Annotated in this window: 46 protein-coding genes and 2 tRNA genes (2 of these 48 running past the window's edge); 30 read left to right on the top strand and 18 right to left on the bottom strand. The window is 69.8% G+C overall.

What is annotated here, in order from left to right; all coding sequences use genetic code 11:
• Nucleotides 1-1,713, top strand: partial view of a hypothetical protein gene (locus tag KF684_06660; GenBank protein MBX3352598.1) — the 3' portion only. 771 nt of this gene lie to the left of the window's left edge; only the last 1,713 of its 2,484 coding nucleotides appear in the window; the start codon falls outside the window, past its left edge; the stop codon is at nucleotides 1,711-1,713.
• 9 nt (nucleotides 1,714-1,722) lie between these two features.
• Here the strand turns inward: KF684_06660 and KF684_06655 are convergent, their stop codons facing one another.
• From KF684_06655 to KF684_06645, 3 genes are all read right to left on the bottom strand, one after another.
• Nucleotides 1,723-2,019, bottom strand: coding sequence for a hypothetical protein (locus KF684_06655; GenBank protein ID MBX3352597.1), 297 nt, complete (start codon nucleotides 2,017-2,019; stop codon nucleotides 1,723-1,725).
• Nucleotides 2,019-2,825: a hypothetical protein gene (locus KF684_06650; GenBank protein ID MBX3352596.1), complete on the bottom strand. Its 807-nt coding sequence runs from the start codon at nucleotides 2,823-2,825 to the stop codon at nucleotides 2,019-2,021. Before KF684_06650 ends, KF684_06655 begins: the two co-directional genes overlap by 1 nt.
• A 131-nt stretch (nucleotides 2,826-2,956) precedes the next feature.
• A tRNA-Arg gene (locus tag KF684_06645) sits at nucleotides 2,957-3,030 on the bottom strand.
• 361 nt (nucleotides 3,031-3,391) lie between these two features.
• Here KF684_06645 and rpsT point away from each other — a divergent pair.
• The 3 genes from rpsT (at nucleotide 3,392) to KF684_06630 (ending at nucleotide 7,150) form a co-directional block, all read left to right on the top strand.
• Nucleotides 3,392-3,664 carry a 30S ribosomal protein S20 gene (gene rpsT / locus KF684_06640; GenBank protein ID MBX3352595.1) on the top strand — a complete coding sequence of 91 codons (273 nt, stop codon included), beginning with the start codon at nucleotides 3,392-3,394 and terminating at the stop codon, nucleotides 3,662-3,664.
• 112 nt (nucleotides 3,665-3,776) lie between these two features.
• Nucleotides 3,777-4,652, top strand: coding sequence for a CPBP family intramembrane metalloprotease (locus KF684_06635; GenBank protein ID MBX3352594.1), 876 nt, complete (start codon nucleotides 3,777-3,779; stop codon nucleotides 4,650-4,652).
• A 155-nt stretch (nucleotides 4,653-4,807) separates the two neighbouring features.
• Complete coding sequence (locus KF684_06630) at nucleotides 4,808-7,150, top strand: choice-of-anchor B family protein (protein ID MBX3352593.1); 2,343 nt, start codon at nucleotides 4,808-4,810, stop codon at nucleotides 7,148-7,150.
• A gap of 9 nt (nucleotides 7,151-7,159) precedes the next feature.
• Here the strand turns inward: KF684_06630 and KF684_06625 are convergent, their stop codons facing one another.
• Nucleotides 7,160-7,690: an adenine phosphoribosyltransferase gene (locus tag KF684_06625; GenBank protein MBX3352592.1), complete on the bottom strand. Its 531-nt coding sequence runs from the start codon at nucleotides 7,688-7,690 to the stop codon at nucleotides 7,160-7,162.
• Between the two features lie 58 nt (nucleotides 7,691-7,748).
• Between KF684_06625 and KF684_06620 the strand changes: the two genes are divergently transcribed.
• The 4 genes from KF684_06620 to der all read left to right on the top strand — a co-directional run bounded on the left by KF684_06620 (nucleotide 7,749) and on the right by der (nucleotide 13,113).
• Nucleotides 7,749-8,087, top strand: coding sequence for a co-chaperone GroES (locus tag KF684_06620; protein MBX3352591.1), 339 nt, complete (start codon nucleotides 7,749-7,751; stop codon nucleotides 8,085-8,087).
• Nucleotides 8,084-9,487 (top strand): 3-phosphoshikimate 1-carboxyvinyltransferase, encoded by a 1,404-nt coding sequence (gene aroA / locus KF684_06615; protein MBX3352590.1) that lies wholly within the window; start codon nucleotides 8,084-8,086, stop codon nucleotides 9,485-9,487. The genes KF684_06620 and aroA overlap by 4 nt, the downstream gene beginning before the upstream one ends.
• Nucleotides 9,488-9,506: 19 nt before the next feature.
• Nucleotides 9,507-11,402 (top strand): ABC transporter ATP-binding protein, encoded by a 1,896-nt coding sequence (locus KF684_06610; protein MBX3352589.1) that lies wholly within the window; start codon nucleotides 9,507-9,509, stop codon nucleotides 11,400-11,402.
• A 79-nt stretch (nucleotides 11,403-11,481) separates the two neighbouring features.
• Nucleotides 11,482-13,113, top strand: a complete 1,632-nt coding sequence (gene der / locus KF684_06605; protein ID MBX3352588.1) for a ribosome biogenesis GTPase Der — start codon at nucleotides 11,482-11,484, stop codon at nucleotides 13,111-13,113.
• On the opposite strand, the gene KF684_06600 is transcribed toward der, so the two are convergent.
• From KF684_06600 to KF684_06585, 4 genes are all read right to left on the bottom strand, one after another.
• Entirely contained in the window at nucleotides 13,114-14,253 is a 1,140-nt protein-coding gene (locus KF684_06600) for a hypothetical protein (protein MBX3352587.1), read from the bottom strand.
• 116 nt (nucleotides 14,254-14,369) lie between these two features.
• On the bottom strand, nucleotides 14,370-16,739 hold the full coding sequence (locus KF684_06595) for an HDOD domain-containing protein (GenBank protein ID MBX3352586.1): 2,370 nt from the start codon (nucleotides 16,737-16,739) through the stop codon (nucleotides 14,370-14,372).
• Between the two features lie 41 nt (nucleotides 16,740-16,780).
• The gene (locus KF684_06590) at nucleotides 16,781-17,416 is read right to left on the bottom strand and encodes a response regulator (GenBank protein ID MBX3352585.1); all 636 of its coding nucleotides are present in this window, start codon (nucleotides 17,414-17,416) and stop codon (nucleotides 16,781-16,783) included.
• Between the two features lie 200 nt (nucleotides 17,417-17,616).
• A complete protein-coding gene (locus KF684_06585; protein ID MBX3352584.1) occupies nucleotides 17,617-18,696 on the bottom strand; it encodes a hypothetical protein in 1,080 nt (359 codons plus the stop codon).
• Nucleotides 18,697-18,787: 91 nt separating this feature from the next.
• On the opposite strand from KF684_06585, the gene KF684_06580 reads away from it, so the two are divergent.
• A tRNA-Cys gene (locus KF684_06580) sits at nucleotides 18,788-18,861 on the top strand.
• Between the two features lie 82 nt (nucleotides 18,862-18,943).
• On the opposite strand, the gene KF684_06575 is transcribed toward KF684_06580, so the two are convergent.
• Complete coding sequence (locus tag KF684_06575; GenBank protein ID MBX3352583.1) at nucleotides 18,944-21,871, bottom strand: tetratricopeptide repeat protein; 2,928 nt, start codon at nucleotides 21,869-21,871, stop codon at nucleotides 18,944-18,946.
• Nucleotides 21,872-22,237: 366 nt separating this feature from the next.
• On the opposite strand from KF684_06575, the gene KF684_06570 reads away from it, so the two are divergent.
• The 3 genes from KF684_06570 (at nucleotide 22,238) to KF684_06560 (ending at nucleotide 27,029) form a co-directional block, all read left to right on the top strand.
• Nucleotides 22,238-22,813, top strand: coding sequence for a sigma-70 family RNA polymerase sigma factor (locus KF684_06570; GenBank protein ID MBX3352582.1), 576 nt, complete (start codon nucleotides 22,238-22,240; stop codon nucleotides 22,811-22,813).
• On the top strand, nucleotides 22,810-25,254 hold the full coding sequence (locus tag KF684_06565) for a serine/threonine protein kinase (GenBank protein MBX3352581.1): 2,445 nt from the start codon (nucleotides 22,810-22,812) through the stop codon (nucleotides 25,252-25,254). The genes KF684_06570 and KF684_06565 overlap by 4 nt, the downstream gene beginning before the upstream one ends.
• A gap of 371 nt (nucleotides 25,255-25,625) precedes the next feature.
• The gene (locus tag KF684_06560; protein ID MBX3352580.1) at nucleotides 25,626-27,029 is read left to right on the top strand and encodes a hypothetical protein; all 1,404 of its coding nucleotides are present in this window, start codon (nucleotides 25,626-25,628) and stop codon (nucleotides 27,027-27,029) included.
• A 180-nt stretch (nucleotides 27,030-27,209) separates the two neighbouring features.
• Here the strand turns inward: KF684_06560 and KF684_06555 are convergent, their stop codons facing one another.
• From KF684_06555 to KF684_06545, 3 genes are all read right to left on the bottom strand, one after another.
• On the bottom strand, nucleotides 27,210-27,668 hold the full coding sequence (locus KF684_06555; protein ID MBX3352579.1) for a PA2169 family four-helix-bundle protein: 459 nt from the start codon (nucleotides 27,666-27,668) through the stop codon (nucleotides 27,210-27,212).
• A 93-nt stretch (nucleotides 27,669-27,761) separates the two neighbouring features.
• On the bottom strand, nucleotides 27,762-27,944 hold the full coding sequence (locus KF684_06550) for a hypothetical protein (protein ID MBX3352578.1): 183 nt from the start codon (nucleotides 27,942-27,944) through the stop codon (nucleotides 27,762-27,764).
• A gap of 98 nt (nucleotides 27,945-28,042) precedes the next feature.
• Complete coding sequence (locus KF684_06545) at nucleotides 28,043-29,032, bottom strand: PRC-barrel domain-containing protein (GenBank protein ID MBX3352577.1); 990 nt, start codon at nucleotides 29,030-29,032, stop codon at nucleotides 28,043-28,045.
• 184 nt (nucleotides 29,033-29,216) lie between these two features.
• On the opposite strand from KF684_06545, the gene KF684_06540 reads away from it, so the two are divergent.
• The 4 genes from KF684_06540 to KF684_06525 all read left to right on the top strand — a co-directional run bounded on the left by KF684_06540 (nucleotide 29,217) and on the right by KF684_06525 (nucleotide 33,042).
• Nucleotides 29,217-29,948 carry a response regulator transcription factor gene (locus KF684_06540; protein ID MBX3352576.1) on the top strand — a complete coding sequence of 244 codons (732 nt, stop codon included), beginning with the start codon at nucleotides 29,217-29,219 and terminating at the stop codon, nucleotides 29,946-29,948.
• 25 nt (nucleotides 29,949-29,973) lie between these two features.
• Entirely contained in the window at nucleotides 29,974-31,512 is a 1,539-nt protein-coding gene (locus tag KF684_06535; protein MBX3352575.1) for a HAMP domain-containing histidine kinase, read from the top strand.
• A gap of 195 nt (nucleotides 31,513-31,707) precedes the next feature.
• The gene (locus KF684_06530; protein ID MBX3352574.1) at nucleotides 31,708-32,103 is read left to right on the top strand and encodes a hypothetical protein; all 396 of its coding nucleotides are present in this window, start codon (nucleotides 31,708-31,710) and stop codon (nucleotides 32,101-32,103) included.
• Between the two features lie 141 nt (nucleotides 32,104-32,244).
• Nucleotides 32,245-33,042, top strand: a complete 798-nt coding sequence (locus tag KF684_06525) for a hypothetical protein (protein ID MBX3352573.1) — start codon at nucleotides 32,245-32,247, stop codon at nucleotides 33,040-33,042.
• A gap of 54 nt (nucleotides 33,043-33,096) precedes the next feature.
• Here the strand turns inward: KF684_06525 and crtI (KF684_06520) are convergent, their stop codons facing one another.
• Complete coding sequence (crtI, locus tag KF684_06520; GenBank protein MBX3352572.1) at nucleotides 33,097-34,794, bottom strand: phytoene desaturase; 1,698 nt, start codon at nucleotides 34,792-34,794, stop codon at nucleotides 33,097-33,099.
• A gap of 50 nt (nucleotides 34,795-34,844) precedes the next feature.
• Here crtI (KF684_06520) and KF684_06515 point away from each other — a divergent pair, with 50 nt between their 5' ends.
• The 9 genes from KF684_06515 to phrB all read left to right on the top strand — a co-directional run bounded on the left by KF684_06515 (nucleotide 34,845) and on the right by phrB (nucleotide 45,946).
• Complete coding sequence (locus tag KF684_06515; protein ID MBX3352571.1) at nucleotides 34,845-36,356, top strand: aldehyde dehydrogenase family protein; 1,512 nt, start codon at nucleotides 34,845-34,847, stop codon at nucleotides 36,354-36,356.
• 46 nt (nucleotides 36,357-36,402) lie between these two features.
• Nucleotides 36,403-38,043 (top strand): phytoene desaturase, encoded by a 1,641-nt coding sequence (gene crtI, locus KF684_06510; protein MBX3352570.1) that lies wholly within the window; start codon nucleotides 36,403-36,405, stop codon nucleotides 38,041-38,043.
• 10 nt (nucleotides 38,044-38,053) lie between these two features.
• Complete coding sequence (locus tag KF684_06505) at nucleotides 38,054-38,944, top strand: lysophospholipid acyltransferase family protein (GenBank protein ID MBX3352569.1); 891 nt, start codon at nucleotides 38,054-38,056, stop codon at nucleotides 38,942-38,944.
• Nucleotides 38,941-40,110: a glycosyltransferase gene (locus KF684_06500; protein ID MBX3352568.1), complete on the top strand. Its 1,170-nt coding sequence runs from the start codon at nucleotides 38,941-38,943 to the stop codon at nucleotides 40,108-40,110. Before KF684_06505 ends, KF684_06500 begins: the two co-directional genes overlap by 4 nt.
• Nucleotides 40,107-41,621: an SDR family oxidoreductase gene (locus KF684_06495; protein ID MBX3352567.1), complete on the top strand. Its 1,515-nt coding sequence runs from the start codon at nucleotides 40,107-40,109 to the stop codon at nucleotides 41,619-41,621. Before KF684_06500 ends, KF684_06495 begins: the two co-directional genes overlap by 4 nt.
• A gap of 62 nt (nucleotides 41,622-41,683) precedes the next feature.
• The gene (locus KF684_06490) at nucleotides 41,684-42,460 is read left to right on the top strand and encodes a heme-binding protein (protein MBX3352566.1); all 777 of its coding nucleotides are present in this window, start codon (nucleotides 41,684-41,686) and stop codon (nucleotides 42,458-42,460) included.
• Nucleotides 42,457-42,915 carry a hypothetical protein gene (locus tag KF684_06485; GenBank protein MBX3352565.1) on the top strand — a complete coding sequence of 153 codons (459 nt, stop codon included), beginning with the start codon at nucleotides 42,457-42,459 and terminating at the stop codon, nucleotides 42,913-42,915. Before KF684_06490 ends, KF684_06485 begins: the two co-directional genes overlap by 4 nt.
• A complete protein-coding gene (locus KF684_06480; GenBank protein MBX3352564.1) occupies nucleotides 42,912-44,525 on the top strand; it encodes a cryptochrome/photolyase family protein in 1,614 nt (537 codons plus the stop codon). The genes KF684_06485 and KF684_06480 overlap by 4 nt, the downstream gene beginning before the upstream one ends.
• Nucleotides 44,525-45,946, top strand: a complete 1,422-nt coding sequence (gene phrB, locus KF684_06475; GenBank protein MBX3352563.1) for a deoxyribodipyrimidine photo-lyase — start codon at nucleotides 44,525-44,527, stop codon at nucleotides 45,944-45,946. Before KF684_06480 ends, phrB begins: the two co-directional genes overlap by 1 nt.
• 10 nt (nucleotides 45,947-45,956) lie before the next feature.
• On the opposite strand, the gene KF684_06470 is transcribed toward phrB, so the two are convergent.
• The 5 genes from KF684_06470 to KF684_06450 form a co-directional block, all read right to left on the bottom strand.
• Nucleotides 45,957-46,406, bottom strand: a complete 450-nt coding sequence (locus tag KF684_06470) for a hypothetical protein (GenBank protein ID MBX3352562.1) — start codon at nucleotides 46,404-46,406, stop codon at nucleotides 45,957-45,959.
• Nucleotides 46,407-46,585: 179 nt separating this feature from the next.
• A complete protein-coding gene (locus KF684_06465; GenBank protein ID MBX3352561.1) occupies nucleotides 46,586-49,183 on the bottom strand; it encodes a ligase-associated DNA damage response DEXH box helicase in 2,598 nt (865 codons plus the stop codon).
• A complete protein-coding gene (locus KF684_06460) occupies nucleotides 49,180-50,877 on the bottom strand; it encodes an ATP-dependent DNA ligase (protein MBX3352560.1) in 1,698 nt (565 codons plus the stop codon). The genes KF684_06465 and KF684_06460 overlap by 4 nt, the downstream gene beginning before the upstream one ends.
• The gene (locus KF684_06455; GenBank protein ID MBX3352559.1) at nucleotides 50,874-51,956 is read right to left on the bottom strand and encodes a ligase-associated DNA damage response exonuclease; all 1,083 of its coding nucleotides are present in this window, start codon (nucleotides 51,954-51,956) and stop codon (nucleotides 50,874-50,876) included. Before KF684_06455 ends, KF684_06460 begins: the two co-directional genes overlap by 4 nt.
• A 191-nt stretch (nucleotides 51,957-52,147) precedes the next feature.
• A complete protein-coding gene (locus tag KF684_06450; protein MBX3352558.1) occupies nucleotides 52,148-53,401 on the bottom strand; it encodes an FAD-dependent oxidoreductase in 1,254 nt (417 codons plus the stop codon).
• A gap of 153 nt (nucleotides 53,402-53,554) precedes the next feature.
• On the opposite strand from KF684_06450, the gene KF684_06445 reads away from it, so the two are divergent.
• The 5 genes from KF684_06445 to KF684_06425 form a co-directional block, all read left to right on the top strand.
• On the top strand, nucleotides 53,555-54,934 hold the full coding sequence (locus KF684_06445; protein ID MBX3352557.1) for a polysaccharide biosynthesis protein: 1,380 nt from the start codon (nucleotides 53,555-53,557) through the stop codon (nucleotides 54,932-54,934).
• Nucleotides 54,935-55,092: 158 nt separating this feature from the next.
• A complete protein-coding gene (locus KF684_06440) occupies nucleotides 55,093-55,377 on the top strand; it encodes a hypothetical protein (GenBank protein MBX3352556.1) in 285 nt (94 codons plus the stop codon).
• A 92-nt stretch (nucleotides 55,378-55,469) separates the two neighbouring features.
• Nucleotides 55,470-55,910, top strand: a complete 441-nt coding sequence (dut, locus tag KF684_06435) for a dUTP diphosphatase (protein MBX3352555.1) — start codon at nucleotides 55,470-55,472, stop codon at nucleotides 55,908-55,910.
• A 149-nt stretch (nucleotides 55,911-56,059) separates the two neighbouring features.
• Complete coding sequence (locus tag KF684_06430) at nucleotides 56,060-57,262, top strand: hypothetical protein (GenBank protein MBX3352554.1); 1,203 nt, start codon at nucleotides 56,060-56,062, stop codon at nucleotides 57,260-57,262.
• Nucleotides 57,263-57,383: 121 nt separating this feature from the next.
• Nucleotides 57,384-57,671, top strand: the 5' portion of a protein-coding gene (locus KF684_06425; GenBank protein MBX3352553.1) for an ATP-dependent helicase. 3,162 nt of this gene lie beyond the right edge of the window; only the first 288 of its 3,450 coding nucleotides appear in the window; it begins with the start codon at nucleotides 57,384-57,386; its stop codon lies off the right edge, out of view.

The following is a 57,671-nucleotide window of genomic DNA, read 5'->3' as shown; positions in this document are numbered from 1 at the left end:
CTCCGAAGCGTGCCCGACGAGGGCGACGGTCTCACGCCCGGCCTCTACGCTGGCGGCCTGTTCAGCCCGTCCAGCGGCTCTCCCTACCAGAAAATCGCCCGCTGGGACGGCGCGTCGTGGAACCATGTCACCACCGGCGCAGGCGTCGTCGGTGTCGATGTCAACGCCATCGAAGTGATCACCGATCCACTGACCGAGCAGCGCTCGCTCTACATCGGCGGCTCGTTCCAGAGCGTCGACAACGCGCCCGCGTGGCATGTCGCGCGCTGGGACGGCCAGCAGTGGCACGGCCTCGCGCAAGGCATCGACAACAGCTTCCTCAACAACGTGTACGCGATCCTTCCCTCCACACACACCGAGGGTGAAGGGCAATCGGTCCTCGTCGCCGGCGACTTCGATGTCGCGGGCGAGCGGATCGCACACTCGATCGCCGACTGGGACGGCCAGCAGTGGTCCACGCTCGGGCGCGGCCTCGACCGCGAGGTGCGCGCAATCCTCACGCTTCCCGCCGGTTCACCCCTGGGCGAAGGCGCCATCGTCGCCGGGCAGTTCGGAACCACGGGGTCGCTCGTCACCACCGGCATCGCGCGCTGGGACGGCCAGTCATGGTCACCGCTCGCAGACGGGCTCGACGGCCCCGCCAACGCGCTCGCGCTTTTCGACGACGGGCTCGGCGACGCGCCCGCCCTCTATGTCGGCGGCGAATTCTCGAAGGCCGGCGAACTCCCCGCGGTGCGCATCGCGCGCTGGGACGGCCAGGCATGGGCGTCACCCTCCGTGTTCATCCAGGGCTCCGTCCACGCGCTCGAGGTCTTCGACGACGGCTCGGGCCCATCGCTCATCGTCGCCGGCGAGTTCACCACCGCCGGGGGCGTCGTCGCGTCCAACATCGCCCGCTTCGACGGCAAGGTCTGGCATCGCCTGGCCGGCGGCGTGAACGCCCGGGTCGACGCGCTCCGCGTGTTCGACGACGGGTCCGGCCCGGCGCTCTACGCCGCCGGGAACTTCACGAGCGCCGATGGAAACCCGGCGTTGAGGGTCGCGAAGTGGAACGGGTCGCAGTGGTCGGCAGTCGGCGAAGGCATCATCGCGATCGGCACGAGCCGCGTCCGCGCGCTCGAGGTCTTCGACGACGGGACCGGGCCGCGCCTCTACGCCGGTGGGCGATTCTGGCACTCCGGCGAGACAAGCTTCCAGCACTTCGCGCGATGGGACGGGACCCGCTGGACCGGCGTCGACTGGCCCATCATGGACGAGATCCGAACGATGAAGGCCGTCCGTGACCGCTTCGGGCCCTCGCTCTACGTCGGCGGCAGCTTCCCGAGCGCCAGCGGGATCCAGACAAGGGGCTTTGTCCGCTGGAGCGGTTCGGAGTGGAGCGTTCCGTTCCCCACCATGTCGCCATTCGCCACCGTCCTCGCGATCGCCCCGGCCAACCACGCGGCAGACGCGCCGCTGCTCGTCGGCGGCAACTTCAGAATCTCCCCCGCCCGCGACGCCTACATCGCGCGCCTCGACAACCTCCTGGCCCCCATCGACTGCCCCGGCGACACCAACGCAGACAACCTCGTCAATTTCGCCGATATCAACGCCGTCCTCTCGGCGTTCGGCACGATCGCCGACGACCTCCCCGCCGATGTCAACGCCGACGGCGTCGTCGACTTCGCCGACCTCAACATCGTCCTCACCAACTTCGGCGCCGCCTGCCGCTGAGCGCCCGCGTCAGCCCCCCGCGCCGACCGTGATCAGCGGCGCCAGCGACCGCTCGGGCGCGGTCTGCACCGCCAGCAGCATCTGCAGCAGCGCGAACACGCGCTTGGTCTGCATGTCGTCGTCGGGCACCGAGAACCAGGTCCCCCGGTACCGCACCGAGATATAGGCGTCGGCCGGACGCTCCTGCGAACTCGTGATCCTGACCAGCGACAGGTCGTCCTCGACGCGCCCGGGGTACGCGCGCCCGGCCTCCACATCGTGCGCCGGCGCGGCGATGTCGCGCGAGATCACCGAAAGGATCGACATCACCGAACGCGTCTCGATCGCGATCTGGTGCCCCTCGGTGCGAGGCGAGGTGACCACCTCCGTAAAGGTCGCGTCCTGATCGATGTCGAGCAACTCGCGGAACCTCCGGCGCGCCTCGGCGATATCGGGGTCCTCCGTCGAGGGGGCATCGCGCGGAGCGTGAACCCGCCGCCCTCCCCGGTGGGGATCGCGCGGACGCGCAGGCCCGTTCTGGTCTGCACGAGCGTGAGTTGGTCCAGCACGGTCAGAAAGTCCTCGCGCTGCTTGATGTCCCTTATGCTGACGCCCGCCGACAGCGGGTTGCGCAGGTCGTTGAGCCGCTCGACCGCGACGAGCAGCAGCTCGCGCGCCTCCCACCCGTGGGCCATAAGGATGATGACCACGCTCGCGGGGATCGGCTGCACGAGCTGGTTGACCAGTTCGCTCCCGAGGATCGGCCGGTAGGTGATGGTGGGCGTCTCGGACATCGTGCCGCTGACGCCCAGCCCCGCCTGCCCGTCCGACGAGCCGTTGAAGATCGCCAGCCCCGTGGCGTCAGCGCGGATCTGTCTGGAGTACTGCTGCACGACCGACGCGACATCGAGGAAGAACGGCGCCTCTCCGTAGCGCATGCGCACAATGTTCAGCAGCAACTGCTCCTGCATCGAGTGCGCGATGGACGCGTTGTAGTTGAAGCGGTCGACCGGGATGACCGTGGGCCCGCGCGACGCGCAGCCGGGCGTCAGCGCCACAGCCCCGACGGCCGCCGCGCCGCACCACGCCGCACGAATACGAACCCTTCGAACCCGCGTTGGGCGAATGTGCATATCCCGGGGTCATCGGCGATTTGCTCGCCCGAGCAGCACCGGGCGGGTGAAATCAATCACGCCTCCATCGCCTTGAATAACACGGGCCGCCCGATTGCTCAGGCGGCCTGTGTGGTGATGGGGATGGAGAATACGGGCGAAGGGAGTCGAACCCCTAACCTCCTGATCCGTAGTCAGGTGCTCTATCCAATTGAGCTACGCCCGCATCGAGCGACTCCGGGTTACCGGAGCGAGCGTGAGCGTATCCCCGGATGCCACGCTCTGGCAAGCCCGCAGACTCCGGAACACCCCCGAAGCGCCGGAACGCCGGACGCACCGAGGAATCTCCGGCCCCCCCCGGGCACGAGCGGCGAGGGGGTCCCCGAGACCGAGCCCCGCTGGCGTGTCTCGCCGGGCGGCTTGATCGACCGGGGTGGGGGGCTATCCTTGTCGGCTTGTCGGGCACGACGCCCACAGGACCGTGCTGAGGCCGTGGGCGGCCTCGGCGGGACGATCCGAACCAGTTGCCCTGTCAGAATCGCCGCCGGCGTTGTTCGTCGGTCGATGTCGAAAGGTTTGCCCGGCTTATGGCTCACTCGCTCAGTGCAAAGAAGCGCATCCGTCAGAACGAGAAGCGTCGCGCTCTCAACCGCTGGCGCAAGCGTGCGATGCGCGACTCGATCAAGGACCTGCTCGACAAGGTCCTGCACGCGAGCGTCGAAGACTCCGAGAAGGCCTACCGCGACGCCTGCGCCGTGATCGACAAGACCGCGCAGAAGGGCGTGATCCACAAGAACACCGCCGCCCGCTACAAGTCGCGCCTCAACGCGCGCGTCAAGGCCAAGAAGGCCGCGGCCTGATCGCGAGCCCCCTCCGGGCGCCCCGTCACAGAAATTTCTCGCCGGCCCCTCGTCTCACGGGGGGCCGGTGTCGTTTCCGGCCCACTCGCGCCGATATCGTGGTCGCGCACGCATGGCCAAGGACGACGCATCGATGAACGCCGGCGCGACACGCCAGGGGCAACGCCCCGGCGCCAGCGACGCCGCGCGCACCCTCCGTCCGGTTCCCAAGCGCGAACGCCAGGTCCCGCTGGGCGAGCGCCGCTACGCCTGGGTCTCGCAGCGCCCGCTCCACGTGCTGGTCTTCCTGCTCCCGCTCATCATCGCGTACGAAGTCGGCTCGGCGCTCTACCTCTACGACGCCGAGCAGGGCGTTTTCGAGACCATCCGCGCGCACGAACAACTCATGCGCGTGCTCGGCGCCTTCGGCTCCAGCGCCGTCTTCCTCCCGGGCATCCTGCTCGTGGTCGTGCTCGTCGTCTGGCACCTGCTCTCGCGCGACCCGTGGAAGCTTCGCCCCGGCGTGCTGGGCGGGATGCTCGTCGAGTCGGCCCTGTGGGCGCTGCCGCTGCTCGTGCTCGGCGCGATGGTCCAGCGCGTCTCGGGCGAGGCGCTGAGCGCCGCCGGCGCCGCCGCCCTCGCGCAGAACGGGCAGATCATCGAGGACGCGCCCACCCTCGCCAAGCTCACGCTCGCCGTCGGCGCCGGGCTCTACGAAGAGCTCCTGTTCCGGCTCTTCGGCATCGCGGCCATTCATTTCATCCTCGTCGACCTCTTGCGCATGAAGACGCGACCCGGGATGGTCGCGGCGGTGGTGCTCTCCGCCGTCGCGTTCGCGCTCTACCACGACGCCGCCTTCCTCAGCGGGTGGGGCGGGCTCGACCTCCAGCGCACCGCGTTCCTCACGATCGCCGGGGTGTACCTCGGGGGCGTCTTCGTGTTCCGGGGCTTCGGCATCGTCGTCGCCGCGCACGCGATCTACGACATCGTCGTGTTCACCGCCTCATAAAGGGTGTGTTCCCGGACCCTGCGCGTGTTCTTCGACGAATCGTCCAAAACGGGTATTTGCCGGCACACCGAGGCGCTGTAGGGTGGAACCGTCCGGCGCATCCGCCCGGACCTGTCGATGTCGCGTGCCGTCCCGCCGGGGGCGTGGAGTTCATGATGCCCAGCCCGATCCGTGCCGTCAGCCCTCCCCGCTCGTGGTTGTCATTGGTGGCGATCGTCTGCCTCGGGTCGTCGCACTCGCTCGCGCTGCCCCCTGTCGACGATCTCGGCCCGCGCCACGACAAGGGCGGCGGCGCGCCCAGCGGCCCGGCCGGCGGCGAGAGCTACGAAGCGATGAACATCGTGCTCAAGAGCCGCATCTCGCTCCAGGAATTCGATCTGGGCATGGGCGCCGACTGCTGGGGATACACCAGCCCCTCCGGGCGCGAATACGCCATCATGACCTTTACCGACGGTCTGGCGTTCGTCGAGGTCACCGACCCGGCGTCCCCCGTGATCGTCGCGCGATTCCCCACCAACGGGTCGAGTCTCTGGGCCGACGCCAAGGTCATCGGCGACAAGTGCTACTTCATCAAGGACCGCCTCGACACCGGCCTGCATGTCTACGACATGGGCCAGATCGACGCCGGCGTCGTCACCAAAGTCACCGAGTTCCGCGCCTCCGGGCTCCAGTGGGCGCACAACATCGCGACCAACGAGGCCACCAACTTCGTCTACCTCTGCGGCGCCAACCTGCCCTCCGACGGGCTCGTCGCGATCGATGTCAGCAACCCGGCGCAGCCCGTCATCGCAGGCTCCTACAACCAGTCCTACGTGCACGACGCCCACGTCGTCACCTGGCCCCACCCCGGGCCCTGGCAGGGGCGAGAGATCGCCTTCTGCGCCGCCGCAGACAACGGCATCGACATCGTCGATGTCACCAACAAGTCCAGCATGACGCGCCTCGCGCGCCTCGCGTACCCCGGCCTGCGCTACTCGCACCAGCTCTGGGTCGATGTCGAGCGCCGAATCCTCTTCCACAACGACGAACTCGACGAACTCGGCGGCGTCGTGCCCACCACCACCACGCGCGTCTTCGATGTCTCGTCCCTCACGAGCCCGGCTTTCCTCGGGTCGTTCACCGCCGGCCTGCCGGCGATCGACCACAACCTCTACATCCGCGACGGCTTCGTCTATCAGGCGAACTACCGCAGCGGCATGCGCGTCTTCGACACGCGCGCCGACTTCCTCAACCCGCCCGAGGTCGGCTGGATCGACACATTCCCCGAGGACGACGCCGCCGCCTTCGACGGCGCGTGGAGCGTCTTCCCCTATTTCCCCAGCGGCACGGTCCTCATCAGCGACATCAACCGCGGGCTCTTCGTCGTCGACCCCACCCTCGCCCTCATCGGCGGGTCGCCCGCCTCCTTCGCCTTCGTCGACGGGATGCCCGACAACCTTCCCCAGCGCGGCGCCGAGATCCGCGTGCGCATCCAGTCCCAGAACGGGCGCACCGTCGACCCCGCCACCGCCACGCTCACCTACCACATCCACCCCGGCGACGATGGTCACGGGGGCGATCACGGGCGACACGACCACCCCGTCGGACACTACACCACACTCCCCCTCGAGCCGCTCGGCAACGACGACTACCTCGGGCGGTTCCCCGCTCTGCCCTGCGGCGAGCTCGTGCACTACTACTTCACCGTCGAGTCCACCGACGGCGTGCGCGTGAACTGGCCCCTCGCCGCGCCCCTCGAGAAGCACCCGGCCGACGTCGCCGATCGCGTTCGCGTCGAACTCGACGACGACTTCGAGATCGACCGTGGCTGGACCGTCGGCGCGCCGGGAACCCCCGGCAACAACGCGACAACCGGGCGCTGGGAGCGCGCGATCCCTGTCCCGACCCAGTTCGCTCCGGGTGAAGACGCCAGCGACGACGGGCAGTTCGCCTTCGTCACCGGCAACGGCGTGCCGGGCGGCGCCGCCGGCGCGAACGACGTCGACGGCGGCTCGACCACGCTCGTCTCCCCACGCATCGACGGGCGCGAAGCGAACGGACGCGTCCGCGTCATGCTCTGGTTCAAGGGCCAGACGCTCGACACCGGCGACGGGCTCTTCGTCTCGCTCTCCAACGACGACGGCGCGACATGGACGCTCGTCGAGTCCATCACCTCGCCCCTGCCCGGCTGGACGGCGCGCGAGTACGCGATCGAGGACCACCTCATGCGCAGCGAGACCATGCGCGTCAGGTTCGTCGCCGCCGACGCCAACATCCCCTCGCTCGTCGAGGCCGGCGTCGACGAGTTCCTCTACACCACCAAGGTCTGCGACCCGCTCCTTCCCGGCGACGCCAACAACGACGGCACGGTCAACTTCGCCGATCTCAACGCCGTGCTCTCGTCCTTCGGCGAAGCCGGGTTCATGCCCGGGCTCCTGCAAGGCGACGTGAACAACGACGGCGTGGTTAACTTCGCCGACCTCAACGAGGTGCTGAGCAACTTCGGGCTCTCGCGCTGATCGGGACGCTCAGAGCTGCAGGACCGCGTGCAGCTTGTCGCCCAGATCGAACCGCTCGCGCCCCTTGAGTTCGAGCAGTTCGATCAGCACCGCGACGCCCACCAGCTCGGCGCGCATGCCCTCGATCAGGTCCAGGCACGCGCCCATCGTGCCCCCGGTCGCGATCAGGTCGTCGACCAGCAGCACGCGCTGCCCCGGGCGGATCGCGTCGGCGTGGATCTCCAGCGTGTCCTTCCCGTACTCCAGCTCGTAGGAGCACGACCGCTTGGCGCGAGGCAGCTTCCCCGGTTTGCGCACCGGCGCAAACCCGGCAGAGAGCGTCTGCGCCACCGCGATGCCGAAGATGAACCCGCGCGACTCGGCGCCCACCACGACATCGATGCCCTTGCCCCGGTACGGGTTCGCGAGCAACTCGATCGCCAGCGCCAGCCCTTGGGGGCTCGCGAGCAGGGGGGTGATGTCCTTGAAGGTGATGCCCGGCTTGGGGAAGTCGGGGACATCCACGAGCAGGGCCTTGAGACGATCGAGCGGGTCATGCATGGCGAGAGGATACCGGAGGGCAGGGGGGGCGATTCGGCGCCTCGCCTAAACTCCCGCAATGAGCAAGTCCCGCCCGACCCAGGCCGCCAGACTCGAGATCGTCGAGCCCATCGGCGCGCGCGTCCTCATCCGAAAGGACGAGGACAAGAAGCAGACCAAGGCCGGGCTCCACCTGCCCGACAAGATCGAGATCCCCACGCTCACCGGGCGCGTGGTCGCCGTGTCCTCGCAGGTCGAGCACGACGACGATTACCCGATCAGGCAGTACGACCGCGTGCTGTTCAACCCCAAGCACGCCATCCCCGTGGACTTCGAGGGCGACAACCGCCTCTTCGTCGTGCCCGTCGAGGACGTCGTCGCGGTCTTCCGGACCCCCGGAGCGAGCGAGAAGGCGTGAGCACGCACGCCGACCCCTTCCCGCTGCCCTGCGTCGCGGGCCGGCGGTTCGAGATCGCCGCCGCCCTCCCGGCGAGCAAAAGTCTCAGCAACCGCGCCCTCCTCCTCGCGGCCCTCGCGCAGGGCGAGTCGATCATCCACAACCCGCTCCTCGACGCCGACGACGGCGTTGCGATGCTCGGCGCGCTCCGCGCCCTGGGCGTCGGGCTGCGCGAGCGGGGCGACGCTTTGCGCGTCCGCGGCGTGGGCGGCGCGCTCCACGCCCCGGACGACGCGCGACCCATCGACATCCGCGGCGCCGGCACCGCCATGCGCTTCCTCGCCGCCGCCTGCACGCTCGCCGACGCGCCCGTCACCCTCGACGGCGACGAGCGCATGCGCCAGCGACCCATCGGCGAACTGACCGACGCCCTCGCGCAGCTCGGCGCACGCGTCGAGCACCTCGGCGCCCACGGGTTCCCGCCCGTGCGCGTGCACCCCATCACGAACGACGCGACCGCAACGCTCGAGGTCGCGCTCCCGGTCACCGCGTCCAGCCAGTTCATCAGTGCGCTGCTCCTCGTCGGGCCCTGGCTTGCTGCCGGGCGAGGCGTGCGCGTGCGCATCGCCGGCGACCCGCCAAGCAAACCCTACATCGACATGACCCTGCGGCTGCTCGATCGACTCGGCGCACGCGTCGAGCGCAACGCCGCGCTCACCGACATGACCGTCGGCGCGCGCACAGAAGGCGCAGGCGTCGAACCGTTTGAGCTGACCATCGAGCCCGACGCGAGCGCCGCGACCTACTTCCTCGCCGCCGCCTGCGCGCTGCCGGGCAGCGCCGTGACGATTGCCGGCCTCGACCCCGACTCACTCCAGGGCGACACACGCTTCCACGAGCACCTCCGCGCGATGGGCGCGCTCACCTCGTGCGACGCGCGCGGCCTGCGCGTCGTCGGCCCCGACCGCCTGCGCGCGATCGACGCCGACCTCGCCGACATGCCCGACGCCGCCATGACCCTCGCCGCCCTCGCCGTCCTCGCCGAGGGAACAACGACCATCCGGGGCCTGCGCACGCTCCGCGTGAAGGAGTCCGACCGTCTCGCCGCCCTGAAGGCCGAGCTCGAGAAGGTCGGCGCGACGGTCGAGATCTTCGCCCACGCCCGCGCCGACGCCTCGCGCGACGAGGGCCTGCGCATCACGCCCCCGCCAGGCGGGATCGACCGCGCCACGGGCGCGCCGCGAGTCGAGTTCGACACCTACAAGGACCATCGCATGGCGATGGCCCTCGCGGTGATCGGGCTCGTCCGCCCCAACTGTTTCGTCCGCGATCCCTCCTGTGTGCGCAAGACCTTCCCTCGCTTCTGGGAGGCGTGGGTCGACCTCGCCGGCGTGTCCGCTCAGGCGCCCCGGGACCCCTGATACCCGTACACTTCCGCCCGTGCCCAAGCCCCGGCTCACAGCCCGCAGCCCCTACTGGCGTTTCGCGCGCGAGCTCCTGCGCAAGCCCTCCCTCGCGGTCACCGCCGCGCTGGCCGCCGGGTTTTCCGCGATGGGGCTCGGCGCCGGGCTGACGGCGCTCGCGCCGGTCGTGAAGCACCTTGTCGACGAGGACGCCGCCCCCCTGCGCGAGCTGGCGGCCAGCGGGCGCGCCGAACTGCCCGACTGGCTCGCGTCGCGCGTCCCCGACGCGTGGATCGCCGCCCTCCCCGACGGGCGATTCGAGACCATCCTGTGGCTGGTCCTCGCGCTGTGCGTGCTCACCACGCTCGGCGCGACCGCCAACTTCATCCACGCCTACTGCGCCGAGACGATGGCCAGCAACGCCGCGTCCTCCGTCCGTCGCGCCGCGTTCCGAGGCGCCGTCAACATGCCCCTGCGAGGCGTGATCGGCGCGCACGCGTCCGACCTCGTCTCGCGCATCGTCAACGATTCCGTCCGCCTCCGTCAGGGCCTGCTCACGCTCGTGGGCAAGGCGCCGGCGCAGATCCTCAAGGGCATCGCCGCCTTTATCGCCGCGCTCGTCATCGAGCCGCGATCCGCCGCCATCATCCCCGTCGCGATCGTGCTCGGGCTCATCATCCGCAAGCTCGGCAAGCGCATCAAGAAGGCCTCGCGGGGCATGATGCAGTCGCAGGCCGGGCTGCTGTCGGCGGCCAACGAGACGCTCCAGGGCCTGCGCGTCGTGAAGGTCCACACCAACGAGCGCTACGAGGTCGGGCGATTCTCGCGCATCGACCGCGAGTATGTCCGACAGGAGCTGCGCGCCCGCACCGCCAAGGCGGTCGCCAGCCCCCTCATCGAGACCCTCGCGCTCTTCGTCCTCGCCGGTTCGGCGCTCTTCGCCGCCCGGCTGATCGTCAGCGGCACGCTCGACGCGCCCTCCTTCGCCACGGCGCTCATCGCGCTGGGCATCAGCGGCGCGTCGCTCAAGCCCCTGACCAACATCGTGCAAGAGGTCCAGGCCGCCGCCCCGGCCGCCGAACGCCTCGCCGAGCTGGTCGACGCCGAGCCCGAGTGCGCCATCCCCCGGCGCGCCGGGCGGGGCAAGCTGCGCGTGCGCAGGCCGAAGCGCCAACCCGACCTCGCGCGCCACACACGCGACATCGCGTTCGAGGGCGTCACCGTCCGCTACCCCGACGCGCCCGAGCCCGCCCTGCGCGCCCTCACCCTGCGCGTCGCCCACGGCGAGACCATCGCGATCGTCGGGCCCAACGGATCGGGCAAGACCACGCTGCTCTCCCTCATCCCCCGACTCTTCGACCCCGACGAGGGACGCGTCCTCGTCGACGGCGTCGACATCGCCGGCGTGCGCCTCCGATCCCTGCGCCAGCAGATCGGCGTCGTCACCCAGGAGGTCGTCCTCTTCCGAGGGACCATCGCCGACAATATCGCCTACGGCGTGCGCGGCGCGACCCGCGAACAGATCGAACGCGCCGCGCGCCGAGCCCACGCCCACGACTTCATCATGCAAAAGGCGGGCGCCTACGACGCCCAGGTCGGCGACGCCGGCGTCGCGCTCTCCGGCGGTCAGCGCCAGCGACTCGCCATCGCCCGCGCCGTGCTGCGCGACCCGGCGATCCTCATGCTCGACGAAGCCACCAGCATGATCGACGCCGACAGCGAGGCGCACATCACCCAGGCCATCGCCGACTTCGCGAAGGGGCGCACCACTTTCGTCATCGCCCACCGCCTCAGCACCGTCATCAACGCCGACCGCATCGTCGTTCTCGACCGGGGCCGGCTCGTCGATGTCGGAACCCACGCCCAGCTCCTCGACCGCTGCGAGGTCTACCGGACCCTCGCCAGTCGCCAGCTCCTGCCCGCGGCGGTCTGAAAGGGCACTTTTTGCCTATCTCGGGCCCGGGCGCCCCGCGCCGGGGGCCATTCCGGGCGAACGGCATACCATCCCCGCTATGTCCCTCACGCGTGTCGCAATCGTCGGCCGACCCAACGTCGGCAAGTCGTCGCTCCTCAACCTGCTCGCCAGGCAGCGGGTGTCGATCGTCGACCCGACGCCCGGCGTCACGCGCGACCGCGTCTCGGCGCTCGTCGACATCGACCTGCGCGAGCCCGAGCGCCCGGCGCGCCTCGTCGAGTTCGTCGACACCGGCGGCTACGGCGTCTATGTCGCCGAGGGCGCCCGCTTCGACGACTCCGGGCAGGACCTGACCAAACTCACCATGCCCATCGAGATGCAGATCGCCGAGGCACTGCGCAGCGCAGACCTCGTCCTCTTCGTCATCGACGCCCAGGCCGGACCCACCGCGATCGACTACGACATCGCGCGCATGCTCCGCGAGAAGACCTTCCACCGCTCCGGCGTTCACGGCGAGGACCTCGCGAAGATGGTCCGCCCCGACCAGAAGATCGTCGTCGTCGCCAACAAGGTCGACGGCGAGGGCTGGGAGCCCCACGCCCTCGAAGCCGCCGCCCTCGGCTTCGGAGAGCCCCTGGTCATCTCGACCGCCAGCAACTATCGCCGGCGCGATTTCCTCGAGCGCCTCTACGACCTGCTGCCCCCCGAGCGCGAGGACCAGCCCGACCCAACCGAGCACGCCGACATGCGCCTCGCCATCATCGGCAAGCGCAACGCCGGCAAGTCCAGTCTCGTCAACGCCCTCGCCGGCGAGCAGCGCGTCATCGTCTCCGAGATCGCCGGCGCCACCCGCGACGCGATCGACGTCCGCTTCGAGCGCGACGGCATGACCTTCCTCGCCATCGACACCGCCGGCGTGCGCAAGCGCAAGAGTCTCGCCGATCAGGTCGAGTGGTTCGCCTACTCACGCGCCAAGGGCGCGATCGAGCGGGCCGACGTCGCGATCTTCATGATCGACGCGACCCTGCCGATCTCCAAGGTCGACAAGCAGTTGTCGCTCGAGGTGCAGCGCAACTTCAAGCCCTGCGTGATCGTCGTGAACAAGTGGGACCTCGTCGCCGGCCGACCGAACAAGCAGGGGCGCGAGATCACCACCGAGGACTACAGCGACTACATCGAGAAAGAGCTCCTCGGCCTCGCGCACTGCCCCATCATCTTCACCAGCGCCAAGGCCGCGACCGAGGCCCCCGGCAAGGGCAACGTCTGGTCCGCCGTCGAGGTCGCCTTCGAGCTCTACGAGCAGGCGAAGAAGCGCGTCACCACCGGCGAGCTCAACCGTGTCTTCCGCGAGGTCGTCGAGACCCACACGCCCCCCAGCAAGCTCGGCAAGCGCCTGAAACTGCTGTACGTCGCGCAGGTCGGGACGCTGCCCCCCACGATCGCCCTCGTCGTCAACATCCCCGAGATGATCACGGCGCAGTACGAGCGCTACCTGCTCAACCAGATCCGCGAGCGACTGCCCTTCGAAGAGGTCCCCGTCCGACTGCTCATCCGCGGCAGGCGCCGCCTCTCCCTCGCCGAACTCGCCAAGCAGCGCGCCGGCGGCCAGCGCGCCCGGATGTCCGTCGAAGAGATCGACCCCTCCGAGTTCTACGAGGTCGACCTCACCGAGGGCTACGAGGAAGAGATCGAAGCCCTCCCCGACGACGACTTCGGCGACGACGACTGATCAGGCCGCCATGCCCCCGATGTCCTCGTCGGGCCAGGCCTCGTCCTTCGCGAAGGCGCGCCCGTGGACGCGCACCACGCGGTCGAGTTGCTCGGCGAACAGGCGCCCCACGATCTCGAGCACCGGCATCGCGTCGGTCGAGAACGGGCTGAGACGGTCGCGGAACAGCACCATCACCGCCATGCACTCCTCGTCGTGCGAGCATGGGATCACCACCACCCGGCTGTCGCCGAGCCAGTGCGCGTCGTCGCCCACCGTCTTCGCCAGATCCTCCTCGCCGTCGAAGGCGAGGATCGAGTCCTCGTCCGCGAAGCGCGGCGCCAGCGTGTTGGCCAGGTGGTCGAGCAGCACGTCCGCCGCGTCGCGCGGGCGGTCATAGTTCACATACGCGCCCAGCGAGAAGTCGCCGTGGTCGCCCGGCAGGAACACCGCGGCGTTGGTCGGCCCGGTTTTGGTCAGCAGGTATTCCAGGCAGGTTCGCAGCGCGCTCTCAACATCCAGGTCCTGCCGGATCAGCGCCGCGAACTCGGCCGCGGCCTTCACATGCTGCACCTGCTCGGTGATCTGGGTGTACGCGTCCGCCAGCTCGTCGCAGAGCGAGCCGACCTGCTTGGTCACGCTGTCGCGCGCCGTGTTCAGTTCGCGACAGAGCTTCTTGAGCCCGGAGAGCTGCTCCTCGCGCTGGCGGTCGCGCCGGGCCGCGTCCACGACCGCGCGGACGCGCAGCGCGACATCCGCCGCCTGGTAGGGCTCGCTGAGCAGGTCCATCGCGCCGGCGCGCATGGCGCGCACCGCGTCGTCGACATCGGGCCGGTCGCTGAGCATCACCACGCCCGGGCCCATCGCGTCGGAGGAAAGATCGTTGGCCAGGTCGAGCGCGTCCGTCCCGTCGCCCCGGATCGTCAGGAGCGCGGCGTCGAACACGGTCTCGGCGAGTTTCGCCCGCGCGGTGCGCAGCGACGCGACGCCCTCGGTGACCATCCCGCACTCGCGCAGCGCCGCGATGACCCGCGCACGCACGCCCTTGCACGGGTGATGCACGAGCACGCGACCCTTCGCGGCGCGGTCGACGCCCTGGCCCGAGGGGGCGGGCGCTCCCTCGCCGGTGATCTCCGCTGGTGTCCGCTTGCGCGCCTTCATCGGTGGGCGTCCTTGCCTGAGTCGTTGCGAGTCGTGCTCCGCGTTCCGTTGGTCCGTCGGGCTCCGCCGACGCGTGTGCCGCCCCCGGAAGTCGCTGGCCACTCGCTATCGGCAACTCACGCCGCCGACTGATGCGAGCGCCCGGGGAAGATGCGCCCGACTTCCGCGAAGACGATCGAGGCGAGCACGCCCCCCTCGTCCCGGTTGCGAAGCAGCAGGTCCCCCCCGTTGAGCCCCAGGAGGCGCCGGGCGCGCGCCAGCCCCAGCCCTTGCTGGCGACCGGCTTTTTTCTCGGAGAAGAACGGGTCGAACGCGTGGCGCAGGGCCTTCTCGGACAGCCCCGGCCCGTCGTCGGCGACCGTGATCACCAGGCGCCCGTCCGGCGCCTCGGCCGCCGCCCGGACGATGACCGTCGAACACCCCTCGGCCTCCATCGCGTTCGCCACCAGTTCGGAGACCGCTTCGGTCAGCTGGACCCCGTCCAGCACGGGCATGCCCGGCAGGTGCTCCACCAGCACGCGCACCTCGGGCTTCGCGCCGCCCGGGGTCTTCGCCTTCTCGGCGCCAAGGCGCGTCGCGCGGTCCAGCGCCTCGCGCAGCGCCACCGGGCCCAGGCGCGGCTTGGGCGGGTCGGCGTACAGACGCAGACTCGTCACCAGATCGCTCAGCTTCTGCGCGGCGGCGTCGATCGCCTCCGCCGTCGCCCGGTCGCGCGGCTCGCGCGCCGACTGCGCCAACTGCTGCGCGCGCCCCGAGATCACCGTCAGCGGGTTGTTCATCTCGTGGGCGGCGCCGGCGGCGACCTCCGCCAGACGCACCAGCGATTCCGCTTCGACGATCTTCGCCTGCGCCTCCGCCAGGCGCCTGCTTGCGTCCACCACGCGCTCGTGCAGCCCCGTCGCGTCGGCGCGGTCCGCCTCGGCGTCGAGCAGCCCGGCCCACCACGCCGCCAGCCCGTCGAGCGCGGCGCGCGGCGTCGGCTCGCCCGCCGGGTCGGCGCCGGGCGTGTAGACGACCATCCCCACGGTGCGCCGCCCGTGCAGCGCGATCACCCGCGCCGACGCCGGGTCGTCGAGCGCGCCCGTCGCCCAGGCGCACGCGTCGCAGGTCAGCGCCGGCGAGTCCGCGCGGACCGCGTGCAGCGCGCGATCGATGTCGTGCGGAACGCCGGGGTCGACCTCGAGCACGCGACCGGCGGGCGACATCGCGACGCAGTGCCGCGCACCCAGCCAGACCGTCGCGCCCGGCTCGCAGACCGATTTATCGCGGCAGAACACGACGCAGGCGTCGCCCGCGCCGAGCGCAACCGCGGCGCTGCGCGCGATCGCGCCCGCCAGCGACTCGCCACGGAGTTCTTCCGCAGGGGCCGCGTGCAGCGCGGCGATCGACTGCATGGCACGAGCCATCGCCTCTGCGCCGCCGGCTCTCGCGACCGCGCCGGCCCTCGCCCGGTCGAGCGCCGCGTTGGCGCGCGACAGCGATTCCAGCAGCAGCCGCTCGGTGGGTGTCTCGTCCAGACCAAGGATCGCGACGCGGTCCGCGACCCGCTCGTGCACGCGCGACAGCACACGCTCCAGCGCCGCCGGCGCGACGCCGATCGGGGCGCACACGCCCGCCGGATCGGGAGGCGGCGCGTAGTCGGCGCTCCACCCGATGTGCAGACGCTTCGCCACGCTGATCGCGCCGTCCACGAGCCCGATCACCCCTCGGTGCGCCGTCTCGACCGCGCCCTCGGGCGGGAGCCCGTGCAGCCACATCACGTCCTGCAGGATCTGCGGCAGGCCCCAGCGCTCGGCCAGACGCTTCCCCGCGGTGTGGTGGTCGAACCCGATCACGCTGCGCGACGCCTCGGCGACCGTGATCCGCTTGCGCTCCGCCAGGTCGACGACGCGCGTCAGCGTCTTGGGGATCACCATGTCCAGCGCGATCAGCCCCACCCCGTGCAGCAGGCCGCAGGTGAACGCCTCCGCCGGCCTTGGCGAACCCGGGCGGCGCGCCTCGCCGGCGAGCAGCTCCGCGGCGCACGCGACACCGACGCAGAACCGCCAGAACGCGGCGCGATCGAACGCCGGTTTCTCTCCCGGCTCGTGGGGCTCGGGCGTCTTACGCGTGTTGAGCAGGTCGAAGACCTCGACCCCCAGCGTCGCGGCACGAACCGTTTCGAAGCCAAGCAGCACGACGGCGCGCTCGACCGAGACGATCTGGTTCGACAACCCCCGGTCGGCGCGACGGCACAGCGCCAGCAGGCGCGCCGTCAGCGACGGGTCGCTCTCGATGATCTGCGCGATCTGGCGCATGTCCGCGTCGGCGGCGGTCGAGATCGCGATGACGCGCTGCGCGACCGACGACAGCGTGGGCAGCGAGTCGATCCGCTCGAGCACCTTCTCGAGCTGACGCGAGAGATCACCGTTGGCGCCGTGAGAGCCCCGCGGCGCCCCCCCGGGGTGCCGCGTGTCTGCCGCGTGTTCTCGCGAGTGCTGCGCCAAGCCCGCGTCCTCGTCTGGATTGGTGAGGTCCGACCGCCCGCTCAGAGCTTGAGCAGGCCGTTCACCCGGTTCACGAACTGCTGGATGTTGAACGGCTTCTTGATGAACTCGTCGGCGCCGGCGTCGAGGAGTTTGTCGACCTCGTCGCGATTGACCACGCCCGAGATGCAGATGATGCGCGTGCTGTTGAGCGCGTCGTGCTCGCGGATGCGTCGGCAGACGATGTCGCCGTTGATGTCCGGCAGCATAAAGTCGAGGATGACAAGATCGGGACGGAACGCCTCGGTGAGCATGCCGGCGTCGTAGCCGGTGGACGCGGTGCGCACCTCGAACCGCGCGTCGCGCGACAGCGTCTCGGCGAGCAACTCGAGGATCTGCGGGTCGTCGTCGACGATGAGAACGCGCCGGCGCTCGCCGCCCAGGCGGTCGAGGGGGATGTCGTTCTCTTTCATGAACCGGATGAGTTCGGCGCGCGGGATGCGCCGGAACTTCGAGCCCGGCACGCGAAAGCCGGTGAGGCGCCCGCTGTCGAAGCAGCGGATGATGGTCTGCTGGCTGACATTGCAGACGCGCGCCGCTTCGCCGGTGGTGAAGACCTGCTTGCCGCGCAGGTCCTCGTCGGACGCGTGCCCCCCGTTGCCGCCCTGGCTGCCGTTGTTGCGTGCACTGGTCGTCATGCCGTCGCCTCCGAGCGCGCCGCCGCGACATCCGCGAGCGTGCGTCGCTGCTGGGATCGGGCCTGATCTTGCCCCGCTTGACCAGTTTCACTGGGGAAGGGGCGCAACCCTCTCCGAACACGCGGGCTGTCGACCGAGAAACACCCGGGCCCCCGACGGTCGCGAGGGCGTGCGTCCGCGAACGCGCGCCCCGGCGCGGCTCAGCGCAGCGTCCGCAAACCAGACATCGCCGGGGGCTCCACCTCGACCAGGGAGGGCAGCAGGAACCACTCGTTCCCGTCGCGGAACGCCTCGCCGCTGACGAGCAGACGCGCCCCGTCGCCGCGCGACGCCCACACGCCCTCCAGCGCGCCCAGCAGGCGACAGGGCAGGAACACCATCCGCGTCGAAGGCAGCGCCTCGTCGCGCGTCGGCGACGCCGAGCCCGCCTCGAACAGCGCCGCGAGACGCCCGTCCGAACCCCGCGACAGGCGCGCCGAGCGCGCCAGCACCAGACGCACGCCCGCCTCCTCCGACGGCGCGTACCCCAGCAGCGTCTCGTCCAGCCCCTCGCGATCCGCCTCGCTCGCGCGCTCCAGACGCTCGATCAGCGCGCGCACGCTCGGGTCGCGCTCCTCGTCGCGCTCCGGCTCGCGCTCGGGCGCGCGAGCCGGTTTCGTCTCGCGCTCCTCGTCGATGTTCTCGGGCCCCCACGCGAACTCGTCGTCCTCATCCTCAAAGAGTTCGGCCCGATCCTCCGGCGCCGCCGGCGGCGAGACGACTGTCGCGAACGTGGGCAGCAGGAACACCCGCCCGCGGTCGGTCAGCACGCGCCCGCTGAGACGGAAGGTCGCCGGCTCGAGCCCCTCCGACTCGCGCGCGACCACCTCGGCGCGCAGGCGCTCCGACGCAGGGCCGGGCAGCAGGCGCAGCAGGACGCGATCGTCGTCTCCGGAGGGCGCCACCGGGTCGGCGGCGAAGATCCACCCGGCCGAAGTGTTCGCGACACGCCCTCGCACATCGATGACCGTCGCGCCCTCGCGCAGCAGCCCGGGGCGGATGTTGCCCAGCGGGTCGCGCGCGATGCCGGCGAACTGCTCGGCGCCCGGGCCCGCCTGGCGGACCTCGGTCTCGGCGCTGGGGCGCGCCGGCGCGAACTCCCTCGCCGCACGCTCCAGACGCCGGATGCGCGCCTCGACGGAATCATCCGGCTCGACCGGCTGCGCCGCCGCCCACGCCGGCTGAACGCCGCCGACGAGGGCCAGCAGAACCACGGTTCGGAGGGCGGCGCAACGCGTCATGCCCGCACGATATCAGCCCGCCCCGCCCGCCGCCCGGCGTCGCGGCTACCATTCGGCCCGTCGGAGAGGCCCAGCCCCCCGACGACATCCCGGCCGCGTGCCCGAGTGGTCTAAGGGGACGGATTGCAAATCCGTTATCCGTGGGTTCGAATCCCACCGCGGCCTTTGCGAGTGAACCGCCGGGGCCATGCGCCCCGGCGTCAACCGAAAGACGCGAGACGGGGTCCGGCCAGAACGCCAAAGGCGCTCAATCGTCGCAGCCCGCGGCGAGCAGGGCCCGGTTCACATTCCCGAGCAGATCCGACAACCCGTTCTCCCGAGCGAGCTCGGCAGCGCGACGGAGGTCGGAACAGCCGTTCGCTTTCTCACCGTTAGTGCAGAGGATGCGTCCGCGCAAAAAGTGAGACCTCGTGACCAACTCCGCGGGCGCGCCTGGGAGTTCGATGGCGCGTGTGTAGTCGGCGACGGCCTCGTCGTCGCGTCCCTGCCGTCCGCGCACGACGCCGCGGTTGTAGAGGGCCCTGGCGACCATCTCCACGGGCGCATCGGGGAGTTCGATGGCGCGTGTGTAGTCGGTGATGGCTTCGTCGAGTCGGCCCTGCTGGCGGTGTATGACGCCGCGGTTGTAGTGGGCCGTGGCGACCTGCTCCGCGGGCGCGCCTGGGAGTTCGATGGCGCGTGTGTAGTCGGCGATCTCCTGCTCGACGCGTCCCTGCCGGCCGTGAGCTGCGCCGCGGTTGACGAGTGCCGTGGCGACTTGCGCCGCGGGCGCGCCGGGGAGTTCGATGGCGCGTGTGTAGTCGGCGACGGCTTCGTCGTCGCGTCCCTGCAGCCCGTGCGCGACGCCGCGGCCGAAGAGGGCCTTGGCGACCTGCTCCGCGGGCGCGCCGGGGAGTTCGATGGCGCGTGTGCAGTCGGCGACGGCGTCGTTGATTCGTCCCTGCCGGCCGTGCAAGACGCCGCGGTTGAAGAGGGCCTTGGCGACCATCCCTGTGGGCGCGCCGGGGAGTTCGATGACGCGTGTGTAGTCGGCGATTTCCTGCTCGACGCGTCCCTGCCGGCCGTGAGCTGCGCCGCGGTTGGAGAGGGCCCTGGCGACCTGCTCCGCGTGCGCGCCGGGGAGTTCGATGGCTCGTGTGTAGTCGGCGATGGCCTCGTCGACGCGTCCCTGGCTGCCGTGTGCGAAGCCGCGGTTGGAGAGGGCCGTGGCGACCTGCTCCGCCGGCGCGCCGGGGAGTTCGATGGCGCGTGTGTAGTCGGCGATTTCCTGCTCGACGCGTCCCTGGCTGCCGTGTGCGAAGCCGCGGTTGGAGAGGGCCCTGGCGACCTGCTCCGCGGGCGCGCCGGGGAGTTCGATGGCTCGCGTGTAGTCGGCGATCTCCTGCTCGACGCGTCCCTGCCGTCCGTGCGCGACGCCGCGGCCGACGAGGGCCCCGGCGACCTGCTCCGCGGGTGCGCCGGGGAGTTCGATGGCTCGTGTGTAGTCGGCGATTTCCTGCTCGACGCGTTTCTGGCTGCCGTGCGTGATGGCACGGTTGTAGAGGGCCCTGGCGACCTGCTCAGCGGGGGCGCCGGGGAGTTCGATGGCGCGTGTGTAATCGGCGATGGCCTCGTCGACGCGTCCCTGCCGTCCGTGCATGAAGCCGCGGTTGTAGAGGGCCCTGGCGACCTGCTCCGCCGGCGCGCCGGGGAGTTCGATGGCGCGTGTGTAGTCGGCGATCTCCTGCTCGACGCGTCCGTGCTGTCCGTGCACGACGCCGCGGTTGGAGAGGGCCCTGGCGACCTGTTCGGCGGGCGCGCCGGGGAGTTCGATGGCCTCGGTATAGAGGGCAATCGCACGATCACGCGTCGCGTGGATATTGCCGCTCGTAGTCCGCGCGAGTGCGTTCGCGAGCATGATCGCGCGATCCGGGGTGCGCATCATCGCGTATGCCCGCTCGAATCGCTCCGCCGCCTCGCCGTACCGCTCCTGAAAGTAGAAAGTCTCGCCCAGCGCGGTGTAGTACTGCGCCGTACCCTCCGCCGCCTCTTCCGCATTCCGCTCGAACTTCGCGAGCTCCTCTCTCGCGCGGGCATGCTCCCCCAGAACGATGAGCGCCTGCGCCCGCGTGACGGCGTTCGTGGACTCCCGGGCTCTTCTCGCTAGGGCGATCTCCTCTTCCGTGAAGCCGAGCTGGTTGGCCGCATGATCCGTGCTGGCGGCGCTCAGATGGCTACGATTGATGAGAATCGCTGCGAGCTGTGCGGGGATATTACTCAGAAGTCGGTCCACCTTCGATTCAACACGATCCAGTGTCTCTCCCTGCGTGCGGCTGGAATCCAGGAGCAGCTTCAGACGGGCGTCGATCTCAATGAGGCCAGTGGTGATAACCCTCAACTCCGCTTTCCGTTCGGAGTTCGCCTCGACGATGCCGGCTATCAGCCCGTTGACGATCTCGTTGAGGTTATCGATCTGGCGTCGTGTTCGATCGTCTGCGCCCGCGCCGTTCCGCGCCAGCGACAGGACTTCCCCCAGCATGCGAAGGTGCACCGCCGCGAACGCCTGCCCTTTCGTCGCGAAGTCGTGCTTCAGGTCGTCAAAGAACCGACGCGCGAAGCCGTCATGGCACGCGTCGATCGCCAGTGTGGCCCCTCGAGACGGCTCCTGCGTACCGTCGCCCAGCCCCAGCGCGCTCGCGGCGTCCTTGCCGCACTCCGCGGCCATCGCGCGGATCACCCCGAGCCACATCTCGCGATCGCCGTACCGGCCCAGCGCCGGGTTCTCCGGGTCGGCCACGACGACATTGGCGATGCGTTCTTCGAGGAGCGGCTCGATCCCCTGCGGCGAGCGGTCCACGATCGCGAGCCACGCGCCCTCGGCGCCCTTCGCGACCGCGCGCAGGGCGGCTCGCTCGCGCTCCTGCAGCGACTCGTCGTTGGCGATCTTCTCGAGCAGCGTCGCGATCGAGCCAGCGACCGCCTTCGCCAGATCGTGGTTGAAGATGCGGTCGCGCTCGGCGTCGGCGTCGTCCATGCCGCGCTGCAGACGGTTCGCGAGCAGATCGCCCCAGACCGTGGACGCGAAGCCGAGGAGCCCCGCGCCGACCGAGAGCGCCGGCGCCCCGAGCCCGCCCGCGGACTGCGCGGCCCCCGAGACCACAACGGTCGCGATGGGCAGCGAGAGGCCCGCGGCCATCCCGAGGCATTTCCGAATCGCCGGGTTGCTCTCAAGCATCGCCGCACCTGTCCTCGACGCCGCCCCCAACGCGCCCGCCGTCCGTGGCTCCAGCGGTGGGGCCCCGCCGGAAGGAAGAAGGTACAGCCGGGCACGGAGTCTGAAAACCCCTTTGTGTCAACTTTGCCAAACCTCGCGCGGAGGCAACACGCCCCGCCCTTGAGCGGCGGTGTTCCCGGCGTCTCGGACTCATTCCGGCCCGCGAGCGTCCAGAGATGGCCCCCGGCGACTCCGGAGGCGCGCCGACAGGTCCATCGGAATGAATGGCGCCGTGCGAGGGGCGCCCTCTGGTACACTCGTCGTCCGGACAGAACGATCGGCACGGCGATGAGCGAACGCGACGACATCACGCAGATGCTCAACGAGGGCCCGCTGGCCTCCGAGCGACTGTTCCCGCTTCTCTACAACGAGCTGCGCGCGCTCGCCGCGTCTCGCCTTCGCCGGCTGCCGCCGGGCGCGACGCTCCAGCCGACGATGCTCGTGCATGAGGCGTATGTCAAGCTGGTGCGCGACGAGAACATGACATGGGAGGGGCGCGCCCATTTCTTCGGGGCCGCTGCCAGCGCGATGCGCGACATCCTCGTCGATCGCGCGAGACGGCGCGCCTCGCGCAAGCACGGGGGCGGGCGCGACCGGCTCCCGCTCGATTCGCGTGTGCTGGGGATCGAGGTGGGCGGGGGCGCTTCCGACGAGGATCTCCTCGCGCTCGACGAGGCGCTCACGCGCCTGGGCGCCCTCGACGAGCGCCAGGCCCGCGTCGTGACCCTCATGTACTACGCCGGGCTGACCCACCAGCAGATCGCGGAGATGCTCCAGGTCTCCGTGCGCACCATCGAACGCGACTGGCGCTTCGCGCGCGCCTGGCTCGCCAACGAGATCAAGCGGGGCGACGACGAGCCATGAACCCCGAGAGACACCTCGGCCTCCGTCAGCTCTTCGACGCCATTGCCGATCTCTCGCCCGAGGAACGCGAGCGCGAAGCGCTGCGGCTGTGCCCCGACGACGAGCCGCTCCGGCGCGACGCGCTCGCGCTCTGCGCACAGGCCGATCTTGCCCACGACCCCCTCCTCGACGCCCCGCCCCCGGGTCTCGAAGACCTTCTCGACAGCGAGAGGCCCGGCGAGTTCATCGGCCCCTACCGGCTCGTGCGCGAAGCGGGTGAGGGCGGTTTCGGCATCGTCTTCGAGGCCGAGCAGTCAGAGCCCATCCGGCGCCGGGTGGCCCTCAAACTCGTCAAGCCGGGCATGGACACGAGGCAGGTCCTCGCACGCTTCAACGCCGAACGCCAGACGCTCGCGCGGCTCGACCACCCCGGCATCGCGCGCGTGCTCGACGCCGGCACGACCCCGCGCGGGCGCCCGTACTTCCTGATGGACTTCATCGACGGGAGGCCCATCACCGACTTCAGCGACGCACGCAAGGCGTCTATCCCCGAACGCATCGCCCTCTTCCTGCAGGTCTGCGCCGCGATCGAGCACGCCCACCAGCGAGGCGTGATCCACCGCGATCTCAAACCAAGCAACATCCTCGTCGTCGACACCGGCGAGGGCCCGTCGGTGCGCGTGATCGACTTCGGCATCGCGAGGGCCCTCGACGCCGGGTCCGAGGCGCGCTTCACCGCGTCTGGACAGTTCGTCGGGACACCGGCGTACATGAGCCCCGAGCAGCGCGCCGGCGACGCGAACGCGATCGACACCCGCGCCGATGTCTACGCGCTGGGCGTCACGCTGTACGAACTCCTCACGGGCGATCGGCCCTTCGATCCCGACCCGCAGCGACCGGCGATGGGCGTCGCCCCCGACAAACCCAGCACGCGCTTCACCAAGCCGGGCGACGACTCGACGGTCGCGGCCGCGGCGCGCGGCGCCGAGGCGCGCGAGATCGCGCGCATGCTGCGTGGCGAGCTCGACTGGATCGTTCTGCGCGCGATCGAGCACGACCCGGCCCGTCGGTACCCCTCGGTCGGCGACCTCGCCGCCGATCTGCGCCGCTATCTCAACGACGAGCCGGTGCTGGCGCGCCCGCCCGGCCGCTTGTATGTCGCGCGGAAGTTCGTCGCTCGAAACCGCGCCCTGGCCTCTGCGCTGGCGATATCGCTGGTCGTGCTGGTCGGCGCCGTCATCGTCTCGGCCTCGTTCGCGCTGTCCGAGGCCCGCCAGCGCCGGACCGCGCAGGCGGCGCTCGAGACCGCCGAGCGCGAACGCCGGGCCGCGATCGCCACCAGCCAGTTCATGACCGATGGCCTCATCGCGGCGGCGCTGCCAACCCAGCTCGGGCGCGATGTCAAGATGCGCGACGCCGCCCGATTCGCGGCGGAGCGGCTCCAGGAATCGAACGCCCTCGCCGACGCGCCCGAGATCGACGCGACGGTCCGGCTGTCCATCGCCGCGACGCTGACCCAACTCGGCGAGGGTGAAACAGCGATCGCGCTCGCCAGCGCGGCGCACGGCACGCGCACCACACTCTTCGGAGAACGCGACCCGCGCACCGTCGAGGCGCTCATCGCGGCCGGGCACGCCTACGCGTCCATACGCCGGCATCCCGAGGCCCTCGAACGCTACGAGAAAGCGCACGAGATTCTCGAATCACTCTACGGAGCGCGCGATGTCCGAACGCTGCGCGTGCTTCAGCGCATCGGCTCACAGCATCTCGACATGGCGGAGGACGGCCCCGCCGAAGACGCGCTCCGGCGCGCCGTCGAGGGGTTCGAGCGCATCAGGCGCGAGCACCCCAAAGACCTTTACCACGCCCGGCGAGCTCTGTACTCACTCCTGAGCAACATGGATCGAAACGACGAAGCGCGTCCGATCATGCTCCAGACCTTCGAGCAGGTCGAGTCGCTCTTTGGCCCTGATTCACTCGAGATGGCGATCGCCGAGATGTCCCGGGGCGACTTCGCGAGCGAAGAGGGACGCCCCGACGAGGCGATCGCCCACTACACCCGGGCCATCGAGATCCGCACCCGGCTCCTCGGGCCCGACCACGGCGTGCTGACCCAGTCGTACAGCCTCCGCTCGTATGTCAAGTTCCAGCACGAGCGGCTCGAGAGCGCGTATCAGGACGCGCGCGAAGCCGCACGCATCGCCGCGCTCGCCTACGGCGAGGACACGTTCGAAGCGGTGCTCACCTACAACAACGTCCTCTATATGGGCATGAGCGTCGGCGCGTTCGAGGAAAGCGAACCGTACGGACTCAAGGCCTACCGGAACGCGTCCAACACCCGCGTCCCACCAGGAGCCATCGCCGTCAATCTCGTGACGTTCTACGAGAATTGGGAGAAGACCGACCCCGGCAAAGGGCACGGCGCGAAGGCCGACGCCTACCGGACCCCGGCTTCCCCGTAGGGCTGGACGATTCAGGCGTTTCCGAATCACGGCGGTCGGGTCCGCCGAGCCATCGCCCGAGGCGCCGCGCAAAACGCGGAACGCGAGCGGTCGTCGGGCTGTGTCCCAGCGTCGTGCGGAGATCGCGATGCGACCCGTCCGTTCGGCCAGCACTTTGGCCGAGCTACCAGCCCCCTGCCTGCACGACGCGAGTGTCCCGCCGGGGTCGCGGCGGTTGGCGTGAGGGCGCGATACTTGCCGTGCTTGCGATCCCGAGAAAGCGCCGCCCGCTCTGTCGGGTGACCCGCCCCTTTCTCGGAAGACCACTCGAGCGGGTCCGGTCGCGGAGCGTTTGCCGCGCACCCGGGCTCCTCGCTCGCAAGGAGCAGGTCATGGCAACCTTCAAGGCCAGAAGCGTCATCGTGGCGTCAGCAGTCGCAGCCCTTGTACTGGGCGCAAGGTCGCCTTCCTCGGCGTCTCCGTGCATCGAGCCGATCGATCTCGGAGGGCTTTTCGAGTGGGGACAGGTCGCTCCGACGGCGCAATCAAACCTTCTCCCGTTCAGGATGGCCTTCGACGCCGCGACCGGGGAGACACACGCCTTCGGGATGATCGATGTCGACGGCCAGAGCGCCGTCGGCGCGTGGAGGTGGGACGGGTTCGAGTGGAGCGCCAGAGACACCAGCCCGCTTGTCGCCCAGTTTCAAAGCCCTCCCACCGCCAACATCAGCGGCCTCGCGATCGATCCTGCAACGCGCGTCGCGGCGCTCCTCGTGCGGACCGTCAACGGGCTCGAGTTCGCGTACGCGTTCAACATCGACGACTTCAGCGCCCCGCTCATCCCGCTCGGGCTTATCTTCGACCCGGCAGCGGCCGCCAGGTCCAGATATGTCGCGTTCGCGAGCGACGAAGGCGCCTTCTACTTCTTCAATCAGACCTCCGGCGTCATCCGCTTTGACCCGCAAACCGGCGTTCTCACGCCAGTCCTCGCGACCGACGGTCTGCTGCCACCCAGCCTGGAGTCCGAATGCGTCTACGATCGCGACGAACGCCGGGTGGTGATCGTGGAGAGCATCGCGAACCCGCCGCGCACATTCATCTACTCGCTCGACTCGAACACGCTCGTGGAGACGACGAACCCTGCGACCGCGCCGCCGCCCGGCGGCACTCTCGCCCACCGGCTCGTCGCGAACCAATCAACAGGCGGGGTGTTCCTCGTCGTCTTCCGGCTCGCCGCGTCTGCGCCACTGCCGACCGACGCGCTCTACAGGCTCAGCGGCGACGCAAATTGGTCGATTCTCGATACATTCACGCTCTCGGGCTCGGCGCTCTTCGTCGGTGCACCTGCGGCGTCGTTTGATGAACGAGCCGGTCAGATTATCCTCGCCGGGGGATGGTCGGCATCCGGCCCAAACTTCTTCCCGGATTTCCGCAACCAGGCCATTCTTTTCGAAGCCCCGCAGTTCGCCGCGCCGCCCGCGTCGGTCTCCGTCGCGGAAGGGCAGCCCGCGACGCTCGTGGCACTCCCGAGCGCGAACTCGCTCTATGCGTCAGTCGTGTGGCGCAAGAACGGCCATGTTCTGACCACGACCGGGATCCCCCTCCTCACGATCCCGAGCGTCAGCGCCAGCGACGCGGGCGTCTATTCCGCCGAGATGGTGGGGCTCTGCGGCAGCAGCGTGAGCCAGGACTTCACGCTTACCGTGATCTGCCCGGGAGACACCGACGCCAACGGCGTGATCAACTTCAGCGACCTTAACTCCGTGCTGACGAGGTTCGGTCAGACCTGCCACTGACAGTCATCACCGCACTCACCACCTCGCTCGCGCCGCGCTCCCCTCGCTGAGGGAGCGCGGCGCCGGCGTTCGCCTCGCGGAGAGACCCGCGTCGCCGATGATCGACGCGAAAACGCCCGGCCCCTCTCGAGGCCGGGCGGTGCGTGGGAACAGGGCCCTCCGGATGGTGGATCGTGGCGCTTACGCGGTCGCGTCGCGCATGTCGCGGATGCGGTCGTGCGCGGCCTTCACCGACGCGTACTGGCGGTGGAGCACATCGCTCACGGGGTTGCCGGGGTTGTCCTTGAGGACCTCCTCGTAGCGGGCCTTGATGGCGTCCTCGCCGCGCTCGGCTTCGGAGAGCACGGCGTGCGCGTTGTCGTCCTTGATGGACCCTCGCACATTGAGCCACCAGCGATGGACGGCGGCCTTGGCGCTGCCGTCGTCCTTGGGCTTCTCGCCGCTGCTCGCGACGAATCGTTTCAGCTCGACCGCGAAGCCGGCGCGCTGTGCGCCGACATCTCGGAAGAGTGCGTTGAGCCGGGGCTCGTTGATGGTCGACGCGGCCTGCTCGAAGCCCTTGGCGCTGTCGATATTGATCTCGATCAGGTTCTGCAGGCCCTTGATCGTCTTGTCGTGCATGTTCTGGATGGTTTCCATCGATAGCTCCTTGGACGGCGGTTGAACAAATCAGGTGGGAGAAGAGGAGCACAGTCGCGACAAGCGGCTGCGCTCCCCGAGTGATGGGTTTCGTCAGTCGATCGCGTCGCTGGCCTTGTCGATCGCGTCGTCGGCGGCGTCCGCCGCGCGGTCTACGGCTTCGCTGGCGTTGTCGGGCGCGTCGTCGCATCCGACCAGCGCCCCCGCGCCGGCGAGCAGACTCGCGATGAACACGGCGCGGGTCGCACGGGAGAGGTCCTGGGTGGTGAGGCGCATGGGCGGGTCTCCAAGAGAAAGTGCTTGCGGGAATGGGCGCGCCGGCGGGTGTCGCCGGCGCGCCCGACTCGAGGGAAGCCGAGTGTGGCTCCGATTGGTCAGTTGCCCGGGCGGTTGGGGTCGGTCGGGCGCTGCTGGCCGGGGGTCTTGTCGGGGCGCGCGCCCGGGGTGGAGCGCCGGTCCGCGTCGTCGCGGCTCTTGTCCGACCACTCGACGCCGTAGTTGCGATAGATGGCGCTCAGGCGATCGGTGTTCGCGATGGTCGACAGATCGCGAGGCGTCTCGGTCGCGTTGAGGATCTGGTCGCGAGTCGCGTTGAGATCGACTCGCTCGTCGAGAGTGTTCCAGCGCGCGGCGGTGATGGGGGCGAGCCGCTTGACGTCGCCGATGCCGAGGAAGTTCTGGTTCGGGTCGATCGAGATCAGCACGGCGCGCCGGCTGGGGATGTCGACGATGATCTCGTGGACCTTCCCGCACTCGTTCGCGGCGCACATGATGTCCGCGCCCTGAACGGTGCTGGCGAGCACCACCGAGCGGTCGTAGTCGGCGCTCTCGCCGCTGGGGGCCATACCGGGGGCAGTACCGGGGGCAGTGCCGGGGCGCTGGGTCGGAGCGCGGTCGCGCCTGTTGTTGGGATCATTGAGGATTGTGTCGGGGTCGAACTCGGGAAGGCGCTTGAGGTCGTCGGCGTTCGTCGAGAGGACGAAACGCTCGTTCTCGGCGTTCCACGTGAGCTGGCTGAACGGGACGGCGACGGTCTTGCCACCGACACCCAGGATGGCGCCGGTCTTGACCACGGCGCGATCGATCTTGCCCTCGGCGCCCATAAGCACGAGGTCATCGATGGAGCCGATCGTGTCGCCGCGGGTGTTGTAGATGTTCGATCCCTTCAGCGTGGTGAAGGTTTCGAGCTTCATACGCTTCTGTTCAGCGCGGTCGCGGTCCTGGGTGTTCCAGTCGCGCGAGCCGGGCTGCGCCGGCTGGTCGGGGCGCACGGGCTGCGTCTGCTGCGCGATGGCGAGGGAGGCGCTGGCGCCGGCGAGGCCGACGATCAGGGCGCTGGCTGTCATGGTGTTTCTGAGATTCATGCTGGTAATTCCTTACAGGGTGATCTCGGCGTGCCCACGAGGGCTGCCGCGTGCGTGCTTGTCAGGAAGACTTTCCGCCACGCGGCTGAGACCGGTGTAAGGCCCGGGTGAATCGGCGCTCATTCTGCGATTCATACGATCAGCGTGCATTCCATGCCCGACCACGCTACGAATACTGGTCGGCATGAGCCCCTCCGGCGGGGGGCACACGACCGGAATCACCGGAGAGAGAGAGGCCAGCGTGCGCATCCTGATCATCGAAGACAACCCGAAGATGGCGACCGCTCTGCAGAAGGGTCTCCAGGAAAGCGGTTACGCCGCCGATGTCAGCCACACCGGTTTCGAGGGCGAGGATCTCGCCGCGGTAGAGCCGTACGACCTGATCCTGCTCGACCTCATGCTGCCCGACCGCGACGGCGTCGAGGTGTGCAGGAACCTGCGCCGGCGTTGCGTCGACACGCCGATCGTCATGCTCACGGCGCTGTCGTCGACGGACGACAAGATCGAGGGCCTCGACGCCGGAGCCGATGATTACATCACCAAGCCGTTCGAGTTCGAGGAGCTGCTCGCTCGCATCCGCGCCATGCTCCGCCGGGGCGAGGCGAGCGAGGGGCGCATCCTCACCTGCGACACGCTCGAGCTCGACCTGTACACACGCGTCGCGAAGCGAGGCGAAGCGTCAATCGAGCTCTCAAACCGCGAGTTCGCGCTGCTCGAATACCTCATGCGCAACCCCAACCGCGTGCTCTCGCGCACGCAGCTGGGCGAGAAGGTCTGGGATATGAACTTCGAGCCCACCAGCAACGTGATCGATGTCTATATCTCCGCTCTTCGCAAGAAGGTCGACCGGGGGCACGACAGGGAGCTGATCCACACCGTCAAGGGCGCCGGCTACCGCTTCGGCGTCATGGACTGACGGGCCTCGGCGCGGGACCAGACGCATGCCACACCGACTCGCACAGAGCATTCGCACGCTCACGCCCACGCTGCGGCTCCGGCTGACGCTGTGGGTGCTGCTCATCTTCGCCGTGATCCAGCTCACGCTGGGCCTGGTGTTCATGCTCTACCAGCGAGCGTCGATCAACCGCCTCTTCGACGATCGGCTGCGTCTGCACTCCAACCTCGTGCGCGCCGACGTGGCGGCGTCGCTCGCCGACATGAACGACATGCAGCTCCGCGCGATCATGCGGCGAAGGATGGGCCCCACCCTCCACGAGGACATCACGCTGGGGGTGTACAACGCGCAGGGCGATCTGCTCGCGAACTCTGGCTCGTCGCCGGTTGTGCCGCCTCCCGGCGCTGTCCGGCGCACCCTGGACGACTCCCGCCCACGCGTCGTCCGATTCCCGCTCCGGCTGCCCGATCGAGCTGGCGCTCGCGATGAGATCATGGTCCGGGCGAAGCTCATCCCGATCGAATCGCACGAGGGCGTCCCGCACGTCCTGCTCTGCGCCATCGACGACTCGCACGCGTCGGCCATGCTCGGGTTGTCCTTCCAGGTCCTGGCGGTGACGCTGCCGATCGGGCTTCTGTCGGCGCTGGTCAGCGGGTGGTTCGTCGCAGGCATCGCGACCGCTCCGCTGCACGAGCTCGGGCGCATCGCGCGCCGTCTTTCGCCCGAATCGATCGGCAGGCGTGTCGGGCTCGAATCCAACTCGCCCGAGGTCGCAGCCCTGCAGGCCGAGCTCGAGAACGCCCGACAGAGAATCGAGAAGGGGTTTCTCGCGCAGGCGCGCGTGATGTCCAATGTCTCGCACGAGCTCAAGACGCCCATCGCGGTGATCCTCACCGAGCTCCAGACGCTCAAGCCCGAGGGCGTCCCACCCGAGGTCGGCGCGTTCCTGCGCAGCGTCGAGGAGGAGCTGAAGCGCCTCGGCCGGCTCATCGACAGCTTTCTCCTGCTCACGCGCGTCCGCGAGGGGAAGTCTTCCACGCGCCTGGAGCGCATCACCGTCAACGATCTGGTGCTCGACTCCGCCTCGCAGTGCGCCTCGATGGCGCGGCAGCACAACGTCACGATCGATCCGTGCCTGCTCGACCAGGACGACACGCTCGACGCCGCCGTGCTCGGCGAGCCCGAGCTGCTGCGCACGATGCTCAACAACCTCGTGCGCAACGCGATCCGGTTCAGCCCCGAGCGCGGCGTCGTGCACATCGAGCCGCGCGTCGACAACGGCTCCGCGACGATCACCGTGCGCGATCACGGGACCGGGATCCCCTGCGAGCTCATCGATCACATCTTCGACCGCTTCGCGCAGGCCAAGTCCGAGGTCCGGCGGGGGCGGGGCCACGGCCTCGGGCTCGAGATCGCCCAGGGCATCGCCGAGCTTCACGGGGGCCTCATCACCGTCCGCAACCTCGATGAGGGGGGCTGCGCGTTCACCATCGCACTCCCTCGCGAGGGGAACGACCGGGGCACCCCAATCGACCCGTCCATCGAGCGTGAGCCCGACCCCGGGCGTCCCTTCGTGGGGCGCTGAGTCTCCCGGGCGCCGATTTCGGGAAGGTCCGAGAATCGGCCGGGAGCGCGCCGAGAGTGCGCGCCGGGGTCAAGATGAGGGCGCTTTCACCCGCAACTCACCCGTAGTTGACCCCTTCGTTCGATGATGTCGATAGGAAGGGTTCTCGACTTCGTTCCGTCACCTCCCGGCCACGCTTACCCGGTCACTTTGCTCATGGTCCTCCTCACGCTCGTCACGCTCCTCGCCGCGGTCCTTTCAGGCCTGGTGGTCTTTGTGCCGGGCCTGCGGATCGGGGGGGTGCTTGTCGACGTGGTGTTTCTCGGGTGCGTCAGCGCCTTTCTGATCTGTCTGACGCTGCTCATCCGGCGGATGATCCGCGCCAGCATGGCCGCCCACCTCGCGCGATTCGAGGAGGAGCAGATCCGCGCCGCCCGCGCGGGTCTGGAAGAGGACGGGGGGGATGGGGACCGAGTGCGTACGGGTCACCCCGGCGCCTCGGGCCCGACGGATCACGCCCCGGGGCGTCACGGCTCCGTCATCCCTGGAACCAGTTTCGAGCCCAGGCACGCCGCGATTCACCAGAGTCGCGACATCCGTCATCCGGGGTGAAACGAAAGCGCTCGGCGCTCGTAGACTCTGGACATCGCCGCCGATTCCCGCGCCGTCCAGAGCGGGATCGGGCGTCCACGGCGACCAGCCCCTCCCGCGGCGCGTCCAGCCGCGGCGCCACCCCGTTACGGGAGATCACCCATGCACACTCGTTCACTCGCCGCGATCGCGGCCCTGTCCGCGTCGTCGTCGCTCGCCGCGGCGGGAGGCCTCACCCACACCGGCGACATCCTGCTCAGCGTCGATGAAGGCCGGATCGTCACCAGCGCGTTCGTCTCGGGCGCCTTCCAGCCCCAGCGAGTCTTCGACGCGAAGTTCGGGCTCGTCGTCCCCAATCTCACGAACGACCCCGGCTTCGACTGCCTGCCCGGGACCTTCCCGGTCGGCACCGCCGTTGGTTTCCGCATCCTCGATCAGGTGCGGCGCTGGAACGGGACCGACTTCTCCACGCTCTCGCCCTTCCCCATCGAGATCTCCTTCGCGACGCTGTCCCCGGTTTCGAGCCCGGCGACGCCCGACACCACCGTGCAGGGCTTCACCGTCGGCGTCTCGAGCACCGGCGTGTGGCACCGCCACCTGGTCTACGCGCTCGATTTCGCGGCCACCAACGGCGTGTATCTCCTCAAACTCGAGCTCTTCAATACTTCCCCGGCGATCGCGGACTCCGAGCCGTTCTGGATGGTCTTCGATCAGAACGCGACGCTGCAGGACTTCACCGCCGCCGTCGCGTGGGCGCAGGCGAACCTCGGCGTCGACGCGCCGGCCTGCCCGGGCGACGCCAACGGCGACGGCGTGGTGAACTTCTCCGACCTCAACGCCGTGCTCAGCGCGTTCGGCCAGAGCGGCGCCGGCATCCCCGGCGACGTGAACGGCGACGGGGTGGTGAACTTCTCCGATCTCAACGAGACGCTGTCGAACTTCGGCGTCGACTGCAACTGAGAGATCCGAAGGAAGATCGAGTGTGATCAGCCGCCGCGGACAACCGCGGCGTTTTCACGCGCCCGCGTAGGTCGCTCCCACCCGCTCGCACAGCAGTTTCGCGGTGATCTGGCTGGAGAGGAAGATGACCGGCAGGCCCGAGCCCGGGTGCGTGCCGCCCCCGACCATCCAGACGCCCTCGACGCCCTGCAGCTCGTGGTGGGGGCGTTTGTGCAGCATCTGGCCCAGGTTGTGCGCCAGGTTGAAGGTTGCGCCGAAATTGATGTGGTGCCCTCGCCAGTCGTCGGGGGTGATGCGCTGCTCGCAGACGACGCGTTCGCGGATGCGCTCGATCCCCATCTCGCGCTCCATCGCGTGCATGGCGCGCTCGCGCACGATCGCGTCGGCCTGCTTCCAGTCGATGCCCGCTTTGGCGTTGGGCGTGGGCACGAGCACATAGAGCGCGCTGCACCCGCTCGGCGCGAGGGTGGGATCGGTCGCGCTGGGGTTGCAGACATAGGTCGAGGGGTCCTCGGTCAGGCGCCCGCGCTCGGTGATGTCCTTCAGGTTGCCCTCGTAGTCGCGCGAGACATAGATCGTGTGGTGGGGCAGCTCGACCTCGCCGTCGACCCCAAGATAGAGCATGTACGTCGAGCAGGAGTACTTTTTCGCGTCGAGATTCGCGTCGGAATCCTGCGAGCGCCGCACGCTCTCGGGGATGAGGTTCTTCATCGCCCAGGTCGCGTCGGCGTTGACGACGACATGCTCGTGCGCGTGGGTCTGCCCGTCGACCACGACGCCCGTCGCGCGCCTGCCTCTGAAGGCGATCTTCTCGACGGGCGCGCCGGTGCGGATCTCGACGCCCATCTCGCGGCAGACCTCGGCCATCGCGTGCATGAGCGCGTTGCACCCTCCCTTGGGGTGCCAGATGCCGTACTCGTACTCGATGAAGGGCAGGATGCTGAACAGACTCGGACACTCATAGGGGCTCATGCCCAGGTACTTGCTCTGGAAGGTGAGGGAGATCTTCACGAGCGGGTCGTCGAAGTACTTCCCGAGCAGCGAGTTCACCGAGCGGTGGGGCTCCAGGATCGGCGCGCACTTCATCGCGTCGAGCGAGATCAGGTCCAGCACGCTCTTGATGGGCCTGCGCAGCAGGGGGGTCATCGCGTCGAGTTTTTTGCGGTTGTCGCGGATGAACCGCTGGAACTCGGCGCCGGCGCCCTTCTCGATCGTCTCGAGCTGCGCGCTCATGCGGTCGAGGTCCTGCGTGGTCTCGACGATCAGCGAGTCCTTCCCCTCGCGCCCGAGCACCAGCCGGTACATCGGATCGAGGCGAGAGAGGTCGGCGTAGTCGTACAGCGATCGCCCGGTCGCGCTGAAGATCTCTTCGAGCACATAAGGCATGAGAAAGAAGGTCGGTCCGCGGTCGAAGTGGAAGGCGCGGTTCTGCCCGTCGCGCAGCGTGACGCGGCTGGTCCGCCCGCCCACGCGGTCCATCGCTTCGTACACCGTGACCTTCACGCCGCTGGCGGCCAGCAGCATGGCGACGGCGAGCCCGCCCGGCCCGGCGCCGATCACCGCGACGTCGCTCTTCGCGCCGCCGGAGGGCGACGAGACCGGTCGTCGGGCGGTGCTGACGGGCTGGGCGATCGTGGTCACGCGCGACTCCTGGTGGTTCTCTGGCGGCGGCGGCCGCGGGACCCGAACGTTCGGCGAATGCGTCGGGGCGGATTCGGCGGGCGAGATCGTCCGAACGCATCCGGCGCGCAGGCCCGATCGACTAGACTACCGAGTCAACGCCGAACCCGCGCGTGTCATCGATGACCGACCATGTGATCCATCCCGGCGACCGCGCCGACAGCCCCCAGGAAGGGCCGGAGCACTGGCCGGTGCGCGAGCGGGTGCGATGGCTCCGATCGTTCCGGGCAGGCGTGGCCGCCCGGCGCGACGAGCTGATCGATCTCTGTGTCCAGGAAGTGCACAAAACCCCCTGGGAGGCGCTGACGGCCGACATACTGCCCCTGCTGAGCGCGATCCGCTGGCACGAGCGCCGCGCCGCTCGCACGCTCCGCGACAGGCGTCTGCCCGGCTCGCCTTGGTGGATGCTGGGTCAGTCCCATCGCGTCGCGTGTGAGCCCCTGGGCACGGTTGGCGTCATCGCGACCTGGAACTATCCGGTGCAGCTGCTGGGGATCCAGCTCACGCAGGCGCTCGTCGCCGGAAACCGCGTCGTCGTCAAGCCCAGCGAGCGGTCGCCTCGCACACAGGGTGTGCTGCTCGCGATCGCGCGCGACGCCGGGCTGCCCGAGGGGCGTCTGCGCTGGGTGGACGCGACGCGCGAGGCGGGCGCGGCCATGCTGCGCGAGTGCCGCTTCGATCACGTCGTGTTCACCGGCTCCACCAGCGTCGGGCGCGAGATCGCGCGCTGGGGCGCCGAGACCCTCACCCCCACGACCCTCGAGCTCTCCGGGCGGGACAGCGCGTTCGTGCTCGCAGACGCCGACCCTCGGCTGGCGGCCCGCACGATCTGGCACGCCGCGACGACCAACGCCGGCCAGACCTGCATGGCGCCGCGTCGCGCGCTGATCGACCGGCGGGTGTACGGCGTGTTTCTCGAAGCGATGGCGCCGCTGGCGTCGGGCGCTCGCGCCCGACGGCTGATCGACGAGCAGGCGGCGCGGCGCGTGTTCGATCTGGCGCGCGACGCGACCCGCGCCGGCGGGCGTCCCCTGTCGGGCGTGCTCGAGCCGCCCCGTGGGGGGGTGTTCGTCCCTGTCGCGATCGCCGACTGCCCGGAGCACGCCGCGCTCGTCGCGGGCGATCACTTCGGGCCGGCGATCGCGCTGGTGCCTGTCGAGGACACGGAGCACGCGCTGCGCGTCCACGCGCGCTGCGAGCAGCACCTCGCGACGAGCGTCTTCACACAGGACCGCGCCGGGGCACGGGCCCTGGCCCGCCGTCTCGGGTCGACGACCGTGACCCACAACGACTGCGTGATCCCCACGGGCCACCCGGCGTCCTCGATCTCGGGGCGGGGCGCGTCGGGCTGGGGCGAGTCTCGCGGCGAGTCGGGGCTGCTGGCGCTGACGCGCCCGGTGCATCTGTCGAGGACGCCCCGGGTGCGTCCGGGGCTCGACGAGCCCCCCCCGGGACAGCGCCGCCAGTTCGACGCCGTGCTCTCGCGCCTCTACGGGCCCAGGCGCGCGCCGGGCGGACCGCCCGGGCAAACAGGCGCGGCCGCATCCGGAGACGCGCCTGCGTCGATCACCACGCCCGCGCCGGGCGCCGGTCCGAACGCAACCCGACCGGTCCCTGCCGATGCGCGCGTCTGATACCCTCCACCAGACACGCCCCTTCCTGACACGAGAACGCTGACGCATGACCGCACACACCAACGCATCCACCTCGCCGCACGTCGTCGTGGTCGGAGCCGGCCTCGCCGGGCTGTCCTCGGCGGTCGAGCTGACCACCATGGGCTGCCGGGTGACGCTGATCGACCAGAACGCCCACGCCGGCGGGAAGATGAACGTCCTGCGCGAGGAGGGCTTCGCGTTCGACATGGGCCCGACGATCATCACGCTGCCGAACGTGCTGCGCGGGATCATCACCCGATCCGGGCGTCGCGTCGAGGACTACATCGACCTCATCGACCTCGACCCGCAGTGGCGATGTTTCTACGAGGACGGGACGGTCATCAACCTTTGGAAGGACGAGAAGCGCCTCGCCGCCGAGCTCGACCGCATGTTCCCGACGACCAAGCCGGGCGCCGGGTACCTCCGGTTCGTCGAGTTCGCGAGGAAGATGTACCGCCTGTCCGACCGCGTTTTCTTCTACCGCGATGTCGGCTCTGTCGGCGATGTGATGAAGGCGGTCCCGCCCACGGACCTGGGGCTGCTCCGCGATGTCATGCAGATGCGCATGCACTCGACGGTCGGCGGCACGGCGCACTCGTGGATCCCCGACAGCCACGTGCGCCAGCTCTGCGAGCACTTCCTGCAGTATGTCGGCTCCTCGCCCTTCCTCGCGCCGGCGATCCTCTCGCTGATCGCGGCGGCGCAGGTGGACCACGGGTGCTGGTACCCGATGGGCGGCACGCGCGAGGTCGCTCGCTCGCTGGAGCGCATCGCCCAGGAAGAGGGCGTGGATTTCGTGCTCGGGCATCGCGTGGTTGAGATCCGGCGCGAGGGCGCCCGCGCGACGGGGGTTCGTCTCGACGACGGGCGCGAGATCGCGTGCGACGCCGTGGTCTCCAACTGCGATGTGCAGCGGACCTGTCTGGACCTGCTGGGCGGGCGAGCGGGCAAGGCCGACGCGCTGGGTCGCCAGCGCGACATCGCGAAGAAGTACACCCCGGCCTGCGCGGGCGTCGTGCTCTACCTGGGGCTCAAGCGCCAGTACGAGCACCTCGCGCACCACAACTTCCTGTTCAGCGCCGACAGCCACGCCGAGTTCGACGACATTTACAAGAAGGGCGAGCCGGCGCGCGACCCGACGCTCTACATCGCGGCGCCCTCACGCACCGACAAGGGACAGGCGCCCGAGGGCGGCGAGGCGCTGTACGTCCTCATCCACACCCCGTACCTGCGCGACAGGCACCGCTGGACGAGCGGCGCCGGGCGCGACCCGGGCGGCTTCGGCGCCGGCGACCTGCTCACCGGCTACCGGCGCGTCGTGATCGACAAGCTCAAGCGGTTCGGGATGGAAGACATCGAGGAGCACATCGTCGTCGAGCGAGCCCTGACGCCGCGCGGCATCGAGAAGCTCTACAACGCCGAGGGCGGCGCGATCTACGGGCTCGCCTCGCACGGCAAGCTGCACGGCGGGTTCAAGCCCAACAACCGCTCGCGGGTGCTCGACAACCTGTACTTCGCGGGCGGCAGCGCGAACCCCGGGCCCGGCGTGCCGATGGTGCTGATGTCGGGCGTGACCGCCGCGCGCGTGCTCGGCGAGGACTTCCGCCTCGAGCTGCCTCCCGTTGATTCCCTGATGCGCCCCGATCTCGCCGGGGTGGGGGCCTAAGAAACGACCCATGGCGAACCGAGACGACGCGATCGAGTTCCTTCCCAGCCGCTTCTCGCCCCGCGTGACGAAGGGGTTCTCCATCGTCACGCGCCGGATGTTCCGCAAGCAGTTCGCGGCGATCCGCATGGTCAAGGGCTCGCGTGAGCTGATCGAGTCGCTCGACCGGCGGCTCGGCCCGGCGATCATCGCGGTCAACCACTCCTCGTGGTGGGATCCGCTCGTGTGCGTGCTGCTGGCGTCGACGCTGACGACCTCTCGCACGCACGCGGCGCCGATGGACATCGAGCAGCTGCGCCGCTTCCGGTTCATGCGCAAGCTCGGCATCTTCGGGGTTTCTCCCGACGACCCTCGTTCGCTGCCCCGCATGACGCGCCACGTGCTGCAGCGTTTCAGCACCGAGGACCGATGCACGCTGTGGATCACGCCCCAGGGCGAGTTCCGCGACGTGCGCGACGAGATCGCGCTGCGCCCGGGCGTGGGCGCGATCGCGGCGCGGGCCAGCGCCGAGCGAGAGATCCCGGTGCTGTCGCTCGCGATCGAGTACGGCTTCTGGGAGGACAAGCGCCCCGAGGCGTTCCTGCGCGTGCAGCGCGTCCGTGCTCCCGATCTGGGGGATGACGCCCGACGCACGCGGCTGGTTGAGGCGTGGACCGAGGCGATCACCGAGGCGATGCGTGAGAACCAGTGCCGGCTCGCGCAGATCGTGATGGAGCGCGACGCGCGACCATTCGACATCCTGATCGGGGGCCACTCCGGCACGCATCACCCGCTGTATGACCTGTGGCTGCGTCTGCGCCGCAAGCAGGGCCCCGTCGTCGCGCGGCGCTCGCGACGAGAGCGCGAGTTGGACGGGCCGGGGCTGCACCGCCCGACGACGACGCCCGGGGACGCCCTGTGAGCGCGCTGGCCTGGACGATGGCGGGCGCGTGCGTGCTCGCCCTCATCCCGCTGCTCGTCTGCCTGCGCAACCTCTCGCTCTACCGACCCGCGATCCGCGGGCCCGAGGCCGACCCCGGCGACGCGCTGCTGAGCGTCTGCATCCCGGCGCGCAACGAGTCGCGCAACATCGCGGCGTGCGTCCGGTCCGCGCTGGCAAACAAGGGATGCGCGGTCGAGGTGCTTGTCTACGACGACCACAGCGACGACGGCACCGGCGAGATCGTGGCCCGACTGATCGACGAGGACCCGCGCGTCCGGCTCGTGCCGACGGTCGCCCTGCCCGAGGGCTGGAACGGCAAGCAGTTCGCGTGCGACCAGATGGCGCGCGCGTCCCTGGGCGACTGGCTGCTCTTCACCGACGCCGACGTGCGCTTCGCGCCCGACTGCTTCGCGCGCTCCCTCGCGACCGCGATCGGCGTCGACTGCGCGCTGCTCTCCACGATCCCGCGCCAGGAGACCGGCACGATCGGCGAGAAGATCATCATCCCGCTCATCCACTTCCTGCTGCTCTCCTACCTCCCCATGAAGCGGATGCGCACGACGCTCGACCCGGCGTCGTCGGCGGCGGTGGGGCAGTTTCTGCTCGCGAGGGCCGACGCGTACCGCGATTCCGGCGGGCACGCGTCGTTCCGCGACACGATGCACGACGGCGTGAAGATGCCCCGCGCCTTCCGGCGCGCCGGGCATCGCACCGACCTGTTCGACGGCACCGATGTCGTTTCCTGCCGCATGTACGACTCCTTCCCGCGCGTCTGGCGCGGGTTCACGAAGAACGCGTACGAGGGGCTCGGCTCGGTCGCGCTGCTGCTGTTCATCACCGTCATGCACCTGGTCGGGCACGTGCTCCCGGCGATCGTCGTGCTCTGGACCGCCGCGGCCCCGAACGCGTATCGCCCGTCGCGCGCCGCGGCGGGTCTGGCGGCGCTAGCGGTTCTTATCGCGATCACCCAGCGCGTCGTCCTGTCGCTGCGGTTCCGTCAGTCGCTGGTGGGCGCGTTTCTCCACCCGCTGGGCGTGCTGCTGATGACAATGATCCAGTGGCAGAGCTTCGCCGAGCACCTGCTGGGCGTTCGCGCGTGGCGCGGGCGCGGCGCGCCGGCCAAGACCGCCGCGAGCGCGGGATGACGCGCAGCGAACCGATCGACGTCCAGCCAGGCGAGAGCCCGCGCCGCCCTCGCGTCGCGGTCACCGGCGCGACGGGGTACATCGGCGGTCGGCTCGCACCGGCGCTGCTGCGCGAGGGCTACCCCGTCCGCTGCGTCGTGCGTTCGGCGCGCAAGCTGACCGATCGGCCCTGGATCGATCACCCGCTCCTCGAGATCACGCAGTGCGACCTCGGTGCGCCGACCGAGGACCTGGCGCGAGCGCTCGCCGGGTGCGAGGCCGCGTTCTATCTCGTGCATTCCATGGTCGTCGCCGGGGATCAGTACGCCGAGGAGGACATGCGCCTCGCGCGCGGGTTCGCCGAAGCGGCGCGCGTCGCGGGCGTGCAACGCATCATCTACCTCGGAGGCCTGGGCGAGATGGGCGACCGCCTCAGCGCCCACCTCGCGTCGCGTCGCGACGTGGAATCCGCCCTGCGCGAGGGGGGCGTGCCCGTCACCACGCTGCGCGCCGCGATGATCATCGGGTCCGGGTCGGCGGCGTTCGAGATCCTGCGCTACATCGTCGAGCGCCTGCCCGTCATGGTCACGCCCCGCTGGGTCAGCACCCGCTGCCAGCCCATCGCGGTGCGCAACGCGCTCGAATATCTCGTGCGTTGCGTCTCGACCCCAGAGACCGAGGGCAGAACGCTCGAGATCGGCGGGTCTGAGGTCGTGACCTACGCGCACCTGATGAAGCAGATGGCGCAGGCGCGCGGCCTGCCGCGACGATGGGTGATCCCGGTCCCGCTCCTCACGCCCCGCCTGTCGTCGCTGTGGATCCACCTCGTGACGCCGGTGAGCGCGCGCCTGGCGCGCCCGCTGGCCGAGGGCCTGCGCAACGAGGTCGTGGTGCGCGACGACGAGGCGGCGCGACTCATGCCCCAGCGGCTGCTCGGGGTGCGCGAGTCCATCGATGCCGCCCTCGGCAAGGTCAGCAGCAACCAGGTCGAGACCGCCTGGACCGACGCGGGCGTGATGCCCGGCGATCCCGACTGGGCCGGCGGCACGGTCTTCGTGGATGAGCGCTCCATCGAGGTCGACGCGCCCCCGAGCGCCGTGTTCCGCGCCGTCACGCGCATCGGGGGCGAGAACGGGTGGTACGCGGCCGACTGGCTGTGGCGCGTCCGGGGCGTGATGGACCGGCTCGTCGGCGGGCCGGGCCTCCGGCGCGGGCGACGACACCCCGAGACGCTCGCGTACGGCGATGCGCTCGACTTCTGGCGCGTCATCGGCGTCGAGCGCGACCGATCGCTGGACCTGCGCGCCGAGATGCGACTCCCCGGCGTCGCGAAACTGTCCTTTACGATCGAGCCGCGCGACGGCGCGCGCGACGGGTGCCGGCTCGTCCAGACCGCCCGGTTCCGCCCCAAAGGTCTCCTGGGGATCGCGTACTGGTATTGCGTGCTTCCCCTGCACGGGGTTGTTTTCCGCGGCATGCTGCGGGGTTTCAAGCGGGCAGCCGAGTCGTCGCCGGGTTCTGGCGGCGCGTGACATCCGGAGGGCCGGGGTCGGCGAAGCCATCGCGACAGCACCCCGGGTCTGGAGACGCCTGCATGCGATCGATCCTTCTCAGTCTTGCCGCGATATCGGTCCTTCTTCCCGGTTGCGGCGGCCCTCCGAACAGCGAGGGCCCGCTCGCGCTCGCGGTTCGTCAGGACGCGCCGGGCGCCCGGGCGTGGTTGACCGAGCCCTGCGAGAGCAACCCGGTGATCCGCGTCTACGAGCCGGCCGACATGAGCCCGCTCGAGCGCGTGGGCGACGCGTGGGTCAGCGGCGTCTCTCGCATCCCGACGAAACTGCCCGTCGGCTATCCGCCCCCCACGCCGATCGGCGCGATCGAGCTGAAGTGGTATCCGACAGTGCGCCGTGCCGCGGTCGACTGGCAGGGCCCTGCGGACATGGGCTCGAACTTCGCGTTCTGGCCGCTGTTCAGGCACATCGATCGCAAAGGCATCGCGATGACTTCGCCGGTGGAGATCGACTACAAGGACGTTGAGAGCGCCGAGGAGCGTCCGAGCGAGTGGCGCATGGCGTTCCTGTACGAGAAGTTCAGCGACGGGCCCGAGGGCGAGTTCGGTCGCGTGAAGGTCGAGGACCAGCCCCCGGTGGTGGTGCTGTCGGCCGGTGTGCGCGGGCCGTACCGAGTGACGAACGACCAGCAGGCGCTCGAGGCGCTGGAGGCATGGCTGGCGGAGCACCCGGAGTGGGAGCGTGCCGGCCCGCCGCGCGTGCTGCGATACAACGGGCCCGAGATGCCGGCGCCGCGCAAGTGGAGCGAGGTGCAGATCCCGGTGCGACTCGTCAGCGAGACCACGGATCAGGGCGCGTGAGCGATGCGGCGGTGGGCATCGCGCTCTCCGTGCACGCCTTCGCGACGCTCGCGATGACGGGCCTGATCTGGTTCGTGCAGGTCGTGCATTACCCGCTGTTTCAGCGGGTTGGTGAGGAGAGCTTCGTCGCGTACGAGAGCGAGCACACCCGCCGCACGACGCTGATCGTCGCGCCGCTGATGCTCGCGGAGTTGTCGACGGCGACGGTCCTGCTCGTCGCGTCGTGCGCCGAAGACTCGGTCAGGCAATCGCTGGCGACGACAGGGATCGCGCTGCTGATCGCGGCGTGGGCGAGCACCTTCTTCGTGCAGGTGCCGTTGCACCAGCGGCTGATCGAGCGCTACGAGATGCGTGACGCGCGCCGGCTCGTCGCGACGAATTGGGTGAGGACCATCGCGTGGACGGCGCGCGGCGTCGTGGCGTTGCTGATGCTCTCGGGGGCCGCGAGCGCATGAGCGCGGCCAAAGCGCAGGGCGCATTCACGAAGGTGATCGGCGCAGCCGCTCCTACGAGCGCGGAGCGCCTGCTCGTGCTGTTCGGGGATCAACTCGACGAAAGGTCGCCCGCGCTGACGGAACTGAACCCGGATCGCGACGCGGTGCTCATGGTGGAGGTGCGCGACGAGTCGACGCATGTCCCCAGCCACCGGCAGCGGACCGTGCTCTTTCTAGCGGCGATGCGCCACTTCGCGCTGACCCTCGTCGAGCGGGGGATGCGCGTCCGGTATGTCGCGATCGACGATCCCGAGAACACGCACTCGTTCGACGGCGAGGTCCGGCGCGCGGTGAAGGCGCTGGGCGTGAAGAAACTGATCGTCCAGCGCCCGGGCGAGCACCGCGTGATGGCCATGGCCGCGGCGTGGAAGAAGTCGCTCGTCGAGACCGAGATCGTCGAGGATCAGCACTTCCTGTGCTCGCCGAAGCGGTTCCGCGAATGGGCGGACGGGAAGAAGTCGCTGGTGATGGAGATGTTCTACCGGAGCGAGCGGAAACGCCTGGGCGTGCTGATGGACGACGACGCTAAGCCGGTCGGCGGCTCGTGGAACTTCGACAAGGAGAACCGGCGTTCGTTCAAGAAGGCGCCCAGCGCACCGGCGGTGCATCGCGCGAAGCCCGACGCGATCACGAAGGAGGTCATCGCGACGGTCGAGCGCGAGATGCCCGACCTTCCCGGGCGATTGTCGTCGTTCGGGTGGGGCGTGACGCGCGACGAGGCGAAGCGGTCGCTCGGGGATTTCGTCGAGCACCGGCTGCGCTTCTTCGGGGATCATCAGGACGCGATGTGGACGGGCGAGCCGTTCCTGTACCACTCGCTGCTGTCCCCGTATGTCAATCTGCACCTGCTCTCGCCGATGGAGATGGTCGAGCCGGCGCTGGAGGCGCTGGACGAGGGGCGTGCGCCCATCAACGCTGTCGAGGGGTTCGTGCGCCAGATCATCGGCTGGCGTGAGTTCATCCGGGGCGTGTACTGGCTGGAGGGGCCGGGCTACGGGGAGCGCAACTCGCTCGGGCAGCACGGCAGACTGCCGGAGTTCTACTGGACGGGCGAAACCGAGATGCGCTGCGTGCGCGAGAGCGTCGGGCAGGTGCTCGAGCACGGGTACGGGCACCACATCCAGCGATTGATGGTCACGGGCAACTTCGCGCTGATCAGCGGCGTGCACCCGCGCGCGATCAGCGACTGGTATCTGGGCATGTATGTCGACGCGATCGACTGGGTGACGCTGCCCAACACGCTGGGCATGGCGATGCACGCAGATGGTGGCGTGGTGGGCACCAAGCCCTACGCGGCGAGCGGGAAGTACATCCAGAAGATGTCGAACTACTGCAAGGGCTGCCGCTACGACCCCGACAAACGGACGGGCGAGGGCGCGTGCCCGTTCAACACTTTCTATTGGGAGTTCCTCGTGCGGAACGAGAAGATGTTTGGCGCCAACCGGCGCATGTCGCTTATCCTGAGCCACGTGAAGAAGATGACCAGGCAGGAGAAGGTCGAACTCACGGTCAGCGCCGGGAAACTGCGCGAGGGGTTCGGGATCGGCGATGTGTCGAAGGGGACGGCGTGATGCGCGCGTTGATGTGGTTCAGGACGGATCTGCGCCTGCGCGACAACCCCGCGCTGCACTCGGCGGCGAGGGACGCGACGAGGGGCGTGGTGGCGCTGTTCGTGCTGTCGCCCAAGGACTGGGAGCGCCACGATGACGCGCCTGCGAAGATCGATTTCGTGCTGCGGAACCTTCGGGAACTGTCGAAGGAACTGGAAGGGCGCAACATCGCGCTTCGCGTCGAGAGGGCGGGGCACTTCACGGATGTGCCGGGGATCGTCCGGCGCGTCGCGGAAGAGCACGGCTGCGACGCGCTGTTTCTGAACCGCGAGTACGAGGTGAACGAGCGCGAGCGCGACGAGCGGACGCAGCGACTGTTCGAGGACGCCGGTCTGGCGGTGCGCGCGTTTGACGGGCAGGTGGGCATCGCGCCGGGCGAGGTGCTGACGAAGCAGGACGCGTTCTACACGGTGTTCACGCCCTTCAAGCGCCGGTGGATCGAGCGGTTCGAGGAGATGGGCTGCCCGGAGCCGCTGCCGCTGGTGAAGAAACAGGCGGTGCTGGTCGGCGAGCCTGGCGAGGTTCCGGGGCGTGTGAAGGGGTGGGAGTCGCCGATCGATCCCTCGCTGTGGCCGGCCGGCGAGGCGCACGCGAAGCGCCGGCTCGACGCGTTCCTCGAGTCGCGCATCGCGGACTACAAGGACCATCGCGACATCCCGGGCGTCAACGGCACGAGCGCGATGTCGCCTTACCTCACCAGCGGTGTAGTGTCGGCGCGACAGTTGATCCACGCGGCGCGCGAGGCGAACGGTGGGAAACTCGCAGGGGGCAGCGATGGCGCGTCGACCTGGATCAGCGAACTGATCTGGCGCGAGTTTTACAAGCACATGCTCATCGGCTTCCCGCGCGTGTGCAAGCACCGGCCGCTGCAACTCGAGACCGAGCGCGTCCGGTGGAAGGACAATCCGGAGCATCTGAAGGCGTGGCAGGAGGGGCGCACGGGCTACCCGATCGTCGACGCGGCGATGCGACAACTCCGCGAGACGGGGTGGATGCACAACCGGCTGCGCATGATCGCGGCCATGTTCCTCACGAAAGACCTGTTCCTCGACTGGCGCCTGGGCGAGCGGTGGTTCATGCGCAACCTCGTCGACGGCGACCTGTCGAGCAACAACGGCGGGTGGCAGTGGTCGGCGAGCGTCGGCGCCGACGCGCAGCCCTATTTCCGCGTGTTCAACCCGACGACGCAGGGCGAGAAGTTCGACGCGAAGGGCGAGTTCGTGGGGAAGTATGTCGAGGAACTGCGTGGGGTCGATCCGCGCGAGATCCACGACCCGTCCCCGATCACGCGCGCGGCGTGCGGCTATCCCGGGCCGATCGTCGATCACAAAGAGGCGCGCGTGCACGCGATCGAGGCGTTCAAGAAGATCAAGAAGGGCTGAACGGCACTCATCAGTTCGCGGCGCGGACTTCGAGCACGCGGTCGTCGCCCACGGCGAAGACGCGGTCGCCCCGCCTTGGCGTGATGGGGTGTCCCCCGGTGAAGGAGCCGAACGAGGGGAGCACGGCCATCGACTGTGTGAAGTGGAAGCAGGGCGTTCGCATGGACTGGCGCCCGGCGCCGTAGAGGCGGACGCAGGGGTGGATGTGGCCCGCGAGGGTGTGCGCGTCGTGCACGGGTTCGTCGTCGGGCTCGTGGACGAGCCGGAATGGGCCGAGTTGGTGGGGGCCGCTGACGCACTCGATGTTCCAGTCGTGCGGCGGGTCGCCCGCGGCGCGGTCGTGGTTGCCTCGGACGAGGAGGATCTCGAGCGAGGCGTGCGTGGCGCGCCACGACGCGACGGCGTCGAGCGTGGGCGCGTCGAGGCCGCGTTTGTGGTGGAGCAGATCGCCGAGGATCACGAGGCGCGTCGCGCCGGTGCGTGCGATGGCGTCGTCGAGTCGCGCGAGGTCAGCGCGGGTCGTGCCCAGCGGGATGGGGATGCCGGCGTCGCGGAAGGTGGCGGTCTTGCCCAGGTGCGCGTCGGCGAGGAAGAGCGTGCGCTCGCGTGCCCAGAAGATGGCGCGATGGGGGAGGAGGGTCAGATCCTCGGACGCGAACGGCGCAGACGCTGTCCCTGCGAGGGGCTCGAAGACTTGTGCGTGTGGCTTGACGAGAGGCCCTTGGGTCGCGGGGCGCCGCTCTCGATCGGGACTGGTTTGGCCTTCGTCGTGCGTGTCGCGCTGGGCGTCGCTTCCTCTTCGAGGTAGATCGCCATCCGCTGGACGCGGTCGCTCCAGCGCTCGGTCGTCAGTTCGCTCTGCAGTCGGTCGGCCCATAGGGGGAACGCGAAGGGGGAGAGGCGGTCGAGTTCGACGCGCAGGATGCGCGAGTTGGCGAGGCGTTCGAGGGTGTCGCGGATGCGCCGGATCTCGAGTTGTCGGTCGAGGACTTCGCGGCGCGACTGGTCGAGGAGCAGGTTCGTGGGATCGTAGTCGTGGAAGACATCGAACAGCAGTTCGGAGGACGCCTGCAACTGGCGGGCGGACTTGCCTGCGCCGGGGAAGCCGACGATGAGCAGCCCGGCGACGCGCGCGATCTCGCGGAACTGGCGCCGGGCGAGTTCGCTGGCGTTGAGACTGGCGAGCATGTCGTCGAGGAGGTCGTCGGTGGTCAGGAGCGCGCGCCAGGCGGGCTCGTCGAGGTCGATGGGGTCGGGGGTGAGGAGTTCGAAGCCGTAGTCGTTGACGGTCATGGTGACCGAGCGGGGCGTGTCCTTCGCGAGCCGGTACGCGAGCAGGGCGGCGAGGCCCTCGTGGGCCAGACGACCGGCGAAGGGGTAGAGGAAGTAGTGGTGCCCGTCGCGGCTGGTGGCGCGCTCGATCAGCAGTTCGTCGCGCGTCGGGATCGCCGACCACGACGCCTGCACGCCCAGCAGGGGCTGGGCGGCGGCCATCTCGGGGCAGTCGGCGTCGCGCCAGCGGTCGAGGCGCGCCTGGATCGCGGCGGAGAGTTGCGTGGACAGCGGGAGTTTGCCCCCGCCCCAGCGGGGCACGAGGGTGGACTTCTTCGTCGCGCGCTTCACGAAGCAGGTCATGTCGCGCAGGCGCACGAACTCGAGGTGCTTGCCGGCGAAGAGGAATACATCGCCCCGGCGCAGGCGCGCGGCGAACGACTCTTCGACTGTTCCGAGCGAGGGGCCCGACATGTACTGCACGCGGACGGAGGCGTCGGAGGTGATGGTGCCCACTCCGAGCCGGTGGTGGCGCGCGATGCGATCGCTGGCGACGCGGTGGAAGCCGTCGGTCTCGACGACCTTGCGGTACTGCTCGTAGGCGTAGAGGGTGGCGCCGCCGCGGACGACGAAGTCGAGGCACCATGACCACTCGTCGTCGGTGAGGTTCGCGAACGCGCGGGTCGTGCGGACCTCGGCGCGCAGGTCGTCGGCGCGGAAGCCCTCTCCGAGCGCGACGGTGACGAGGTGCTGGACGAGCACATCGAGCGGGCGGTCGATGGGGGCGCGGGCCTCGACGGCGCGGGCGTTCACGGCGTCGCGCGCCGAGGCGAACTCGACGAGTTCGATCGCGTGCGTGGGCACGCACAGGACGCGGCTGACCTCGCCCGGGCGGTGGCCCGAGCGCCCGGCTCGCTGCATGAGGCGCGCGATGCCCTTGGGCGAACCGACCTGGATCACCTGATCGACGGGCGAGAAGTCGACGCCCAGGTCGAGCGAGGAGGTGGCGACGACGCAACGAAGTTCGCCCGCGTGGATGCGGCGCTCGACCTCGGTGCGCGTGTCGCGCTCGAGGGAGCCGTGGTGGAGCGCGATGTCGTCGGCCCACTCGGGGCGCGTGGTCTGGAGCGCCTTGTGCCAGAGTTCGGCCTGCGAGCGCGTGTTGGTGAACAGCAGCGTGGTCTGCGCGCGCTCGAGCGCGTCGAGGACCTTGTGCACGAGTTTCACGCCCAGGTGTCCGGCCCACGGGAAGCGGGTGATGTCGTCGGGGAGGATCGTCTCGATCTCGACGGGCTTGGGGATGTCGGCGTGCACGATGCGGCCAGACGCGGCCGGTCCGAGCAGCGTGGTCATCGCCTCGTCGAGGTTGTTGAGCGTCGCGGAGAGCCCCCACACACGAAGGTCGGGGCGGAAGGCGCGCAGGCGCGCGAGGGCGAGTTCGGTCTGCACGCCGCGCTTGGTGGAGAGGAGTTCGTGCCACTCGTCGACGACGACGGCGCGCAGGCTCCGGAAGAGCCGGCGCGCGTCGGGGTAGGTGAGCAGCAGCGAGAGCGACTCGGGCGTGGTGACGAGGGCCGTGGGCAGTTCCTTGCGCTGGCGCGCCTTCACGGATGAGGAAGTGTCGCCGGTGCGCAGTTCGACCGTCCAGCGCGAGAGCCCGAGCGCATCAGCGCCCACGGCGAGCGCGTGGGCGGTGTCGGTAGCGAGGGCGCGGAGGGGCGTGAGCCAGAGCAGCTCGATGGGCGGGGCTTTGTCCCCTGGCCTGGCGTCGTGCTCGCGCGCTGCAGCGTCGAGCATCGGGCCCAGCACGGCGGCGTAGGTTTTACCGACGCCTGTGGGGGCGTGGATCAGCCCCGATTCCCCGGCGAGGTACGCGCGCCACACATCTTCCTGGAAGGGGAAGGGCGTCCAGTCGCGGCGGGCGAAGAAGTCGCGCGCGGGTTGCAGCGGGTCGCGTGCGATCATCGCGGCGACCCCCTGCGCAGTTCGGCGTCGAGGATCGCGCGCAGCGTGGCGATCGTGTCGGCGTCGTCTGCTTTCTTGTCGGTGCGCCAGTTCGCCATGCGCGGGAAGCGCAGCGCGAGGCCGGACTTGTGGCGGTCGCTCTCCTGCACGCCCTCGAAGGCGAGTTCGAAGACGAGTTCGGGCGTGACGACGCGCACCGGGCCGTGGCGCCCGATCGTGTGGCGCGAGACCCACGAATCGACCTTCGCGATCTCGTCGTCGGTGAGCCCGGAGTAGGCCTTGGCGATTGGGACGAGTTCACCCTTTCCGGGCGCGTCTCCCGACCACAGGGCGAAGGTGTAGTCGGTGAAGAGGGAGGCGCGCCTGCCGCTGCCGCGCTGGGCGTTGACCATGACGGCGTCGATGGTGAAGGGGTCGATCTTCCACTTCCACCAGTCGCCTCGGGTTCGTCCGGCGCGGTAGGGGCTGCCGCGCCGTTTGAGCATGATGCCCTCGACGCGCCGCTCGCGCGAGGTGGCGCGCAGCGACGCGAGCGCTTCCCAGTCCGGCGCGTCGCCCGTGGTGATCAGCGGCGAGAGGCGGATGGGCGCGTGCGTCGGGTGGATGAGCGACTCGAGGAGTTCTCGCCGGTGCTCGATGGGGCGTTCGCGCAGGTCGGCGCCGTCGTGTTCGAGCAGGTCGTAGGCGAGGAACGCGACGGGGACATCGGGGAAGAGGGAATGCTCGACGCGTTTGCGGTTGAGCCGGCGCTGGAGGAGCGTGAAGGGCAGGGGCATGCCGTCTTCCCACGCGAGGAGTTCGCCGTCGAGGGCGAGGCCTCGCGGCAGGTCGCGGGCGGCGTCGGCGAGTTCGGGGTAGGCGTCGGTGACGAGTTCGTCGCCGCGGGACCAGAGGGCGACGCCGGCGTCGCGGGTGAGGAGTTGCGCGCGGATGCCGTCCCACTTCCATTCGGCGATCCAGTCGGTTCGCGCGCCGAGCAGTGCGGAGAGCGTCTTGTCGACGAGGGCTGGCGTCGGGTCTTCGAGGGGCGAGGCGAGGAAGAAGGGGTAGGGTCGCGCGAGGTCGTGGGCGGCGTTGTCGCCCGGTGGCGCGAGGAGTCGCGCGATGGTCTCGGGCGTCGGGTCCCACGCGCCCGAGGCGCGATGGGTGAGGAGTTGTTCGTCGACGCCGGTCGCGGCGGCGAGGCCCTTGATCGCGAGTTTCGCGCTCGCGCCCACGCGGAAGGAGGTCGAGAGGAGTTTGTTGAGGACGAGGCGCTCGGGCGTGGAGAGGGGCGCCCAGAGCGCGGCGATGGTCGCGGCGCGCGAGGCGTCGTCCATCGAGACCATCGCGCGCAGGCGCTCCATCACCTCGTGCAGCGCCAGATCGCATTGTCGGTGCGCGAGGTCGGGGGGCGGCGTCCACCCTTCCAGCAGCAGCGCGACGGTCTCGCCCAGGTCGCCCACGGCGTCGTGGCACTCGCGCACCAGCCAATCGGGGGTCTGGGAGAGTTCGGCCGCGAGCGCGCGGATCTGCGTTGAGGTGATGGCGCGCTTGACGCGCCTGCCGGTGAGCAGCGCGAGCGTCCACGCGGCGTCGTCGTGCGTGGACTCGTGCGCGAGCGTATCGCGGAAGTAGCGTTCCAGCGCAGACACCTTCTCGCCGGTGCGCGTGGTGCGGTCGAGTTCGTCGAAGAGAAGGGCGAAGCGTTTCACGCGTCGACCCCGGCTTCCTCGGTGGAGTTGTCCGACGCGTCGTCGGTCTCGCCGGTGTAGCGCGTGGGGACGACGAAGGCGTGGAGGCCTTGTTCGGTGAGATAGCGTGCGAGGGGTCGCGTGGCGCCGTGGGTGACGCCGATGGAGGTTGCGCCGGTCTCGCGGATGGCGCTGAGGAGTCCGGGCCAGTCGCAGTGGTCGGAGAGGACGAAGCCGCGATCGAGGGAGCGTCGGCGTCGCGTGCCGCGGATGCGCATCCAGCCGGAGGCCATGGCGAGTGAGACGGGCCCGAACTTTCGGAGCCAGCGCGCGTCGTTGGCGGAGGGCGGCGCGACGACGAGCGCGCGTCCCTTGTGGAGTTTGGCGTGTTCGGCGTTGGCGCTGAGCAGCGGCGGGAGCGCGACGCCGGCGTCGCGGTAGGGCGCCTCGAAGCGCGCGAGGGCGCCGTGGATGAGGATGGGGCCGATGGAGGGATCGACGCCGGCGAGGAGGCGTTGTGCTTTGCCGAGGGCGTAGGCGAAGAGCACGGCGGTGCGCCCGTCGCGCTGGCACTCGCGCCACCACGCGTTGATCTCGTCGAAGACCTCGCGCTGCGATGGCCAGCGGTAGATGGGCAGGCCGAAGGTGGATTCGGTGATGAAGGTGTCGCAGCGCACCGGCTCGAAGGCGTCGCAGGTGGGATCGGGGTCGGTCTTGTAGTCGCCCGAGACGACGGTGACGCGCCCCTTGTGTTCGAGGCGCACCTGCGCGCTGCCAAGGATGTGGCCTGCGGGGTAGAGGGAGACGCGGACGGAGTTGATGGTGGTGGGGGTGTTCCAGTCGAGGGTGTCGATGATGAGGTCAGAAGAGAAGACCCTCCCCCTGCCCCCTCCCACGAGTGGGAGGGGGGAGATGCGTTCGCGCAGGACGCGCAGGCCGCGGGTGGAGCAGAGGTAGCGTGCGCAGCCGGGCGTGGCGTGGTCGGAGTGGGCGTGGGTGACGATGGCGCGCTCGACGGGCTTCCAGGGGTCGATGTGGAAGTCGCCCTCCGGGCAATAGAGCCCGTGCTCGGTGGGCGTGACGAGCGACGAAGGGGTCATCGTGGGATTGTTCGCGTGCCGGAGAAGAGATTCACCGCGGAGGGCGCGGAGGTCGCGGAGGGGGAGGGAGCGATGGGGTGGGGGTTGGGAGCCGGGATCGTGTTCGGACCTCTCGTGGCACGGCTGCGCCGTACCACGCCACCCGTTTATCCCTTGTTTTTTCCTGCTCCCCGCTCCCTACTCCCTGCTCCCTATCCAATGGCTTCCGCGCAGAGCCGGCCCGAGAGCATCGCGCCGTTGATGGACGAGGTGGCGCGATGGTCGCCGATCGCGTGGAGGCCCGGGGCGACGCGGCTGGCGCGCACGTGGGGGTCGATCGCCGGGGGGATGAGCGCCGGCTGGGCGTGCTCGATGCGGTAGGTGCGAAGGCGGCGCCACCCCGAGACATCGCTGCCGAACCAGTTCGTCAGCTGCGTGCGCACTGCGGCTTCGAGCGCGTCGTCGCTGTCGCTGGGGTTGCCGATCACGCTCGCGGAGATGAGGTGCGCGCCGGCGGGGGCGTAGTGCTTCGACACCATCGAGGGGACGCACAGGTTGTTCACAGGACCCTCGGCTTCGCCGTTGAGGACGAGCGCGGGTTCGTCGATGGGGGAGCGCTCGGCGGCGAAGTACACGCAGGTCACGCTGTTGCTCTCGACGGGCGGGAGCGCTTCGCCCAGGAGGCGGCGCGCCTCGGGGCCCTCGGTCGCGACGATGACCTCTCGCGCGCGCAGGATCTCGGCGGTGTCGAGGGTGACGGCGCCGTTGTCGATGGACACGACGCGCGCGTTGAGGCGCAGCGAGCCGGGCTCGAGTTTCGACGCGAGTTGCGCCGGGATCTGGCCCATGCCCTTCGCCGGGATCGACGCGTCGCCCTCAGCGAACATGCGCATCACGAAGCGGAACATGCGGCTGCTCTTGCGCAGGTCGCGATCGTGGAAAACGCCCCCGAAGAACGGTCGGAAGAACCTCTCGATGACCTTCTCGGAGAAGCCGTGCTCCTTGAGGTAGTCGATGGTCTCGACCTCGGGCTCGTCGAAGAGGCGATCGAGCGGGCCGGACTTCAGTTTGAGGATGAGTTCCGCGATCCTGACCTTGTCGGAGAGCGTCGCGACCGGGGAGAAGATGGACTCGACGAGGTCGGAGGGCCTGCGAAGCGGGTCGGCGAGGCGCCGGAGTTTCCCGTCGGCGCGCACGAGGGCGCCGGGGTAGAAAGGTTTGAGGTCGAGGGCGGCGTAGTCGAGGTGTCGGCGTGCCTCGGGGTAGGCGGTGAGGAGGACCTGGAAACCCCGGTCGAGGAGGAAGCCGTCGACTTCATCGGTGCGCACTCGCCCGCCCGGCGCGTCGGACGCGTCGAGGATGATCACGCCGACGCCTCGGGCCTGGAGTTCGAGGGCGCAGACGAGCCCGGCGAGGCCGGCGCCGACGATGATGGCGTCGTGGATGTCTGTGGAGGGGGTGAGCACGGGAGGTTCCTGGGTCGTGGGTGGGCGGAAAGCGTAGCGGATCGCGCTGGGTCGGGCGCCGGGGGCCGGGGGCCGGGGCGGGTTGGCTCTCGGGGGCGCGCCCCGAGAAACCCTCAGCGCGAGGGCCGGAAAGGCCGATATCCAGTGGTGACCATGACGAACGCGTCCGAGAACAGCGTGAGGGTGTCGTCGCCGGCGGCGGAGGAGCTGGTCGTGGCGGCGGATCGGGCGACGCTCGACCGGATCGAGCACATGCTCTCGGGGACGGGCGCGTCGTGGCGTCGTCGCGCGAAGCGCCGGGGCGCGACCGGGGGATCGATCGACCCTTCGTTGCTGATCGGGCGCGAGCCGAGACCGTTCGACGATGCCGCTCGCGCGCGCGCCGAAGCGGCGCTGACAGGCAAGCGGGTGCTGATCACCGGGGCAGGGGGCAGCATCGGCAGCGAGCTGGCCCGGCGCGTCGCGACGCTGAACCCGTCGGAACTGATCCTTATAGAGAGGTCGGAGAACGCGCTCTTCGAGATCGACCGGGAGATCCGGGACCGCTTCCCGGGCGTGAAGCGCCGCGCGATGCTCCACGATGTCGTCGACGCCGACGCGACGATGGCCTGGCTGCTCGACATCCGGCCCCAGACCGTCTTCCACGCCGCGGCACACAAGCACGTGCCGATCATGGAGGACCACCCGGCCCACGCCGTCAACAACAATGTGTTCGGGACCGCGTCGATCGCCGACGCTTCCCGGGCGTGCCACGCCGAGCGGTTCGTGATGATCTCGACCGACAAGGCGGTGAACCCCAGCTCGGTGATGGGCGCGACCAAGCGCTTCGCCGAGTTGTACGTGCGTTCGCTGAATCAGCCCGCGAAGCGGGGCGGCCTGATGGCGCGCCGGGGGGCGTCGTCGCCCACGCGGTTCAGCACCGTCCGCTTCGGGAATGTGCTCGGGTCGGCCGGGTCGGTGATCCCGGTGTGGGAGAAGCAACTCGCCGAGGGCGGGCCGGTGACGGTCACGCACCCGGAGATGACGCGCTTTTTCATGACCATCCCCGAGGCGGCGTCGCTGGTCATCCAGGCCGGCACGCTCAGTCTCGAGGAGGCGGCGGGCGCCGATGTGTTCGTCCTCGATATGGGCGAGCCCCTGCGCATCGTCGAGCTGGCTGAGCGCCTGGTGCGCCTGCACGGGCACACGCCTTTGCTCGCCGAGCGGGGGCGCGACATCACCGACCGGGGCGGGGCCGGGGTGATGCCCATCGTGTTCACGGGCATCCGGCCGGGCGAAAAGATCCACGAGGAGCTGGCCCACGCGAGCGAGGAGCTGCGTCCGACCCCCGCCGCCGGCGTGCAGGCATGGGCGTCTCCGCCCGACGAGGCCGAGGCCAGGCGTGTGCGCACGATGATCGAACAGCTCGAGGACATCCGGCACGACACCAGCCGGGACCGGGTGCTGAGCGTGGTGCGGCGCCTGTGCCCGACCGTTGGCGATGCCGAACAAAGACCGATCCAAAGCACCGAAGAATCCCGCTCCGCGGCTTGACCTTGGTATGAAGAGCGGGTGAAATTTTGTCGCATCGCTCCCGATGAGTCCGATGCGCCTCTAGCGCGGCTGCCCGCCCCCCTCCCTCTCGCCCCGACGCGGCCCAGGCGCCGGCCCCCGTGGCCGGTTCCGACAGCCGCAAGCGGATCCCCGCAGCGATGGAATACGAGACAACCTCCCGGCTGCTTGCCGAAACGACCTGCGCCTTGGAGAAGGCGCGCCGACTCCTCGATTCGCTCCTCGAAGCGAAGACCGAGACCGAGCGACACCTCTCCCGGCTCCGCCGACCCGACGCCTTCGCCAGCGTCTCGGGCCGCTCCGCGATCGACAACGCGATCCTCTCGACCCAGCGACTGATCGAGTCGCTCGAGCGTGCGGCCGATCGGCTGGCGCGCAGCCAGTCGGTGTCCGTCAGCGACTCGGCGCTCGCTGGAGTCCGCTGAGCCCGGAAAGTCGCTAGCATCGCTCCCCGATGACGCAACCCACGCATTTCGCTGTTCGTCCGTCGCTCCTGCGCGCGCAGGAGCCCGTCGCGATGCGCCGACTGCACGACGGCGCGACGCTCCCGGTCCGCCAGACCCCGCTCTCGGCGGGCGTCGACCTGCCGGCCTGCATCGACGCGCCCGTGACCCTCCAGCCCGGCGACATCGCCCTCATCCCCACTGGTTGGGCCATCGCGATCCCGGCCGGCTTCGAGGGCCAGGTCAGGCCGCGGTCCGGCCTCTCGACCAAGCACGGCGTCACCGTGCCCAACGCGCCGGGCACCATCGACGCCGACTACCGGGGCGAATTGAAGGTCGCGCTCATCAACCTCGGCAGAGAGCCGTTCACCGTCGAGCACGGGATGCGCATCGCGCAACTCGTCATCGCTCCCGTCGCGCTCTGCGAGATCGTCGAGGTCGCGGAACTCCCGACCGATCCGCCGGAGGTCCGCCTCCGGGGCGAGGGCGGCTTCGGCTCCACGGGCATCCTGTAAACACCCCAGTGTGACGCGCGCGCTCCGGCGCACGAAAAACCCGAGGTCAGCCCGGGGTTTTTCTGCGCGTTCACGGCGGCGTTTCGCATCCGTGGTGGAGGTCCCGCGTTCCAGCGCGGGCGAAGGCCGAGAGACGAGACCAGAACCCCATGAAGACCCTCACCGCCGCAGTCCTTATCGCTGTCGCCGCGTCCGTTGTCCCCGCGACCAACGCCGCGCCCGAGATCCTGAACCTCGGCGTGCCGCCGGGCGCCTCCTTCGCCAACGGCTACGCGCTCAGCGCCGACGCGACGAGGGCGGTCGTGCAGGCCGGTCTGCGCTCGTTCGTCTGGATCGAGGGCGAGGGGTACACCGAGGTCATGCCCCTCCCGGGCCAGAGCTTCGCGATCGCCAACGCGATGAGCGCCGATGGGCAGGTCGTCGTGGGCACGAGCGGCTCGCGCGCCTTCCGCTGGACCGCCCCGGGCGGCGCGGTCGAATTGGCGTCGCTCATGCCCGGAGGGCCGGCGAACGCCTACGGCGTGAACACCGACGGCACGGTCGTCGTCGGGGGTACCGGCTCTCGCGCGGTTCGATGGGTGAACGGCGTGATCGAGGAACTGCCCAACACCTTCCCTTCGCAGACATTCGCCGAGGCGCGAGCCGTCAGCGCCGACGGCGCGGCGGTCGCCGGCTTCGGATCGGTCGCCACCAGCTCCACCCGGGCGTTGCGATGGACGGGCTCGCCCGCGACGCCGGAGAACCTTGGCGTCCTCACCGGGGCCAACTTCTCGCGCGCCGAAGCGATCAGCGCCGACGGATCCACAGTCACCGGCTACAGCCAGTCGCCCGGCGGGCCGCGCATGTTCCGCTGGACCGCGACCGACGGGCTCGTGAACCTCGGCACCGTGAACAACCTCACCGGCTCGTCGTTCGGCTACGGCGTGAACGCCGACGGCACGATGATCGTCGGCGAATCCGCGCAGGTCGGCGGCGCCCTCTGGACGCCCGACACCGGGCTCGTCTCCCTCGCCGACTTCCTCGTCATGAAGGGCGCCGACATCTCCGCCTACGCGGCTCTCAGCACGATCCGCGCCGTGACCCCCGACGGCGACGCGCTCGTCGCGACGGCGCTCACAGCAGGCGACCTCCAGACCGTCGCGATCGTCGTGCGAGGGCTCAACGCATCCAAGCCCTGCGACGGTGACACCAACGGCGACGGCGTGGTGAACTTCGCCGACCTCAACACCGTCCTCAGCCAGTTCGGCCAGACAGGGCAGGGCCTCGCGGGCGACGTCAACAACGACGGCGTGGTGAACTTCGCCGATCTCAACGGCACGCTGACCAACTTCGGCAGCACCTGCCAGAAGTAAGTCGGCAGGCAGAAGCACGGGGTGCTGGGGGTGGCGTGGTACGGCGCAGCCGTGCCACGAGATCTGTCTACGGCGCCTTCGCCGCGGGTGATGCTGCGACGGATTCCCCTACACTGCCCCCATGACCACCGGCGGTGACCCGATCTTCCTCCGCTCCCTCAACGACGCGCAGCGCCGCGCCGTGCTGCACGATTCCGGCCCGCTGGCGGTGCTCGCCGGGCCCGGCACGGGCAAGACGCGCGTGATCATCCATCGCGTCGCGCGCGCCGTCGCGCCGCGCGAGCAGGGGGGGCTCGGCGCGTCGCCCGAATCGGTGCTCGCGCTCGCCTTCACGATCAAGTCGGCGGAAGAACTGCGCCAGCGCCTCGCGTCGATGTTCGAGACGATGGGGCTGGGCGTGGGCGCCGCC

The organism is Phycisphaeraceae bacterium (assembly GCA_019636675.1).
In the GTDB taxonomy this organism is placed as follows: domain Bacteria; phylum Planctomycetota; class Phycisphaerae; order Phycisphaerales; family UBA1924; genus JAHBXC01.
The sequence above is the reverse complement of the archived record's forward strand: the minus strand, read 5'-3'. Positions and strand labels throughout refer to the sequence as shown.

Coding starts and splice junctions, on each gene's coding strand:
- KF684_06655 (MBX3352597.1), bottom strand. CDS start 2,019: ATGTCGATCCTTTCGGTGATCTCGCGCGACATCGCCGCGCCGGCGCAC.
- KF684_06650 (MBX3352596.1), bottom strand. CDS start 2,825: ATGCACATTCGCCCAACGCGGGTTCGAAGGGTTCGTATTCGTGCGGCG.
- rpsT (MBX3352595.1), top strand. CDS start 3,392: ATGGCTCACTCGCTCAGTGCAAAGAAGCGCATCCGTCAGAACGAGAAG.
- KF684_06635 (MBX3352594.1), top strand. CDS start 3,777: ATGGCCAAGGACGACGCATCGATGAACGCCGGCGCGACACGCCAGGGG.
- KF684_06630 (MBX3352593.1), top strand. CDS start 4,808: ATGCCCAGCCCGATCCGTGCCGTCAGCCCTCCCCGCTCGTGGTTGTCA.
- KF684_06625 (MBX3352592.1), bottom strand. CDS start 7,690: ATGCATGACCCGCTCGATCGTCTCAAGGCCCTGCTCGTGGATGTCCCC.
- KF684_06620 (MBX3352591.1), top strand. CDS start 7,749: ATGAGCAAGTCCCGCCCGACCCAGGCCGCCAGACTCGAGATCGTCGAG.
- der (MBX3352588.1), top strand. CDS start 11,482: ATGTCCCTCACGCGTGTCGCAATCGTCGGCCGACCCAACGTCGGCAAG.
- KF684_06600 (MBX3352587.1), bottom strand. CDS start 14,253: ATGAAGGCGCGCAAGCGGACACCAGCGGAGATCACCGGCGAGGGAGCG.
- KF684_06590 (MBX3352585.1), bottom strand. CDS start 17,416: ATGACGACCAGTGCACGCAACAACGGCAGCCAGGGCGGCAACGGGGGG.
- KF684_06585 (MBX3352584.1), bottom strand. CDS start 18,696: ATGACGCGTTGCGCCGCCCTCCGAACCGTGGTTCTGCTGGCCCTCGTC.
- KF684_06575 (MBX3352583.1), bottom strand. CDS start 21,871: ATGGCCGCGGGCCTCTCGCTGCCCATCGCGACCGTTGTGGTCTCGGGG.
- KF684_06570 (MBX3352582.1), top strand. CDS start 22,238: ATGAGCGAACGCGACGACATCACGCAGATGCTCAACGAGGGCCCGCTG.
- KF684_06565 (MBX3352581.1), top strand. CDS start 22,810: ATGAACCCCGAGAGACACCTCGGCCTCCGTCAGCTCTTCGACGCCATT.
- KF684_06560 (MBX3352580.1), top strand. CDS start 25,626: ATGGCAACCTTCAAGGCCAGAAGCGTCATCGTGGCGTCAGCAGTCGCA.
- KF684_06555 (MBX3352579.1), bottom strand. CDS start 27,668: ATGGAAACCATCCAGAACATGCACGACAAGACGATCAAGGGCCTGCAG.
- KF684_06550 (MBX3352578.1), bottom strand. CDS start 27,944: ATGCGCCTCACCACCCAGGACCTCTCCCGTGCGACCCGCGCCGTGTTC.
- KF684_06545 (MBX3352577.1), bottom strand. CDS start 29,032: ATGAATCTCAGAAACACCATGACAGCCAGCGCCCTGATCGTCGGCCTC.
- KF684_06540 (MBX3352576.1), top strand. CDS start 29,217: ATGAGCCCCTCCGGCGGGGGGCACACGACCGGAATCACCGGAGAGAGA.
- KF684_06535 (MBX3352575.1), top strand. CDS start 29,974: ATGCCACACCGACTCGCACAGAGCATTCGCACGCTCACGCCCACGCTG.
- KF684_06530 (MBX3352574.1), top strand. CDS start 31,708: ATGGTCCTCCTCACGCTCGTCACGCTCCTCGCCGCGGTCCTTTCAGGC.
- KF684_06525 (MBX3352573.1), top strand. CDS start 32,245: ATGCACACTCGTTCACTCGCCGCGATCGCGGCCCTGTCCGCGTCGTCG.
- KF684_06515 (MBX3352571.1), top strand. CDS start 34,845: ATGACCGACCATGTGATCCATCCCGGCGACCGCGCCGACAGCCCCCAG.
- crtI (MBX3352570.1), top strand. CDS start 36,403: ATGACCGCACACACCAACGCATCCACCTCGCCGCACGTCGTCGTGGTC.
- KF684_06505 (MBX3352569.1), top strand. CDS start 38,054: ATGGCGAACCGAGACGACGCGATCGAGTTCCTTCCCAGCCGCTTCTCG.
- KF684_06495 (MBX3352567.1), top strand. CDS start 40,107: ATGACGCGCAGCGAACCGATCGACGTCCAGCCAGGCGAGAGCCCGCGC.
- KF684_06490 (MBX3352566.1), top strand. CDS start 41,684: ATGCGATCGATCCTTCTCAGTCTTGCCGCGATATCGGTCCTTCTTCCC.
- KF684_06480 (MBX3352564.1), top strand. CDS start 42,912: ATGAGCGCGGCCAAAGCGCAGGGCGCATTCACGAAGGTGATCGGCGCA.
- phrB (MBX3352563.1), top strand. CDS start 44,525: ATGCGCGCGTTGATGTGGTTCAGGACGGATCTGCGCCTGCGCGACAAC.
- KF684_06465 (MBX3352561.1), bottom strand. CDS start 49,183: ATGATCGCACGCGACCCGCTGCAACCCGCGCGCGACTTCTTCGCCCGC.
- KF684_06455 (MBX3352559.1), bottom strand. CDS start 51,956: ATGACCCCTTCGTCGCTCGTCACGCCCACCGAGCACGGGCTCTATTGC.
- KF684_06445 (MBX3352557.1), top strand. CDS start 53,555: ATGACGAACGCGTCCGAGAACAGCGTGAGGGTGTCGTCGCCGGCGGCG.
- KF684_06440 (MBX3352556.1), top strand. CDS start 55,093: ATGGAATACGAGACAACCTCCCGGCTGCTTGCCGAAACGACCTGCGCC.
- dut (MBX3352555.1), top strand. CDS start 55,470: ATGCGCCGACTGCACGACGGCGCGACGCTCCCGGTCCGCCAGACCCCG.
- KF684_06430 (MBX3352554.1), top strand. CDS start 56,060: ATGAAGACCCTCACCGCCGCAGTCCTTATCGCTGTCGCCGCGTCCGTT.